Annotated in this window: 51 protein-coding genes, 1 pseudogene and 1 riboswitch (1 of these 53 only partly in view); of the genes and pseudogenes, 24 read left to right on the top strand and 28 right to left on the bottom strand. The window is 71.8% G+C overall.

The genetic code is table 11. The features are described 5' to 3' along the window. The 3 genes from ACQPZP_RS42480 to ACQPZP_RS42470 all read left to right on the top strand — a co-directional run. Positions 1-395, top strand: the 3' portion of a protein-coding gene (locus ACQPZP_RS42480; protein ID WP_433475261.1) for a hypothetical protein. 40 nt of this gene lie to the left of the window's left edge; only the last 395 of its 435 coding nucleotides appear in the window; its start codon lies beyond the left edge, outside the window; the stop codon is at positions 393-395. An 813-nt stretch (positions 396-1,208) separates the two neighbouring features. Continuing rightward, the gene (locus tag ACQPZP_RS42475; protein ID WP_433475260.1) at positions 1,209-1,730 is read left to right on the top strand and encodes a hypothetical protein; all 522 of its coding nucleotides are present in this window, start codon (positions 1,209-1,211) and stop codon (positions 1,728-1,730) included. Next, complete coding sequence (locus ACQPZP_RS42470; RefSeq protein WP_433475259.1) at positions 1,694-2,284, top strand: hypothetical protein; 591 nt, start codon at positions 1,694-1,696, stop codon at positions 2,282-2,284. The genes ACQPZP_RS42475 and ACQPZP_RS42470 overlap by 37 nt, the downstream gene beginning before the upstream one ends. A gap of 96 nt (positions 2,285-2,380) precedes the next feature. On the opposite strand, the gene ACQPZP_RS42465 is transcribed toward ACQPZP_RS42470, so the two are convergent. The 3 genes from ACQPZP_RS42465 to ACQPZP_RS42455 all read right to left on the bottom strand — a co-directional run bounded on the left by ACQPZP_RS42465 (position 2,381) and on the right by ACQPZP_RS42455 (position 3,908). Next, a complete protein-coding gene (locus tag ACQPZP_RS42465) occupies positions 2,381-2,521 on the bottom strand; it encodes a hypothetical protein (protein ID WP_433475258.1) in 141 nt (46 codons plus the stop codon). A 171-nt stretch (positions 2,522-2,692) separates the two neighbouring features. Continuing rightward, on the bottom strand, positions 2,693-3,367 hold the full coding sequence (locus ACQPZP_RS42460) for an anti-sigma factor family protein (RefSeq protein ID WP_433475257.1): 675 nt from the start codon (positions 3,365-3,367) through the stop codon (positions 2,693-2,695). Next, positions 3,360-3,908 (bottom strand): RNA polymerase sigma factor, encoded by a 549-nt coding sequence (locus tag ACQPZP_RS42455; RefSeq protein ID WP_433475256.1) that lies wholly within the window; start codon positions 3,906-3,908, stop codon positions 3,360-3,362. The genes ACQPZP_RS42460 and ACQPZP_RS42455 overlap by 8 nt, the downstream gene beginning before the upstream one ends. 104 nt (positions 3,909-4,012) lie before the next feature. Between ACQPZP_RS42455 and ACQPZP_RS42450 the strand changes: the two genes are divergently transcribed. From ACQPZP_RS42450 to ACQPZP_RS42435, 4 genes are all read left to right on the top strand, one after another. Then, positions 4,013-4,450: an Ig-like domain-containing protein gene (locus ACQPZP_RS42450; protein ID WP_433475255.1), complete on the top strand. Its 438-nt coding sequence runs from the start codon at positions 4,013-4,015 to the stop codon at positions 4,448-4,450. Between the two features lie 16 nt (positions 4,451-4,466). Beyond that, entirely contained in the window at positions 4,467-5,141 is a 675-nt protein-coding gene (locus ACQPZP_RS42445; protein ID WP_433475254.1) for a cytochrome b/b6 domain-containing protein, read from the top strand. Beyond that, positions 5,138-5,335 carry an anti-sigma factor family protein gene (locus ACQPZP_RS42440; protein WP_433475253.1) on the top strand — a complete coding sequence of 66 codons (198 nt, stop codon included), beginning with the start codon at positions 5,138-5,140 and terminating at the stop codon, positions 5,333-5,335. The genes ACQPZP_RS42445 and ACQPZP_RS42440 overlap by 4 nt, the downstream gene beginning before the upstream one ends. A 203-nt stretch (positions 5,336-5,538) precedes the next feature. Next, the gene (locus ACQPZP_RS42435) at positions 5,539-6,816 is read left to right on the top strand and encodes a helix-turn-helix domain-containing protein (RefSeq protein ID WP_433475252.1); all 1,278 of its coding nucleotides are present in this window, start codon (positions 5,539-5,541) and stop codon (positions 6,814-6,816) included. 15 nt (positions 6,817-6,831) lie between these two features. Here the strand turns inward: ACQPZP_RS42435 and ACQPZP_RS42430 are convergent, their stop codons facing one another. Beyond that, positions 6,832-7,056: a hypothetical protein gene (locus tag ACQPZP_RS42430; RefSeq protein ID WP_433475251.1), complete on the bottom strand. Its 225-nt coding sequence runs from the start codon at positions 7,054-7,056 to the stop codon at positions 6,832-6,834. 154 nt (positions 7,057-7,210) lie between these two features. Between ACQPZP_RS42430 and ACQPZP_RS42425 the strand changes: the two genes are divergently transcribed. Next, positions 7,211-7,960: a GntR family transcriptional regulator gene (locus tag ACQPZP_RS42425; RefSeq protein ID WP_433475250.1), complete on the top strand. Its 750-nt coding sequence runs from the start codon at positions 7,211-7,213 to the stop codon at positions 7,958-7,960. Position 7,961: 1 nt separating this feature from the next. Continuing rightward, a complete protein-coding gene (locus ACQPZP_RS42420; RefSeq protein WP_433475249.1) occupies positions 7,962-8,531 on the top strand; it encodes an NUDIX domain-containing protein in 570 nt (189 codons plus the stop codon). On the opposite strand, the gene ACQPZP_RS42415 is transcribed toward ACQPZP_RS42420, so the two are convergent. The 4 genes from ACQPZP_RS42415 to ACQPZP_RS42400 all read right to left on the bottom strand — a co-directional run bounded on the left by ACQPZP_RS42415 (position 8,509) and on the right by ACQPZP_RS42400 (position 13,595). After that, on the bottom strand, positions 8,509-10,101 hold the full coding sequence (locus tag ACQPZP_RS42415) for a DUF4153 domain-containing protein (protein ID WP_433475248.1): 1,593 nt from the start codon (positions 10,099-10,101) through the stop codon (positions 8,509-8,511). The genes ACQPZP_RS42420 and ACQPZP_RS42415 overlap by 23 nt on opposite strands. A gap of 215 nt (positions 10,102-10,316) precedes the next feature. Further along, positions 10,317-11,363 carry a HAMP domain-containing sensor histidine kinase gene (locus ACQPZP_RS42410; RefSeq protein WP_433475247.1) on the bottom strand — a complete coding sequence of 349 codons (1,047 nt, stop codon included), beginning with the start codon at positions 11,361-11,363 and terminating at the stop codon, positions 10,317-10,319. Beyond that, a complete protein-coding gene (locus tag ACQPZP_RS42405; RefSeq protein WP_433475246.1) occupies positions 11,360-12,046 on the bottom strand; it encodes a response regulator transcription factor in 687 nt (228 codons plus the stop codon). The genes ACQPZP_RS42410 and ACQPZP_RS42405 overlap by 4 nt, the downstream gene beginning before the upstream one ends. Before the next feature lie 73 nt (positions 12,047-12,119). Then, entirely contained in the window at positions 12,120-13,595 is a 1,476-nt protein-coding gene (locus tag ACQPZP_RS42400; RefSeq protein WP_433475245.1) for a glutamate--cysteine ligase, read from the bottom strand. A gap of 159 nt (positions 13,596-13,754) precedes the next feature. Between ACQPZP_RS42400 and ACQPZP_RS42395 the strand changes: the two genes are divergently transcribed. Further along, the gene (locus ACQPZP_RS42395) at positions 13,755-15,098 is read left to right on the top strand and encodes a sensor histidine kinase (protein WP_433475244.1); all 1,344 of its coding nucleotides are present in this window, start codon (positions 13,755-13,757) and stop codon (positions 15,096-15,098) included. A gap of 151 nt (positions 15,099-15,249) precedes the next feature. Here ACQPZP_RS42395 and ACQPZP_RS42390 read toward each other — a convergent pair whose 3' ends face one another. Then, positions 15,250-15,798, bottom strand: a complete 549-nt coding sequence (locus tag ACQPZP_RS42390; protein WP_433475243.1) for a YceI family protein — start codon at positions 15,796-15,798, stop codon at positions 15,250-15,252. A gap of 225 nt (positions 15,799-16,023) precedes the next feature. Between ACQPZP_RS42390 and ACQPZP_RS42385 the strand changes: the two genes are divergently transcribed. After that, a complete protein-coding gene (locus tag ACQPZP_RS42385) occupies positions 16,024-16,818 on the top strand; it encodes a L,D-transpeptidase (RefSeq protein WP_433475242.1) in 795 nt (264 codons plus the stop codon). A 71-nt stretch (positions 16,819-16,889) separates the two neighbouring features. Beyond that, a complete protein-coding gene (locus tag ACQPZP_RS42380; RefSeq protein ID WP_433475241.1) occupies positions 16,890-17,609 on the top strand; it encodes a choice-of-anchor P family protein in 720 nt (239 codons plus the stop codon). On the opposite strand, the gene ACQPZP_RS42375 is transcribed toward ACQPZP_RS42380, so the two are convergent. Then, on the bottom strand, positions 17,495-18,625 hold the full coding sequence (locus ACQPZP_RS42375) for a GlxA family transcriptional regulator (protein ID WP_433475240.1): 1,131 nt from the start codon (positions 18,623-18,625) through the stop codon (positions 17,495-17,497). The two genes, ACQPZP_RS42380 and ACQPZP_RS42375, sit on opposite strands and share 115 nt — an antisense overlap. 97 nt (positions 18,626-18,722) lie before the next feature. Between ACQPZP_RS42375 and ACQPZP_RS42370 the strand changes: the two genes are divergently transcribed. Further along, the gene (locus ACQPZP_RS42370; protein WP_433475239.1) at positions 18,723-19,541 is read left to right on the top strand and encodes a dienelactone hydrolase family protein; all 819 of its coding nucleotides are present in this window, start codon (positions 18,723-18,725) and stop codon (positions 19,539-19,541) included. Positions 19,542-19,654: 113 nt separating this feature from the next. After that, positions 19,655-23,014, top strand: coding sequence for a DUF4132 domain-containing protein (locus tag ACQPZP_RS42365; RefSeq protein WP_433475238.1), 3,360 nt, complete (start codon positions 19,655-19,657; stop codon positions 23,012-23,014). Between the two features lie 21 nt (positions 23,015-23,035). On the opposite strand, the gene ACQPZP_RS42360 is transcribed toward ACQPZP_RS42365, so the two are convergent. Continuing rightward, the gene (locus ACQPZP_RS42360; RefSeq protein WP_433475237.1) at positions 23,036-23,839 is read right to left on the bottom strand and encodes an alpha/beta fold hydrolase; all 804 of its coding nucleotides are present in this window, start codon (positions 23,837-23,839) and stop codon (positions 23,036-23,038) included. Between the two features lie 48 nt (positions 23,840-23,887). After that, positions 23,888-24,415: an RNA polymerase sigma factor SigE gene (sigE, locus tag ACQPZP_RS42355; protein ID WP_433479768.1), complete on the bottom strand. Its 528-nt coding sequence runs from the start codon at positions 24,413-24,415 to the stop codon at positions 23,888-23,890. A 276-nt stretch (positions 24,416-24,691) separates the two neighbouring features. Here sigE and ACQPZP_RS42350 point away from each other — a divergent pair, with 276 nt between their 5' ends. Beyond that, the gene (locus ACQPZP_RS42350) at positions 24,692-26,296 is read left to right on the top strand and encodes a serine/threonine-protein kinase (RefSeq protein WP_433475236.1); all 1,605 of its coding nucleotides are present in this window, start codon (positions 24,692-24,694) and stop codon (positions 26,294-26,296) included. Between the two features lie 30 nt (positions 26,297-26,326). On the opposite strand, the pseudogene rho reads toward ACQPZP_RS42350, so the two are convergent. Then, positions 26,327-27,421, bottom strand: a pseudogene (gene rho, locus ACQPZP_RS42345) (transcription termination factor Rho); the annotation flags it as partial. 531 nt (positions 27,422-27,952) lie between these two features. On the opposite strand from rho, the gene ACQPZP_RS42340 reads away from it, so the two are divergent. Then, positions 27,953-28,726 carry an enoyl-CoA hydratase/isomerase family protein gene (locus tag ACQPZP_RS42340; protein WP_433475235.1) on the top strand — a complete coding sequence of 258 codons (774 nt, stop codon included), beginning with the start codon at positions 27,953-27,955 and terminating at the stop codon, positions 28,724-28,726. A gap of 3 nt (positions 28,727-28,729) precedes the next feature. Here ACQPZP_RS42340 and ACQPZP_RS42335 read toward each other — a convergent pair whose 3' ends face one another. The 3 genes from ACQPZP_RS42335 to ACQPZP_RS42325 all read right to left on the bottom strand — a co-directional run bounded on the left by ACQPZP_RS42335 (position 28,730) and on the right by ACQPZP_RS42325 (position 31,584). Further along, positions 28,730-29,614, bottom strand: a complete 885-nt coding sequence (locus ACQPZP_RS42335) for a hypothetical protein (RefSeq protein WP_433475234.1) — start codon at positions 29,612-29,614, stop codon at positions 28,730-28,732. A gap of 63 nt (positions 29,615-29,677) precedes the next feature. Continuing rightward, on the bottom strand, positions 29,678-30,322 hold the full coding sequence (locus ACQPZP_RS42330) for a LuxR C-terminal-related transcriptional regulator (protein ID WP_433465145.1): 645 nt from the start codon (positions 30,320-30,322) through the stop codon (positions 29,678-29,680). Continuing rightward, positions 30,286-31,584: a histidine kinase gene (locus tag ACQPZP_RS42325; RefSeq protein WP_433475233.1), complete on the bottom strand. Its 1,299-nt coding sequence runs from the start codon at positions 31,582-31,584 to the stop codon at positions 30,286-30,288. Before ACQPZP_RS42325 ends, ACQPZP_RS42330 begins: the two co-directional genes overlap by 37 nt. 217 nt (positions 31,585-31,801) lie before the next feature. Here ACQPZP_RS42325 and ACQPZP_RS42320 point away from each other — a divergent pair, with 217 nt between their 5' ends. The 3 genes from ACQPZP_RS42320 (at position 31,802) to mca (ending at position 36,338) form a co-directional block, all read left to right on the top strand. Next, positions 31,802-33,970, top strand: a complete 2,169-nt coding sequence (locus ACQPZP_RS42320; RefSeq protein ID WP_433475232.1) for an MMPL family transporter — start codon at positions 31,802-31,804, stop codon at positions 33,968-33,970. Positions 33,971-34,050: 80 nt separating this feature from the next. Continuing rightward, positions 34,051-35,469, top strand: a complete 1,419-nt coding sequence (locus ACQPZP_RS42315; protein WP_433475231.1) for an MDR family MFS transporter — start codon at positions 34,051-34,053, stop codon at positions 35,467-35,469. Beyond that, entirely contained in the window at positions 35,466-36,338 is an 873-nt protein-coding gene (gene mca / locus ACQPZP_RS42310; RefSeq protein ID WP_433475230.1) for a mycothiol conjugate amidase Mca, read from the top strand. The genes ACQPZP_RS42315 and mca overlap by 4 nt, the downstream gene beginning before the upstream one ends. Positions 36,339-36,429: 91 nt before the next feature. Here the strand turns inward: mca and ACQPZP_RS42305 are convergent, their stop codons facing one another. Both ACQPZP_RS42305 and ACQPZP_RS42300 read right to left on the bottom strand, forming a co-directional pair. Beyond that, positions 36,430-36,786 (bottom strand): hypothetical protein, encoded by a 357-nt coding sequence (locus ACQPZP_RS42305; RefSeq protein WP_433475229.1) that lies wholly within the window; start codon positions 36,784-36,786, stop codon positions 36,430-36,432. A gap of 130 nt (positions 36,787-36,916) precedes the next feature. After that, positions 36,917-37,753, bottom strand: coding sequence for a polysaccharide deacetylase family protein (locus tag ACQPZP_RS42300; protein WP_433475228.1), 837 nt, complete (start codon positions 37,751-37,753; stop codon positions 36,917-36,919). Between the two features lie 355 nt (positions 37,754-38,108). Here ACQPZP_RS42300 and ACQPZP_RS42295 point away from each other — a divergent pair, with 355 nt between their 5' ends. Continuing rightward, complete coding sequence (locus ACQPZP_RS42295; protein ID WP_433475227.1) at positions 38,109-39,575, top strand: MFS transporter; 1,467 nt, start codon at positions 38,109-38,111, stop codon at positions 39,573-39,575. Here ACQPZP_RS42295 and ACQPZP_RS42290 read toward each other — a convergent pair. The 4 genes from ACQPZP_RS42290 to ACQPZP_RS42275 form a co-directional block, all read right to left on the bottom strand. Next, the gene (locus tag ACQPZP_RS42290) at positions 39,521-40,342 is read right to left on the bottom strand and encodes a response regulator transcription factor (protein WP_433475226.1); all 822 of its coding nucleotides are present in this window, start codon (positions 40,340-40,342) and stop codon (positions 39,521-39,523) included. The genes ACQPZP_RS42295 and ACQPZP_RS42290 overlap by 55 nt on opposite strands. A gap of 55 nt (positions 40,343-40,397) precedes the next feature. Then, on the bottom strand, positions 40,398-42,041 hold the full coding sequence (locus tag ACQPZP_RS42285; protein WP_433475225.1) for an AMP-binding protein: 1,644 nt from the start codon (positions 42,039-42,041) through the stop codon (positions 40,398-40,400). Further along, positions 42,038-43,720: an AMP-binding protein gene (locus ACQPZP_RS42280; protein WP_433475224.1), complete on the bottom strand. Its 1,683-nt coding sequence runs from the start codon at positions 43,718-43,720 to the stop codon at positions 42,038-42,040. The genes ACQPZP_RS42285 and ACQPZP_RS42280 overlap by 4 nt, the downstream gene beginning before the upstream one ends. A 251-nt stretch (positions 43,721-43,971) precedes the next feature. After that, the gene (locus ACQPZP_RS42275) at positions 43,972-45,480 is read right to left on the bottom strand and encodes an MDR family MFS transporter (RefSeq protein WP_433475223.1); all 1,509 of its coding nucleotides are present in this window, start codon (positions 45,478-45,480) and stop codon (positions 43,972-43,974) included. A 91-nt stretch (positions 45,481-45,571) separates the two neighbouring features. On the opposite strand from ACQPZP_RS42275, the gene ACQPZP_RS42270 reads away from it, so the two are divergent. After that, on the top strand, positions 45,572-46,174 hold the full coding sequence (locus ACQPZP_RS42270) for a TetR/AcrR family transcriptional regulator (RefSeq protein ID WP_433475222.1): 603 nt from the start codon (positions 45,572-45,574) through the stop codon (positions 46,172-46,174). 43 nt (positions 46,175-46,217) lie between these two features. Here ACQPZP_RS42270 and ACQPZP_RS42265 read toward each other — a convergent pair whose 3' ends face one another. After that, positions 46,218-47,897, bottom strand: a complete 1,680-nt coding sequence (locus ACQPZP_RS42265; protein WP_433475221.1) for an ABC-F family ATP-binding cassette domain-containing protein — start codon at positions 47,895-47,897, stop codon at positions 46,218-46,220. Between the two features lie 167 nt (positions 47,898-48,064). Here ACQPZP_RS42265 and ACQPZP_RS42260 point away from each other — a divergent pair, with 167 nt between their 5' ends. Next, positions 48,065-48,658, top strand: a complete 594-nt coding sequence (locus tag ACQPZP_RS42260) for a TetR/AcrR family transcriptional regulator (RefSeq protein ID WP_433475220.1) — start codon at positions 48,065-48,067, stop codon at positions 48,656-48,658. Positions 48,659-48,711: 53 nt separating this feature from the next. On the opposite strand, the gene ACQPZP_RS42255 is transcribed toward ACQPZP_RS42260, so the two are convergent. The 5 genes from ACQPZP_RS42255 to ACQPZP_RS42235 form a co-directional block, all read right to left on the bottom strand. Next, entirely contained in the window at positions 48,712-49,188 is a 477-nt protein-coding gene (locus tag ACQPZP_RS42255) for a GNAT family N-acetyltransferase (RefSeq protein WP_433475219.1), read from the bottom strand. A 132-nt stretch (positions 49,189-49,320) separates the two neighbouring features. Further along, positions 49,321-50,085, bottom strand: a complete 765-nt coding sequence (locus tag ACQPZP_RS42250) for a group II truncated hemoglobin (RefSeq protein ID WP_433475218.1) — start codon at positions 50,083-50,085, stop codon at positions 49,321-49,323. Between the two features lie 70 nt (positions 50,086-50,155). Further along, a complete protein-coding gene (locus ACQPZP_RS42245) occupies positions 50,156-50,710 on the bottom strand; it encodes a copper resistance CopC family protein (RefSeq protein ID WP_433475217.1) in 555 nt (184 codons plus the stop codon). After that, positions 50,707-51,417 (bottom strand): YcnI family copper-binding membrane protein, encoded by a 711-nt coding sequence (locus tag ACQPZP_RS42240; RefSeq protein ID WP_433475216.1) that lies wholly within the window; start codon positions 51,415-51,417, stop codon positions 50,707-50,709. The genes ACQPZP_RS42245 and ACQPZP_RS42240 overlap by 4 nt, the downstream gene beginning before the upstream one ends. Positions 51,418-51,496: 79 nt before the next feature. Continuing rightward, a complete protein-coding gene (locus tag ACQPZP_RS42235; protein ID WP_433475215.1) occupies positions 51,497-52,147 on the bottom strand; it encodes an MFS transporter in 651 nt (216 codons plus the stop codon). A 95-nt stretch (positions 52,148-52,242) separates the two neighbouring features. Then, positions 52,243-52,462: riboswitch (cobalamin riboswitch) on the top strand. Between the two features lie 91 nt (positions 52,463-52,553). On the opposite strand from ACQPZP_RS42235, the gene ACQPZP_RS42230 reads away from it, so the two are divergent. Both ACQPZP_RS42230 and ACQPZP_RS42225 read left to right on the top strand, forming a co-directional pair. Next, positions 52,554-54,905: a ribonucleoside-diphosphate reductase subunit alpha gene (locus ACQPZP_RS42230; protein ID WP_433475214.1), complete on the top strand. Its 2,352-nt coding sequence runs from the start codon at positions 52,554-52,556 to the stop codon at positions 54,903-54,905. 17 nt (positions 54,906-54,922) lie between these two features. Then, positions 54,923-55,900 (top strand): ribonucleotide-diphosphate reductase subunit beta, encoded by a 978-nt coding sequence (locus ACQPZP_RS42225; protein WP_433475213.1) that lies wholly within the window; start codon positions 54,923-54,925, stop codon positions 55,898-55,900. Positions 55,901-55,923: the final 23 nt, after the last annotated feature.

Raw genomic sequence — 55,923 nt, 5'->3', positions numbered from 1 at the left:
TCGCCCCTGGCGTCGTCAGCATCGCCCTTGCCGGCGGCGTCATCGCCACGGCCTGCTCGATCATCGTGGACGACGGCGGCTCCATTACCGACTCCGGCGAGTTCGTCGTCAAGTACGTCGTCGTCCTGCTCGGCTGCGCCGTCGTCGGCGCCATCATCTCTGCCGTGCTCGGCGTGATCGTCCGCGCCGTCTTCGGCCACACCTATGGCTTCGACCTCGCGGTCGCGGTGGGCATCGTCGTGGTCGGCGCCGGCATCGGCGGGCTCATCGGCTCCGCCCATGACTCCGGCCTCGTCTATGACGGCGGCATCGTCTACGGCGGGCTGGTCGGTGTCCTCGCCGGTGCCTTCGTCGCCTTCGGCGGCTTCGCAGGCGGCTTCCGCCGGGGCCTGTAGCTCCACCCGCAGGGACCCGGCGCACGCCGGGTCCCTGTTCGTCTTTCGCCGCGAATGTCATGATCGTCCTGGCTGGGCCATGATCTTTGCTTTGAACGGGGGGAGGCGTGCCTGGTGGCCAAGGAACTCCGGGACATCGCCGGCAAGGCGGCCAAGGTCGTCGCGCAGCAGGCTCGGCAGCGTGGGGTCTTTCTCTCGCTGAGCGACGCGGAGGTCCGGTCGTTCCTCTCCGGGGTGGTCGAGGCCGGTGAGCGATCGCGGCGTTCGCGCCGGGGGTGGGAACCTGACAGCAGGGGCCGGCTGACGACAGCGCTCCACGGTGGGCCGGACAGCATTGCGGGGCGGCTTCTCGTTCAGTTCCACCCGGTGACCCGTCGGTCTCGGCTTCGCCGACTCCTCGTGGATCCGGTTGCACGGCGGCGTGCCGGCGAGGGGTGAAGCCCTCCGTGCCTGCTTTCCCGATGTCCCCGAGCCCTGGCCCGGAGACAAGCGGCCCAGGTGCTGACACCCGGTGGCTTGCCTCAGACGCCCTGCCTGGCGCGTGTGAGCGAGAAAATGGACTTCACCGATCCCTGGTCGGCAAATTCGGCCATTCTCTGTGAGTCATCGCCGGCCCATTCTTCTTTCGCAATCTTCGCAGGCCTCTGTGTTGCCGAGATTCACGGTTAAAGGGCCGGGTCCGGTAGGGGTCCCGTCCGGAATGTCTATAATGACAAACCGTGGCGGCTTGTATCGGCTTCGGTGATGCCTCGGGAACGCGGCTGCGTTGCAAGCTTCCGCAGGTCAGGTACTTCACGCTGACGGAAAAGGAAGGTGCGGCGCATGCCTGATGACGATGTTCGCCACACAATAAGAGGCATCGCCCGCCACGGTGGCGTCGTTCTGACGGTCGGCGTCGTCACACTCGTCGTCAGTCTCATCCTCGGTCTCATGTACGTGTTCGGATGGGGATTCTTCGCCCAGGTCACGGCGCCGTGGCGCGGTGCCGCCGAGAAGCGGGAACAGGTCGAGGGCAGCGGGACCTACCGGATCGCGGCGTACGACCATTTCTTCGACCTCTGCGCCCAGGTGCAGTCCGACGAGGCGTCGATCAGAAATCTGCGACGTGAGCTGACCTCGGAACCGAAACCCGGCGATGAGCGTGCGATGCAGATCAACGCGTCGATCACGGCCTTGGAGAACAACCGAGCCGAGAACATCAACCAGTACAACGCGGATGCCGCGAAGAAGTACACCGAGGGACAGTTTCGTAGCTCGGGGCTGCCGTACCGGCTCGGGCTGAACACCAAGGAGACGCAATGCACGTCGAGTTCACCGTCACCCGCGCACACCTGAGGCGCACTCTCGTATTGCTCGTTACCGCGGCTGTCGCCCTGTTCTCCCTCGTCAGCTGCACGGACAGCTCCGGCGAGCAGGAGCAGGACCGCACTCTGGGCGGGTACACGAAACTGGTCACGCAGCAGCCGAGCCAGACGATGAGCTATTCACCGACCCGCAACACGGCCAACTTCTGGATCAAGACCTGGGACAAGCCCGGCAAGCTGAGCTACGTCTACCTGCAGAACAGCAACGGCGACCTGCTCGGCTACTACGTCTTCAAGGGACTGCCGGTGCCCTACTGCGTCAGCCTCACGCCACCGGACCAGGTCAGCGGCAGGGGCGACTACGGCGTCGTGCGCAAGGCGCCGAGCGTCGACGGGGTCTACTACGGTCAGGGCGACTGCTCTCGCTACTTCGGCATCGATGCCACGACCGGCGGATACGTCGAGTACACGGCCGGTCTCGGGATCAACGTGCTGCTCTACGACCAGCCGTTGCCGAACCACCCGAACGTGAAGCCGCTCGGGCGCACCCGGATCAACAAGGACGGCAAGCCGGTCGCCGAGTGAACCGGCGGTCATCGCCCGATCGCGTCATTGCTGCTTGCGGGCAAGTAGGACCGGCCCCTGCACAGCAGGGGCCGGCGAAGCGACACTACGGGCGGTTCACTGGCCGCGGGGCTCGATGATCGAGCCGCCACCGAAGTGTTCGTCGAGGACCTGCGCAGCTTCCTCCTGCGACATTTCCTGGTCCGCCGTGGTTTCCTCCTGCGACTCGGAGGAAGAGCCTCCGTTCTGCTGAGCCATGTCATGCCCCTTTTCGTTGTCTACCTCGGAGCAGCCTCTTCAGCTGCATAGAGGGACTGTCCGGGGGCGGAAGTAGATGTCGATCAGGCTTTGGAGATCTTGGTATGACGTGACTCACTGCGCGTCGTCTTTCCGTGCCTCGGCCCCACCCGCCATCGGGGTGGGTTCCGTTCAGCCGAAGTGGGCGAGGAGGTCGCCGGAAGGGCCGTGGAAGCGCATCAGGAGGATGTCGTGGACGGTGACCGGCACCGTCGTGCCCCACGAACCCTGCTCGTTCTTGACGGTCATGGTGCCGAGGCTGACGTCGCGGCCCTCCTGGGTGGTGAGCGTGATCTGGTAGGCGCCCGGTTCGCGGACGGACGTCATCGTGACGAAGAGCCAGGCCGGTGAGCCCTGGTAGGCGAAGACGTAGCCGGAGGGTTTCGCGCCGTCCCCGTCGACGGGCACCGTGCGCAGGTACCGGCCGTGAGCGACGGAGAGGGTCTTGCGGTAGCTGTCGGCGAGCTGCCGGTCGTCCGAGGTCTTCTGCCAGACCGCGGCCCCCGCCGCCCCCGCGACGAGCAGCGCGGACGCGGCCAGCGCCAGTGTGTTGCGCAGGCGCCGGGGGCGTTCGCGGCGGAGCATGGGGGCCAGGGTGGCGGCCTCGAAACCGGCGGGCGGCTGCCGCTCCGGGACCAGCTGCAGCAGCTCGTCGACGAGCGCGGTCTGCGCTTCCAGTTCGCGGTGGCAGCGGCCGCATCCGGCGAGGTGGCGCAAGGCCCGCGCGCGTTCCTCCGGTGGCGCGACACCCGCCGCGAGCTCGGGGAGGACCTGTCGCGTCTCGGCGCATTCGGGACGGTCAGTCATGGGTCACTCCCAGCGCCTCACGAAGTTTCGCGAGCCCTCGGCGGAGCCGGGTCTTGGCGGTTCCCAAGGGTATGTGCTCGCGGTCGGCGATCTCACCGGCGGTGAGCCCGTAGTACACCGACAGGACGATGGGGGTGCTCTGCTCGGGTGGGAGGGCCCGCAGGGCCTCGCGGAGTTCTTCGGCGTCCTCGAAACTCGTGGACGGCGTGGCCCCCCGCTCCCCGCTGGTGAGCGTGCTCAGCAGGACGTGCGGATCGACGGGCCGGTCGCCGCGCAGGCGCATCGCGTCCACGGCGAGGTTCCGGGTGATGGTGAGCAGCCAGGTGATGGCCCGGCCTTTGCGGGGGTCGTAGGCGCCCGCGTGCCGCCACGCGCGCAGGAACGCCTCCTGCGCGACCTCCTCCGCTATCGCCGAGGACCCGACCAGCGCGTACGCCAGTCCATAGACGCGGGCCTGATACCGCCGGACGAAGACGGCCGCCGTCTCGGCATCGCCTGCGGCCATGCCGGTGAGCAGCGACTCATCGGAAAGTTCCCACATGTTCAATACGGGAGCGAGCCCCCAAAGGGTTCACGAAACGACGAATCTCTTCGTCCCGTCTCGCCGTATTACCGCCGACACGAAGCACGGCGAGGGGAGAACTCGTGAACACGAAGATCGTGATGGCCGGGGTCGCCGCGGCGGCGCTCGGGCTGAGCGCGTGCGGTGGAAGCCCGGAGGCCGCGAGCGGGGGCGGCGGCGGTCCGACGCTGAAGATCGAGTCGCCCGCGCAGGACGCGAACGTGCAGGCTCCGGTGACGCTGAAGTTCAGCAGCAGCGTGGCCATCGGACCCGAGGACTCCGGCAAGGACCACGTCCACGTCATCATCGACGGCAAGACCAACGAGTACACGGTCGTGACGTCCTCGCCGTACCAGATCAAGAACCTTCCGGCCGGGAAGCACACCATCGGCGTGACGCTCCAGCACGCCGACCACTCGTCGGCGGGCGCGAGCGCCAAGGTCGACGTGAACGTCACGAGCGGCGGCTCCACCGGCGGGTCCGGCGGTGGCTCCGGTGGTGGCGGGAACTATGGCTATTAGGTCGCGGACGACGGACGTGAGCGGCACGCGTCCGGAGGGCGACACCGTGGAGAGGTACACGCGGCCGACGCGGTGGTTCCACGCGGGCGTCTACGCCGGGGTGCTGGTGCTGCTGGCCACCGGATGGTGGCTGCTCCTGGGGCACGAGGGCCGGCCGAGCCTTCTCGCGAGGCTGTTCCACATGCCGGACACCACCCTGCACAAGGACGTGGGCTGGGCGCTGACGGCGCTGGTCGTCATGGGACTCGTCGCGGGGATCCGCGCGGTGCGCACGTTCGTGATCGAGTCGCTGCGGTTCCGGCGGAGCGACGCACGATGGTTTCTCCGCTGGCCGGCGGCGGTCGTGACCGGACGGTTCGTCCGGCACGGCGGCCACTTCGACCCGGGGCAGCGCGTCGCCAACATCCTCCTGACCGCCGGGCTGCTCGTCCTGGTGGGGAGCGGCGTCGGCCTCGTGACGCTGCACGGCGGCCCGGCGTTCGCCGTGCTGGCGCGCGTCCACAAATGGGCGACGTACTTCTCCACGGTGCTCATCGCCGGCCATGTCCTCGTCGCCTCCGGGATCCTGCCGGGGTATCGCGGCGTCTGGCGGTCGATGCACCTCGGCGGCCGTCTCGACGCGAAGGTGGCCGGACGGCTGTGGCCCGGCTGGCTCGAACGCGTCCGGAACGACCGGCGGGACCCGCCATGAGCTGCCCCTACCGGATGGACACCGGGGCCTACGTCCTCGGGATCCTGGCGCCGGCCGACCGGTTGCGGATGCGGGAGCACGTGGACGGCTGCCCGTCGTGCCGGGCCGAGATCGCCGATTTCGCCGAGGTGCTCGAACTGCTCCGCGGCCTGGTCGCCCGCCGGGACCGCCACGACGGCTGTCCGGCCGACTGAGGGTCGGGCCCGAGGCCCGGTCGGGGCCTCCGGAGGGCGCGGACCAGCCGTTCGACCGCCCGGCCGATGTCGGTCGTATATCGACTTAGACTTTGCGCGCCGGGCATGCCACGGGTCATGATTTGCCCCACACAGGTCCCATAAGTAAGTAATTACCCCGTGTGTACGGCGCGCAACGCAGGGGGACCGAGCTGGGAGGTTCTGTGGCGGACGACGGTTCCACCACCAGCGGGCGCCCGTGGGCGGATCTGCCGAGGGAACTCGCGGATCACATGCGCCCGCACCTCGACGAGGTGGCGGACGACATGATCCAGGAGATCCAGACGCGCGTCAGGGAGTACGACCGGCCGGGGGACGGCTCCTACTCGGGGACCCTCCGCCTCGCCGTCGAGCGCGTGCTCCACTTCTTCGTCGACCGGGTGGCCGATCCCGGCCATGATCCGGCTCCGGTGACCGACTTCTTCCGCGCCATCGGCCGCGGCGAGGCGGGCGAGGGGCGCAGCCTCGACGCCATGCAGACCGCGATGCGGGTCGGCGGCATGGTGGCGTGGCGGCGGATGACCGAGGGCGCCGAGGTGCTGCAGGTGCCGCCGCGCACGCTCGGCGCCGTCGGCGAGGTCCTGATGCAGTTCCAGGACGAGCTGGCGCACGCCGCCGCCGAGGGCTTCTCGCAGGCCAAGGCCGCCGTCGCCGGCGAGATGCAGCGCCGCCGCAAGCGCCTGCTCGACCTGCTGTTCGCCGACCCGCCGGCCGCGCAGGAGGCGATCGCCGACCTCGCCGCCGCCGCGCACTGGCCCGTCCCGCGGACGCTCGCCGCGGTCGCGCTCGGCCGGCACCCGCAGGACACCCGGCAGCCCGCGTTCCCGCCGGACGTCCTCGCCGACCTGACCCGCCGCACCCCCAGCCTGATCATTCCCGACCCGGACGGCCCCGGCCGCGCCAAGCTCGTCGACCGGGCCCTGTCCGGGACGCTCGCCGTCGTCGGCCCGACCGTCCCGCTGATGGAGGCGGCGCGGTCGATCCAGTGGGCGCGCAAGACGCTGTTCCTCGTGCAGCGCGGGGTGATCGAGGCGGAGAGCGGCGTCATCCGCAGCGTGGAGCACATGTCCACGCTGATCCTCTTCCAGGACGAGGGGCTCATCACGTCGCTCGCCGACCTGCGGCTCGCGCCGCTCGCGCACCTGCGGGCCAGCCAGCAGGACCGGCTCGCCGAGACGCTGCTCGCCTGGCTGCAGTCGGGCCGCAACGCCAACGAGGTCGCGATGCGGCTGCACGTCCACCCGCAGACGGTCCGGTACCGGCTGCGCCAGCTGGAGGAGCTGTTCGGCGACCAGTTGCTGGACCCGGACCTGCGCTTCGACCTGGAGATCGTGCTGCGCGCCCGGGCGCTGCTGGCCGACAACGCGCGGGAGCGCATCATCCCGCCCGCCCGCGAGGTCGTCGGCGACTCCGGCGAGGTCGTCACCCTGCGCCGCGGCTGATCACCTGGCTCGGGGTCAGCGGAGGCTGGACGATCTCAGCCGCTCGGCGGTGGCGACGCGCTCGGCCAGCCGGGTCTGCGCGTCGCACAGCAGCCACAGTTCGCCCTCGTCGGTCGCGACGATCTCCTCCAGGCAGCCGTTGAGCAGCTGGTAGTCCGACAAGGGGGTGACCCGTGTGGCCCGCAGGCCCCTGCTCGATCGTTCGCTGTGCCAGCCGGGCATGCACATGGTCACCGACATCGTGCGGGGCTCCCTCGGTCGGCTTTTGGTAGGACTACCATAGAACTACCAAGCACCGCCCACAACGCGTTCGCCCGAACCCCAAAAGGGCTCCGGGCCGGGCGGGATATGTACGGTGTCATGTCAGTGAATCGACCCCCGACCAGGATCTGGTATGCCGCGACCCCCCACGAAGGCACAGGCGATCGGCAACGCCATGGCGGCCCGCATCGTCGAGGGCGAGCTGGAGCCGGGCGCCTGGCTGCCGTCCGAGCGGGAGCTGGCGCGGGCGTACGGGGCCGACCGCTCGACCGTGCGGCGGGCGCTGCGGATGCTGGCCGACCAGGGCCTCGTCCAGCTGCGGCACGGTTCGGGCGCGCAGGTGCGGACGGCGCGCAAGGTGCGGCGCGCCGCGGCCGACATCACCCGGCAGGTCGGCGCGTGGCGTGGGTTCCACGTGTCGGCGCAGCAGGACGGCCGCCGGCCGTTCACCCGGACGACCGTCGCGGAGGTGGAGGCCGGCGAGCGGCTCGCGTCCCGCCTCGGCGTCCCGCCCGGGACGCGGGTACTGGAGCGGGCGCGCGTCCAGGGCGTGGAGGGCGAACCGCCCGTCCAGACCGCGACGACCTGGGTGATCCTCGAGATCGTCGAGCGGATCCCGGTGCTGCGCCAGGTCGACACCGGGCCGGGCGGCCTCTACTCGCGGCTTGAGGAGGCCGGGCACCGGATCACGTTCGAGGAGTCGGTGACGTGCCGGCTTCCCCGCGCGGACGAGCAGGAGACGCTGGAGATCGCGCCCGACCAGCCCGTCCTGACGCTGTGGCGCCGCGCCTATGACCAGGATGACCGTGTCGTCGAGGTCACCCACCGGGTGGTGGTCGGCGACCGGCACGAACTCGTCTACCGCTTTGGGTCGGGAGCCTGACATGAACGACGTCCCTGACGGCAACGAAGGGAAGCCCGCGGTCCGCCAGGTCGGCACGCGGGTGGTCTACGAGAACCCCTGGATGGTCGTCCGCGAGGACGAGGTCGAGCGGCTGGACGGCTCGCGCGGCATCTACGGGGTCGTCGAGAAGCCCGACTTCGTGCTGGTCATCCCGGTCGAGGGTGACGGGTTCCATCTCGTCGAGGAGTACCGGTACCCGATCGGGAAGCGAACCTGGAACTTTCCGCAGGGCTCGCTCCCGGGCCGGCAGGACGCCGACCCGGAGGAGCTCGCCCGGCTGGAACTCGCGCAGGAGACGGGCCTGCGCGCCGGCATGCTGACGCATCTCGGCTACCTGAACTGCTCGCACGGGACGAGCGGGCAGGGCTTCAACATCTTCGTCGCGTCCGACCTGGTGGCCGGAGAGACCGACCGGGAGCCCGAGGAGCAGGACATGCGGCAGAAGTGGGTGTCCCGGGAGGAGTTCAAGGCGCTGATCCGGGACGGCCGCATCACCGACGACTCGACGCTCGCCGCGTACGCCCTGCTCACCATCGACCAGACTGGTTAGCGCAGCTCACCGTGCTGTCGACGGGGTGCTGCCGCAGGATGTCGCGCGCCCGGTTGCGCCCGTGGTTGGCGCTCATCGCCGGCTCGTCGTCCTTCAGGTCGTGGGCGATGTCCAGGAGCGCGCACGACCGCATCGGCTCGGGGAGCCTGTCCAGCGCCGGGACGGCGTCGGCGGACAGGTTCCGCAGGTACCCGATGTCGATCTTGCCGGTCTCCCGGTACCGGTCGAGGTTGTGCTCGGCGATGAACCGGTCCGGGTTGACCAGCGCGAGGACGATCAGGGCGACCGCGCCACTGGCGGCGACCGCGCGCGGCAGCCAGGCCACCCGCCCCTTGACGACCCCGGCGACCGCGACCATCACCACCACGACGCCGAGCCACAGCTCGAACGCGTGCACCCACAGGCGCAGCCTCGTCCAGCCGTACGTTTCCTCGTACAGGTACAGGCGCCGCAGCGCCACGGCGACGACCACGAGGGTCATCACGGACAGCAGCCCGAGCAGGACCTGGACGGTGATCCGATCGCCCCGGCCCGCCGACGGCGCGTAGCGCTTCGCGACGGCCACGACCACCAGGACGAGCACGGTCACGACGACGAGCTGGAAGAACCCCTGCCGGGCGTACTCGGCGTAGGTGAGGCCGGTCGAGCGGAGCAGCTCGTCCTTGTCGTCCGCCAGGAAGATGCCCGCCTGGATCGCGCAGAACACCAGGAAGAGCAGGTCGAGCGCCGCGATCGGAACGGCCCAGGACCAGCGGCCGGCGGGCTTGGCGCGCTCGGGGACCAGCACGTGCAGCGGCGGCGGCGCCTGCCCGAGGAACGCGCCGGCGGACGCCAGCAGCAGCGTGACGCCGCCCGCGAACCCGTACAGGATGACGGTGCCCGGTGAGATCTCCGGGACGAGGCCCTCCGCGAGGCTGCCGAACGCCGCGTCCGCGCCGACGAACAGCGCGCCGAACACCGCGAGCAGCCCGCCCGCGATCAGGGCCGTCCGGATGGCCGGCCACGCGTTGCCGCGTCCCGACGTCACCGTCCCGTAGGCGCCGCGGACCGCCCACGGCATCATGGCGCCGGCCGCCGGAAGGACCGCGACCCCGCCGAACAGGACCTCGACCCAGGACCTTCCGCCCGACGTCCCGTAGGAGCCCACGGCGATGGCGAGCAGGATGGCGGGGACGACGACCCACTCCGCGTCCCGGAAGGCGGCGATCGAGGACAGGGCCACCGCGAGCAGCACGAACACGATCCCGGTCCGGTTCAGCCACGCGAGCCGCCGGTCCTTCCCGGCCCCGGTACGGACGACCCTCCCGCCCGACCAGGCCGAAGCGCCCGCGAGGTAGGCGACGGCGACCGCCGTGATGAGAACGCCCACGCCGAGCCCGTGCATCATCTCCGGGCCGAGCGTGACCGCGCCGATGACCCCGGCGACGAGCGCGCCCGCGATGAGCGCCGGCGACATCGCCCGCGAGGGCTGCTTCCACCCGACGATCGCCTTCTCCAGCTTGGTCGGCTTGTAGCGGACCGGCGGATATCCGGGCGGTGGCGGATACCCGGGCGGCGGATAGGGGGCCACGGTGTGCGGCCTCGGCGGTGCTCCCGGGGCCGGCGGTGCCCCTGGTGCGGCCGGTGCCCCTGGTGCGATCGGTGCCCCTGGTGCCGGTGGCGGCGCGCCAGGCGGCTGGTGAGGAGCCGCCCAGGCCGCCGTGCCGGGCGCTTGCGGGTCCGTGCCCGGCGACGGGGGTTCGGCCGGAGACGGCGGGTCGTCGGCTGGGTTCTGAGGTGGTTTCGTCATGTCGGGTCTCCGGAGATCGGGGGGATGACGACGCGGATGCGGCAGCCGGTCGGGGTGTCGATGACGGTGATGTCGCCGCCGTGCAGGTCGGTCGCCCAGCTCGCGATGGCGAGGCCGAGCCCGGTGCCGCCGCCGGGCGTCCCGGCGCCGGACGCGGAGCCGCGGGAGAAGCGCTCGAAGACGCGCGCCCGCTCCTCGGGCGGAATGCCGGGTCCCTCATCGGTCACTTCGATGATCAGTCCGCCCGGCGGGTTCGCGGGGCGCGCCGAGACGGTGACGGGCTTCCCGGCGCCGTGCCGGGCGGCGTTGTCGAGCAGGTTCGCGACGACCTGGTGGAGGCGGTCGCGGTCGGCGGTGGCGCGCAGGCCGGGCGTGACGTCCGGCTCGAACACCGAGTCCGGGTGGCCGGCGGCCGCCTCCGCCGTGACGTCGGCGATGAACGCGGCGACGTCGATGTCGGTGACGTCCAGGACCGCGGCCCCGGCCTCGACACGCGACAGGTCCAGGAGCTGGGTGACGAGCCGTCCGAGCCGCTCGGTCTGGTCGAGGGCCGTTTCGAGGACGTCCGGCGTCGCGGGCGTGACGCCGTCCGCGACGTTCTCCAGGACGGCCCGCAGCGCGCTGATCGGGGTGCGCAGCTCGTGCGAGACGTTCGCGACGAACTCGCGGCGCTGCCGGTCGACCTCGGCGAGGTCGGCGGCCATCCGGTTGAACGCCTGCGCCAGCTCGCCGACCTCGTCCCGCGAGGTGGCCCGCACCCGGCGGCTGTAGTCGCCGCGCGCCATCGCCCGCGCCGCCGCCGTCATCTCGCGCAGCGGCGCGGTCATGCCGTGCGCGAGCAGCTGGATCACGACCAGCGAGATCAGCACGCCGACCGGCATCGTCTGCCGGGCGCGGAACCCCAGCGGGTATCCCCACAGCACGATCAGGACGGCGACGCAGGCGGTGACGACCACCACGACGCCGAACTTCACCTTGATCGACCGGAGCGGGTCCAGCGGCCGGGGCAGCCTCGCCCACAGCCTGTGGATGACGGTGGTCACGAGGCGGCCTCCAGGCTGTAACCGACGCCGTGGACGGTCCGGATGAGCCCCTGCCCGAGCTTGCGCCGCAGGGCTTTGACGTGGCTGTCCACGACACGGGTTCCGGACGCGTCCGCCCAGTCCCACACCTGTTCGAGCAGGACGGCGCGGGTCAGCACCGTCCCCCGGTTGCGCAGCAGGCACGCCAGGAGGTCGAACTCGGTCGGGGTGAGATGCACCTCGCGGCCGTCCCGGCGTACCCGCCGGGCCCGCTGGTCGATCTCCAGCCCCCCGACGCGCACGGACCCGTCCGCGGCCTCCATCGCGGGCCGCTCGACGCGCCGGAGCACCGCCCGTATGCGCGCGACCAGCTCGCGCATGCTGAACGGCTTGGTCACGTAGTCGTCGGCGCCCACGCCGAGTCCGACGAGCAGGTCCGTCTCGTCGTCGCGGGCCGTCAGCATCAGCACCGGCACGGGACGGTCGGCCTGGACGCGCCGGCAGACCTCCAGGCCGTCGAATCCGGGCAGCATCACGTCCAGCACGATGAGATGCGGCTCGTACGCACGGGCGCGCTCGACCGCGGTGGGCCCGTCGGCGGCGACCTCGACGCCGAATCCCTCCGCCGCCAGCCGGTCGGCCACCGCCCGCGCGATCGTCGGCTCGTCCTCGACGACGAGGATCCGCGTCTCGTTCTGGCTCACGGGACCCGACTCTAGAAGCCTGATATGCCCGCGCCGGGGGTGATCTGTGGAGGATCTGTGAAGATCGGCCGGGTCAGATCTCCCAGGTGTGGACGGGGTCGTTGTCGCGCAGGTGCTCGGTGTAGGCGCGGGTCATCATGCGCAGGGCCTCGTGCCGGGACACGCCGTGGTCCCGTTCGAGGGTGTCGACGGCGGCGATCTGCCAGGCGGCGCCGGTCTGGCCGGTGACGCAGCGGCGTTCGATGATGCCGAGCAGGCGGTCGCGGCGGACCGGGTCGACGCCCCAGCGGTCGAGGCCCTCGTGGGCGAGCGGAAGGAGTTTGCGCAGGACGAGTTCGGCGGCGGGCACCTCGCCCATGCCCGGCCAGTAGAGGGTGGAGTCGAGGCCCTCGCGGGCGGCGCGGTGCAGGTTCTCCTCGGCGGTGGCGAACGACATGCGGGTCCACACGGGACGGTCGGCCTCGGCCAGCATCCGGACGACGCCGTAGTAGAACGCGCCGTTGGCGATGACGTCGGCGACCGACGGCCCGGCGGGCAGGACGCGGTTCTCCACGCGCAGGTGGGGACGGCCCTTCACGACGGCGTAGATGGGACGGTTCCAGCGATAGATCGTTCCGTTGTGGAGGGTGAGCTCGCCGAGTTCCGGGATGCCGCCGTCGTCCAGGACCTCGCGGGGCTCCTCCTCGTCGCACAGTGGCAGCAGGGAGGGGAAGTAGCGGGTGTTCTCCTCGAACAAGTCGAACACGGACGTGATCCAACGTTCGCCGAACCACACCCGGGGCCGGACGCCCTGCGACTTCAGTTCGTCCGGCCGCGTGTCCGTGGCCTGCTCGAACAGTGTGATGCGGGTCTCGTGCCAGAGCCGGTGCCCGAACAGGAACGGGGAGTTGGCGCCCATCGCGACCTGCGCGCCCGCGAGGGCCTGGGCGGCGTTCCAGTAGGCGCCGAAATGGTCCGGGCTCACCTGCAGGTGGAACTGGACGCTGGTGCAGGCGGCCTCGGGGATGATCGTGTCGGCGTGCATGCGCAGCGGCTCGGGCCCGTCGATGTCGATCCGCATCTCCTCGCCGCGCGCCGCGAAGATCTGGTCGTTCAGCATCTTGTAGCGCGCGTTGGCCGACAGCGACTCCTCGCCGATGTCGGTCTTGCGCAGGGTCGGCAGGATGCCGATCATGACGAGCCCGCCGCCGACCTCGCGGGCGCGACTGTCGGCGTGCACGAGATGGTCGCGGACCTCCGTCTCCAGTTCGCCGGTGCTCTCCCCGCCGAGCTCCCGGGGCGGGATGTTGATCTCCAAGTTGAACTGGCCGAGCTCGGTGGCCCAGGCCGGGTCGGCGATCGCCTTGAGCACGTCCGCGTTGCGCATGAGGGGGTCGCCGAGTGAGTCGATCAGGTTGAGCTCGATCTCCAGGCCGATGTGGGGGCGCTCGAAGTCGAACTGGGCTTCGCCCAGCATGCGGGCCAGCACGTCGAGGCACCTGCGTACCTTGTCGCGATAGCGCCGCCGGTCCTCGCCGCTGATGGTGACCGAGGCCACGTCCCTGCCCATGTGTCCGTCCCTGTGTTCCGGAGGAACCGTCATAAAACGGCATGTCCCGGTGGGCGAAGGTGAAAACCCGGCATGGAATTTCGGGCTCCCCGATTTGTGACCGGCCGGTAGCGTGTGTCGTCCCGCCGGGAAACCGGTATGTCCGCCGGGGAGGGGACCATGCGCATGCGCCCCCGGTCGATCCGGGCCCGGGACACGCTCGTCGCCGCCGTGATCGCCGCGCTCGTCCTCGGCGTCACCGCGATGGGCGTCGACCTCGCCGTGCGCAGCGCGGTCGAGGCGAGTCTCCTCCGGCAGACGCAGGTGGACGCCCGCCGGGTCAGCGGCGCCGTCCGCGACGGGACGCTGGACGGCCCGATCCGGGACGGCACGAGAGGGCGCGTCCTCGTCCAGGTCGTCGAGCCCGGCGGACGGGTGACGAACGCGACACCCGCCGCAACGGACAGACCCCCGGTGAGCAGAGTATGGCCGTCGAGCAACCTGCGGGTCCGCGACTTCACCGAGTGCCACGGCCACTGGCCCGACCGCGAATGCCTCGTGGCCGAGGCCATCCGGGTCAGCACCGCGCCGGACTCGGTGGTCGTGTACTCCTCCGCGCGGCTGCCGTCCTACCTGGTCAACGGCCTGCTGGAGGCGGTGCTCGCCGCGTCGGTCCTGCTGCTCGCCGTGCTCGCCGCGTGGATCACCTGGCGGGTCGTCGGCCGCACGCTCGGCCCCGTCGAGGCGATCCGCGCCCAGCTCGCCGAGATCAGCGCCACCGACCTGAGCCGCCGCGTCCCGCAGCCGGCCGGGCAGGACGAGATCGCGCAGCTCGCCCGCACCGCGAACCAGACGCTCGACCGGCTGGAACGGGCCGTCGCGCGGCAGCGGCAGTTCGCGTCCGACGCGTCCCACGAGCTGCGCACCCCGATCGCCGGGCTCCGGGCCAACCTGGAGGACGCCTCCATGCACCCGGACGACAACGATCTGCGGGCCGTCGTCCGGTCGGCGCTGCGCGACACCGACCGGCTGGAGTCGATCGTCGCCGACCTGCTGCTCCTCGCCCGCATCGGCACCGGCGGGAGCGCGGCGCAGGAGCCGATCGACCTCGGTGCGCTCGCCGGCGCCGAGGTCCGCCGCCGAACGTTCACCTTGAAGATCGTCACGGAGCTCGGCGGCGGCGTCATGGTCCGCGGCGTGCGCATGCAGCTCGTCCGGCTGCTGGGCAACCTGCTGGACAACGCCGAGCGCTACGCCGAGTCGCTCGTCACGGTGGAGGTGACCGGTGCGGACGGGCTGGCGCTGCTCACCGTCACCGACGACGGCGCGGGCATCGCGCCCGCCGACCGGGAGCGCGTCTTCGAGCGCTTCACCCGCCTGGACAGGGCCCGCAGCCGCGGCGCCGGCGGCACCGGCCTCGGCCTGGCGATCGCCCGCGAGATCGCCCAGGCGCACGGCGGGACGCTCCGGATCGAGGACCACCCGGCCGGCGCCCGCTTCGCCCTCCGCCTGCCCCTCGAATAGCGGAAGGGCCGTCCGCGCGGGACGGCCCTTCTCGCGGCGGCGCGGACGCGCAGGCGTGGGCGGCCCCGGTCTCCGCCGCGATGTCCTCGGTCAAGTGCGAAGGGCCGCCCGGCACGGGACGGCCCTTCTCGCGGAGCGGCGGCGCGGGTGGTCAGGCGCGGACGGCCTGGATCTCCAGCTGGATGTCGACCTTGTCGCTGAGCAGGGCCTTCTCGCCCTTCAGCGGCACGTTGAACTCGATGCCCCAGTCCTTGCGGTTGATCGAGACCTCGGCGGAGAACCCGGCGCGCGTGCCGCCCCAGGGGTCCTCGCCGACGCCGTTGAACTCGACCGCGAGCGTGATCGGACGGGTGACGTCCTTGATCGTCAGCTCGCCGTCCAGGAGGTACTCGCCGCCCTCGGACCGCACGCCCTTGGTCGCGAACGTCATGGTCGGGTACTTCTCGACGTCCAGCACGTCGGAGGTCCGCACGTGCGCGTCCCGGTCGGCGTTGCGGGTGTCGATCGAGCCGACCTTGATCTCCGCCGTGGCCGTGGACTCGGACAGCTCCTCGGCGATCTGCACGGCGCCGGTGAATTCGGTGAAGGTGCCGCGCACCTTGGTCATCAGGTGCCGGATGACGAAGGTGACCTCGGAGTGCGCGGGGTCGATGTTCCAGGTCCCGGTGGTCAGCTCGGGGGCGACGGCGGCGATGCTCATGGTGGCTCCTCGCGGTAGTGCTTGAAACTTCAACGACCTGTCGAAGGTTAGTTGAAGGCTCAAACACATGTCAATCCCGGATTGTTCCGCCGATCCGCCGCGACTCCGGATTCACAGCCCGCAACTCGGACCGCACACCGTGCAACCCAACGGGGTCCTCATGCGTAATCAACTGGGCACAGAGGCGAGCCGGAGCCCCTCTCCGGCGGGATATTTGGAGTCTTCGTGAGCGACGAACCACCCAGCGCCGCCGGGCGGACGGCTCGGGCGGCGGCCCCGGCCCTGATGGTGACGGCCCTGCTCGTGACCGGATGCGGAGGAGGCCACAAGGACGCGACCGCCGGCGCGTCCCCGGCGGGCGGCACGGACAAGCTGCCCCAGGCGACCACCTACACGACACTCAACGACCTTCCGAAGGACCCGGCGCCGGCCGCCAAGAGCGACGGGACGGTGGTGCACCCCGAGGACACGGTCCCGGTGTCCGCCAAGCCCGGCGCCCCCGCCGTGGCCGAACTGCCGAGCACCCAGCTCAAGGGCCCCACCTGGGTGCCCGTCGTGGAGAGCCGGCCCGGCTGGCGCCGCGTGCTGCTCCCCAGCCGTCCGAACGGCGTGTCCGGCTGGATCCCCGACTCCGGCCTGAAGACCGCGCGCAGTTCGAGCGCCGTCAACGTCGATCTCGGCGACAAGAAGCTGACCCTGTTCCGCGGCGGCCGCAAGACCGGCGCCTGGTCCGTGGCCGTCGGCGCGCCGAAGACGCCCACCCCGACCGGGCGGACGTTCCTGCTCGCCTCCCTGGCCCCCGCGAAGGCGACCTACAGCCCGCTGATCCTGCCGGTCGGCGCGCACTCCGCCACCCTCGACTCGTTCGGCGGCGGACCCGGGACGGTCGCGTTCCACGGCTGGCCGTCCAAGTCCGTGTTCGGCAAGGCCGTCACGCACGGCTGCGTGCGCGTCCCGGCGGACGCGCTGAAGCAGCTCTCGCGGGTCCCGCTCGGCACACCGGTCCAGATCACGGACTGACCCCGAACCCCCGGCTCCCCCGGCCGGTCCCGCTCAACCCCCGAATAACGAACCCCCGAAGGAGAAATACCGTGCGTTTGCAGGCACTCACCAAGTGCGCGGCCGTGGCCGGCGCGCTGGCCCTGCCGTTGACCCTGGGCGCCACCGCCGCGTCCGCCACCACCGGCGGCGCCGGCTCGGCCCTCGCCGTCGGCGCCACCGGCCCGGTCGCGATCCCGGCGACCCCGTCGGTGACCTCCACCGCCCAGCGGCCGGAGCGCAAGAGCGTGGCCGAGCTGCCGGCCAACCCGCTGGTCGAGGCGCGGCTGCTGAACGCCGCCGCCTGGTCCGGGCACGCCCGCGCGTCCGTCGCCGACCTGAAGGTGGCCCGGTTCGGGCTCACCGCCAGCGCCGTCACCGCCAAGTGCGAGAACGGCAACGGCATCTCCCACCTGGTCAAGGCGACGATGGGCGGCCGGACGCTGAAGGCCGGCGCGACGCCCAACACGATCGTCACCATCGCCGTGCCGCAGGTCGGCAACGCCACGGTCACGCTGAACAAGCACGTCCGCGACACGGACGGCAACCTCACCGTCACCGCCATCGAGGTGAGCGCGACCATCGCCGGCAAGACCCAGACGCTGAGCATCGCGTCCGTCAACTGCGGCAAGGCCGTCGGCCAGCCGGGACAGCCCGGTCAGCCGGGCGAGCCGGGGCCGTCCGACCCGGGCACCCCGTCCTCCCCGGCCACCCCGCCCGGTGAGGCCCCGGCTCCGACTCCGGTCCCGGGCGACCTTCCGGTCACCGGCTGATCCTCTCCGCCAGGCAAGGGCCCGCGCGTCCCGCGCGGGCCCTTCGCGGTGGCATCCCGCCGGAAGGTCGCGCGGTAGTCCCTGGGGCGCCGTCCGGTGTGCTTGGCGAAGAGGGCGGCGAAGGTCCCGGGGTCCCTGTACCCGACGGTGGCCGAGATGGCGGCGACCGTCCGGTCCGTCGTCTCCAGGAGGTGACGGGCGCGGCGGACGCGGGACGACTGCAAGTACTCCAGCGGGCTCTGCCCGGTCTCCTGCGCGAAACGCCGCAGCAGCGTCCGGGTGCTGACACTGAACGTGCCCGACAGCGCGGCGAGGTCGTACCGGGCGGCGAGGTTCTGGTCGAGCCACCGCATGACCCTGCGGGAGAACTCGTTTCCGGGCTGCGGGAGAAGCCGGGGGTCGACGTACGGGGTCTGGGACGTGCGCGCGTCGTCCACGAGCGCCATCCGCGCGGTCGTCCGCGCCACGCCGGCCCCGCTGTGCCGGCGGATGAGCTCCAGCGCGAAGTCGTACATGGCGCTGAACGCCGCCGTCGTCGTCACACCCGTGTCGGTGGCGACCAGGAGCTCGGGCCGGACGTCCGCGTCCGGGCAGCGCCGGGCCAGCTCGTCCGCGAACAGCCACGCCGTCGTGGCGCGGCGCCGGCCGAGCAGCCCGGCCTCGGCGAGCAGGAACGCGCCGACACAGATCGAGACGACGGCGCCGCCCGCGGCGGCGTGCGCGCGGATCACCGCGATCTCCGGGGCCAGGGAGGCGAGCGCGGCGTCCACGTCGAGGCCCGTGTGGAGCTCGAACCCCGGCACGACCAGGACGTCGGCCGCACGCGGCGGGGAGACGGCCAGCGCCACGCCCCCGGACGCGACGACGCGCCGGCGGGGCGAGACGACCGTCACCTCGTATCCGGCGCGGTCCGGGCCGGATATGCGCGCCGCCATCGTCAGGAGATCGGGGACGCCGAACACCTCCGACGCGAAGCAGCCCGGATAGGCCAGCACGCCGACCCGCAGTGCGCTCACGCTCGCCTCCTCACGGTCGCGTCAGTGGCGAGATTACCCTCGTACATGGCGATCCGGCCTATCACCGTGCGCGGGCGCGGCGGTCCACGCTGTCCCCATGAGCACTGCCAACGGGCGTCTTGACGACGCGATCACGGACTTCTCCCGCCGGCGCGTGGACGTGGACGGGGTGGTGAAGACGGTCTACGTCGCCGGTTCCGGGCCGGCCGTCGTGCTGATGCCCGAGATGCCCGGCATCAGCCCCGACGTCCTCCGGTTGGCGCGATGGGTGCGGGACGCGGGATTCACCGTCCACGTCCCCTCGCTCTTCGGCGTGGACGGCGCCTACCCCACGGCCGAGAGCGGTGCGAAGGTGGTCCGCCGCGCGTGCGTGAGCGCCGAGTTCAGGGCGTTCGCCGGGGGCGGCACGAGCCCCGTGACGATGTGGCTGCGCGGGCTCGCGCGCCAGGCCCACGCCGCGTGCGGCGGTCCGGGGGTCGGCGCGATCGGGCTCTGCTTCACCGGCAACTTCGCCCTCACCATGGCGCTTGAGCCGGCCGTCATCGCGCCGGTCGTCAACCATCCGTCGCTGCCGCTGGACGACCCCGCGGGACTGGAGCTGAGCGACGAGGACGCCCGCGCGGTCCGGGACCGCGTCACGCGTGACGGCCTGAAGGTGCTCGCCTACCGCTTCGAGGGCGACCGCTGGTGCACAGGTCAGCGCTTCGCCGCCTACCGGGCGCTGCTCGGGGACGCCTTCGACGGCCGCGTCCTCCCGGACGGCGCCGCCAACACCGACCCGCCGCCGTTCTTCCGCGACATCGTCGAAACCCCGCACAGCGTCGTCACCGCCCACCTCGTCAACGAGGACGGGCACCCCACACTGAAGGCCAGGGACGAGATCCTCGCCCACCTGACCGCCCGCCTGAAGCCCTAGGCCGTCGCGCGCGGACGGCGATCCGGGGAACGACGGCGGGCTGTCGTGCGCCTGTCCTACGGTGTGGGGCCATGAATGATCAACACCGCTCCGCGCCGGATGAGGATGTTCTGGTGCTTCCGCCCGAACTGCGGAGGCAGCTGCATCCACGGCGCGGCGGCCATCCCGGCCCGGCGATCAAGATCGACAAGGCCGCGGCGGCGTGGTTGCGGACGCGGCGCGACGAGGAGTGGCCGGACCCCGGCGCGTTGGTCGCCATGATCCTTCCCGGCCCGGAATGGGCGGACGGCGCGCGGCGGTATCTCGCGGGCGAGGCCGACCCGGCGGGGGCGGCGGCGGTCGCCTTGATCCCGTGGAAGATCCACCACACGGTTCCCGGCAGCGGGTCGCCGTCCGACTGGGTCTGGAAGGACGGCACCTGGGTCAAGAAGAAGCACAACGCCGTCCGTGAGCGGGCGGACGGCTTCCGGGAGGACTGGGTCCGGTCGCGTTACGGCGGCTGGTCCAAGGGCGGTGAGGCCCCCGAAAGCCTGCAGGACCTGCAGTACGCGCTCGTCAACGCCTGGGGCGCGGAACACGGCGTGGTGTTCGCGGCGTGCGCCTTGGCCGAGATGAGCACCGCCGCGACGAACTGGGTCGACCGCGCGAAGGTACGGTTCCGGGCCGGTAAGAACCTCTGGCTGGGCAGGGAAGCGGCCCAGCGCATGCGCACGCTCCTGGCGGCGGCCGATGAGAGCGACCATCTGGAGGCGGTCGAAAGGCTGGCGAAGCACCGCCGGACCATCGAGCAGAAGGTCGTCGTGTCGTATCTGGTGCCGACACGAAAGGACTGGCTGGAAGAGTGCCAGGACTGGCTCGACGACTGCCCGTACGGGATGGAGTGGCTGCAACTCGCGATCGGCGCGCCGGAGCGGCTCGCCAAGGGGAACCTGGCCTCTGAGGGCTACCCCATGAGCGCGCTCGTCACGTTGGCCGACGCCGCCGGAGCGGAGGCGCTCCCGCTGTTCGTCCAGGGCCTCGACGGCCGCGGAACACTCGACGACGACGAGCGCAGACGGCTGCTCAAGGTGATCGGCCTCATGCCCTTCGACGAGGCGTTCCAGGTACTGCTCGACCGGGCCGGCGACCGGCTCGTCGATCCCGCGCTGACCAAGGCGATGACCAGGTTCCCGGCGCGGGCGCTGCGGCTGCTGGCCGCGGCCGGCGCCATCGGACTGCTCGCCGGCCACGTCCGGGCCCACCCGGAACTGACCGCGACGATGCTGCCCGATCTGCCGGCGGGGTCCCGTGCGGCCGTCGAGGGGATCCTCGCGACCGACGAGCGGCTCCCGGAAGCGGAGCCGGACGACCTGCCCGCGCTGCTGGTCGAGCCCCCGTGGACCCGCGAGCCTGCGGCACGGAAGCCGGTCGTCATCGCGGGCCTGGAACCTCCGTCCGAGCAGAGGACGGCATGGGCGCCGGGCGAGCGGGAGGCCTGGTCCGTCCTCGCCCTTCCGTTCCCGGCGGAATTCGACACGGCCGACACCGACTGGGAGGCGGCGGCCGGCCAATTCGGATCCGGAGGCCTGACCTGGCGCAAGAAGGCCGAACTGCTGGCGACGGGGCCCGAAGAGGTGGTCCGGCCCCTGCTCCTCCGCTGGGACGCCGAAGCCTGGTGGGACTCCGCGGATGTGCCCTGGATGCAGCGCGTGGTGGGCCGGTTCGGTGAAGAAGCCCTTGGAATGGCGTTGCAGGCGGCCCAGGCGGACCCCGCCGCGTGCGGCAGGCTTCTCCTTCCGTATCTGAACGCGGAGATCGCGGCGCTGGCGGCGGACTGGCTGGCCCGGAAGAAGGCCGCACGGGAGACGGCGATCGCCTGGTTCGGCAGGCACGGAGTCGACGCCGCCCGGATGCTGTTCCCCGCCGCCCTCGGCAAGGCCGGACGGGGCCGCAGGCAGGCGGAGGGGGCACTGCGGCTGCTGGCGGGCCGGACAGGTGCCGATGCGATCGCGGCCGCCGCACGTGACCTCGGCGACGAGGCGGCCGGCGCGATCGAGGCGCTGGTGGCCGACCCGCTGGAGTTCCTGCCGGACCGGATGCCGGCCGTGGGGGACTGGGCGAATCCCGGCGCGCTCCCGCAGATCCTGCTGCGCGGCCGCGAGCGGGGGCTGCCGGTCGAGGCGGCCGGCCACGTGATCACGATGCTGGCGATGTCGATGCCGGGCGAGCCGTACGCGGGTGTCGACGTGATCGGCGGGCTGTGCGACCGCCGTTCCCTGGCCGAGTTCTCCTGGGCGTTGTTCGAACGCTGGGAATCGCACGGCGCGCCCGCCAAAGAAGGATGGGCGCTGGACCAGCTCGGCCTGCTCGGCGACGACGAGACGGTGCGCAGGCTGGCCGCCGCGATCCAGGTCTGGCCCGGCGAAGGCGGCCACCAGAAGGCGGTGAAAGGGCTGGACGTGCTCGCCGTGATCGGCACCGACCTGGCGCTCATGCACCTGCACGGCATCTCCCAGCGGGTGAAGTTCAAAGGGCTCAAGGCGCGGGCCGGGGACAGGATCTCGGAGATCGCGAAGAGCCGCGGGCTGACCCGGGAGCAGCTCGACGACCGCACGGTGCCGGACTTCGGGCTGGACGACGACGGGAGCATGACGCTCGACTACGGGCCGCGCCGCTTCACCGTTGGCTTCGACGAGGCGTTCGTACCGTTCGTCCTCGGCCCGGATGGGCGGCGGCGCAAGACGCTGCCCCGGCCGGGCGCGGACGACGACCCTGACCTGGCTCCGGCCGCCTACCAGCGCTTCTCCTCGATGAAGAAGGTGGCCCGGACGGCGTCCACTGGCCAGATCCGGCGCCTGGAACTGGCCATGGTCACGCAACGGAGGTGGACCGCGGCCGAGTTCCGGGAGCTGTTCGTCGCGCATCCCCTGGTCTGGCACATAGCCCGCCGCCTCGTCTGGCTGGCCGGGGAGGACGGCGCGACGACGGCGTTCCGGGTCGCGGAGGACCGCACGTTCGCCGACGTGCACGAGAACGCGTTCGCGCTGCCGGGCACGGCGGCCGTCGGAATCGCGCACCCCCTGCACCTGGGCGACGATCTCGCCGCGTGGCGGGAGGCGCTGGAGGACTACGAGATCCTGCAGCCGTTCCCCCAGGTCGAGAGAGGGACGCACACGTTCACCGAGGAGGAGGGGCGCAGCGACCACCTCGCCCGGTTCGAGGGTCGCACGGTGCGCACGGTGCGGGTTCTGGCGCTGTGCCACCGCGGCTGGGTGCGCGCCGGTTACTCCGGGATGTTCCGCGTCCTGCCCACCGGCCGCCGCGTCCTGGTCGACCTGGAACCGGGCCTGCCCTTCGGCGCGCCGGACGACGAACCGGAGCAGCGGATCACGACCGTCCAGCTGACCGACGGGCCGGCCCGCTTCGGCGAGCTGGACCCGGTGACCGCCTCGGAGCTCATCGCCGACCTCACCGCACTGTCCGGCGGGTCCTGACCGGCGGACTCGGCCTGGGCGTCAGGCGGCGGCCTCGGTCCTGAGGGGGTGGGCGCTGCCTTCCAGGATGACCTTCGCCACGCGGGGCGGGTCGTCCGACATCGGGACGTGGCCGCAGCCCTCCAGCCAGACGAAGCGGGCGTGCGGGAGGCGGCGCTGCGCGCGGATGGCCTGGCTGCGCAGCAGCAGGCGGTCCTTGGTGCCCCAGGCGATGGTGACGGGGACGTCCGCGCAGGAGCCGAGGAACCGGGTGCCGCGCCCGGCCCGGAGGGTGGGTTCGAAGCCGGGGGCGTCCCGCATGGCGCGGGCGTCTCCGGCGAGGGCCTCGACGTCCATCAGGTCGGGACGGCCGTAGATCATGCCGAACATCAGGGTGCGGCGGCGCGGCGAGCGGGCCAGGCGGGCGAGGAGCGTCTCGGGGACGCGGGCTCCGAGCCGGGACGCGCGCAGCACCGACATGCCGTAGCGGAGTTCGAGGGCGTTGAAGAACCCGGCCGGGGACAGCGCCGTGACGGAGCTCGCGAGGCCGCGGTCGGCGGCTTCGAGGGCGAACAGCCCGCCGAGGGAGTTGCCCGCGACGTGCGGACGGTCCAGCCCGAGGTCGGCGAAGGTCCCGGCCAGGGCGGAGACGACCGCGTCCAGGGTGTAGGGGGTGCCGGGCGGGAGCGGCGGGGAGTCGCCGAAGCCGGGCAGGTCGACCGCGATGACCTCGCGTTCGGCGGCGAGCAGGTCCATGACGGGGGCCCAGCCCTGGCGGCGGTGGCCGATGCCGTGCAGCAGGACGAGGGGCGACCCCTCGCCGCGGCGCTCGAAGACGATGTCCACGGCCGAAGGGTAGAGCGGAAGTTACTCAGCGGTCACTAGTGATGCTCGTCACTGCGTGCACTCGGCGGGGCGGCGGTGCTCCAGGGCGTCGCGCAGCTGGGAGCGGCCCCGGTGGATGCGGGACCGGACGGTGCCGAGCTTGACGTTGAGGGACGCGGCGATCTCCTCGTACGACAGGCCCTCGATGTCGCACAGCACGACGGCGGCGCGGTATTCGGGGGCGAGGCCGTCCAGCGCCTTCTGGATGTCGGCGTCCAGGTGGCGGTCGTCGTAGACCTGCGCGGGCGTCGGCTCCCGGCCCTGCAGGCGCTCGGCGGCGTCGTCGCCGAGGGCGTCGAACCGGATGCGCTGCTTGCGGCGGGCGCGGTCGAGGAACAGGTTCGTCGTGATGCGGTGCAACCAGCCCTCGAACGTGCCGGGACTGTACGAGGACAGCGAGCGGAAGACCCGGATGAAGACGTCCTGCGTCAGGTCCTCGGCATCGTGCCGGTTGCCGGTCAGCCGGTACGCCAGCCGGAACACCCTGGTCGAGTGCTCGCTGACGATCTCCTCCCACGTCGGCGGGGTCCACGCCATCGCGCCTGCGCTCACCACTACCCCCGTCTGATACTGAATCGTTACGGCCAAGCATGCCGGTACCCAGATAAGAGCCGTGTAAGGACCCCGCGCGTGGCCGGATGAGGCGCTGTGGGGTGCGACTCATCTCAGCGGACCGGGCGCCCGCGTCCAGGGCGGCCCTGAAGATCGCGGCTTATACCACGACCGGGCGCGTTTTCCCTGGCGCGGACCAGTCAAGAATCAATTGATGCCGAGGGAGCGTGCCTTGGGCGCCTTCCGGCGAATAACTCCGGCATGAGTGGGGATCGGCTCATACCGCTCGCGCGACGGTATCGCTTGCTCTCTGTTGTCGGCAGAGGCGGCATGGGCACCGTCTGGCGGGCGTACGACGAGATGCTGGACCGCGATGTCGCGGTCAAGGAGGTCCATCTCCCCGCGCGCATCAGCGAAGCCGAACGAAGAGTGATGTGCAGGCGCCTGCTCACCGAGGCGCGGGCCACCGCGGCGCTGCGGCATCCGGGCGTGGTCGCCGTCCACGACCTCATCAACGAGGACGGCCGCCCCTGGATCGTCATGGAGTTCCTGGAGTCGTGCTCGCTGAACAGGCTGGTCACCGAGGGCGGGCCGCTCGGCGTGCGCCGGACGGCGGAGATCGGAGCGGCGGTCCTGTCGGTGCTGCGCACGTCGCACGCGGCGGGCATCCTGCACCGCGACGTCAAGCCCAGCAACGTCCTGATCTGCGACGACGGGCGGGTTCTCCTCGGCGACTTCGGCCTCGCCGTCCACAACGGCAAGGGCCGCGAACCCGCCGACACGCTGCTCGCCGGCATCGAGGGCTCCCCCGCCTACCTCCCGCCGGAACGGGTGAACGGCCTGCCGAGCGAGGAGGCGTCCGACCTCTGGTCGCTCGGTGCGACGCTCTACACGGCGGTCGAGGGTTTCTCGCCGTTCCTGCGGTGCCACGCCCTCGCGTCCATGGTCGCGGTGCTGCTGGGCGACTATGCGCGCCCGGTGCGGGCCGGTCCGCTGACCCCCGTCATCGAGGGGCTGCTGCGCCAGCGTCCGGAAGACCGGTTGACCGCGGAGGCCGCGGCGGAAATGCTGCGGGACATCATCGGGACCCTTCCGGAACCGGGCTTCACCCGGGCCGTGGTGCCGCATCCGCGCCGCTTCTCCGCGCACCGGATCGCTTTACGCCGCCGCGACGCGTCCGGGACGCGCGTCTTCCGCGGGCCTCGCGTCCCGTGGACGCTCCGCGCCGGCCGGGCCCCCGGCAACCCGCCCTGCGGTTCGCGCCGGGTCGGGCAGCGGATCACGGCGCTGCCGGCGGGGCGGCGTCCGCGTCCCGGGACGGTCGTCAGCGTGGCGGTCCTCGCGGCTCTCGCGGCCGGGACCGGCACCTGGACGGCCCGGTGGACGTCGATCGGCAAGGGCGACGCGGTCGCGCTGCGTCCGGCGGCGGGCGTGACGGCCAAGACGGCGAAATACCACGAGGCGGGCGCCTACTCGGTGCGCGTGCCGGCGGGGTGGCAGGCCGAGCGGCGCGGCGACGTCATGACCTGGAAGGACGCCGGTTCGGGACGGGGACTGCGGATCGCCCCGGCTCCCGGTGACGCGTTGACCGGGCTGCGTGCCAAAGAACACGAGGCCGTCGCCGAGCACCGCTATCCCGGCTATCACCGGCTGCGGCTGGAACCCGTCCCGGAGGTCGTCGCAGGCGCCGCCGAATGGGAGTTCACCTGGCGGGACGGCGGTCACGACACCGCCCGGCACGTGCTGTGCGGCCGCGCGGCCGGGTACGAGTTCTGCTTCTATGCGCCGGATCCGGACTGGACGCCGGGCCAGCGTCTCTACGACAGGATCCTGAAGTCGTTCAGACCTGAGAAGAAGAACGACTGATCGGAGGCGGCCCTCTACGGCCGGCCCGTCTCAGGTGGTCTGCTGGAGCCGGAGGAGGAACTCGGCGTTGGACGAGGTGCCCTTCATCTTCTCCAGGAGCTGCTCGACGGCCTGCTGCCTCTCCAGACCCTGGAGCGCGCGGCGGAGCCGCCAGGAGAGCGCGAGCTCCTCGGGCGACATGAGCAGCTCGTCGCGGCGCGTCCCGGACGCCTCGATGTCGACGGCGGGGAAGACGCGGCGGTCGGCGAGGCCCCGGTCGAGCTTGAGCTCCATGTTGCCGGTGCCCTTGTACTCCTCGAAGAAGACGTCGTCCATGCGGGAGCCGGTCTCCACCAGCGCGGTGGCGAGGATGGTGAGCGATCCGCCGTTCTCGATGTTGCGCGCGGCGCCGAAGAACTTCTTCGGCGGGTAGATCGCGGTCGTCGCGACACCGCCGGCGAGGATGCGGCTGCTGGACGGCGCCGCCAGGTTGTAGGCGCGGCCGAGCCGGGTGATGGAGTCGAGCAGCATGACCACGTCGTGGCCCTGCTCGACGAGGCGCTTGGCCCGCTCGACGGCGAGCTCGGCGAGCGCGGTGTGGTCCTGCGCGGGACGGTCGAACGTCGAGTGGATCACCTCGCCGCGGACCGACCGCTGCAGGTCGGTGACCTCCTCGGGCCGCTCGTCGATGAGCACGACCATGAGGTGCACCTCGGGGTTGTTCTGCGCGATCGCGTTCGCGAGGGCCTGCAGCACCATCGTCTTGCCGACCTTCGGCGGCGACACGATGAGCCCGCGCTGCCCCTTGCCGATCGGCGCGACGAGGTCGATGACGCGGGTCGCGAGCGGGCCGGTGTCGAGGCGCAGCCGCTCGTCCGGGAACAGCGGCGTCAGCTTGCCGAACTCGGGCCGGTTCGCCGCCTCCGCCGCGGGGAGGCCGTTCACGGTCTCGACGCGGGCGAGCGAGGAGGACTTCTCCCGGTTCGACTTCGGCGCCTTCGCGATGCCGGCGATGACGTCGCCCGTACGCAGATTGTGGGCCCTGACCTGGGCGAGGGAGACGTGCACGTCGTCCGGCCCGGCGAGATAGCCGGACGTGCGGACGAACGCGTGCTTGTCCTGGACGGCGAGGATGCCGTGGAACGGGACGGCCGGCGCCTCGTCGGCGGGCCGCCGTCCCTGCTGCTGTCCGCCCTTCCGGGCGCTCTGCGCGGGCACGGAGTGCGACTGTGCGGGCGCCTTGCGTCCGGTGGCGGGGTGTTCGGAAGTGAGGGTGGAAGTGGACATGCGGGTCCCTTCTCAGACGGACGCGGAACGATCCGCGCCGCCCGGAGTCGAAGCCCGCGTACGGCGGCGGAACCCGCGGCGCGTACGCGAGAGGAATGCGAGAGATGCAGCTCGGTTCACCGGGCTGACGTCGGCTCCCTTGTGCGGCGGCCCCGCACGCCGATCTGCGTGCCGAACCGGAGAAGTCACCGGGCGCTCAGATGGCCCGGGCGGGGAAGAAACGCCCTCGAAGCGAGTCGCTGAAATCCGAAGACGATGCCTCGACAGTACAACACTCCTGGCCGTTTTCGCATTCCCGGAGGTCAGTGGAAACCTTCACCCGGTTCGTCCCCTGCCGCCCGGACGAGTGCCGGCGCATACGATGAGCCGCGTCGAGGCTGAGGGAGGACGATGGGCGCCGGGCTGGAGTTCGAGGTCGCCGGGGGCGTCGGGACGGTCACGATCGACCGGCCCGCCAAGCGGAACGCCATGTCGGCGGACATGTGGCGGGCGCTGCCGGCCATCCTGGACGGGCCCGCCGGGGATCCGGCCGTCCGGGTCGTGGTGCTGACCGGCGCGGGCGGGAACTTCTGCGCGGGCGCCGACATCTCCGAGCTGGACGACATCCACCGCGACGACGACTCGCACCTGTCGACGGTCGCGGAGCGGGCGCTGGCCGCGTTCCCGAAGCCGACGCTCGCCGCGATCGAGGGGTACTGCGTGGGCGGCGGCTGCCAGCTCGCGGCGGCCTGCGACCTGCGGTTCGCGGCGGAGGACGCGCGGTTCGGCATCACGCCGGCCCGGCTCGGGATCGTCTATCCGGCCGCCGCGACGGCGCGGCTCGTCCGGCTGGTCGGGCCGTCGGCCGCGAAGTACCTGCTCTACTCCGCCGACCTGGTCGACGCGGCGCACGCATTGCGCATCGGGCTGCTGGACGAGGTCGTCCCGGCCGGCGGCCTGCGGGACCGGGTCGCCGCGTTCGCCGAGACCCTCGCGTCCCGCTCCCTGCTCACCCAGCAGGCGACCAAGGACATCGTGGACGCCATCGTCGCCGCCGGCCCGGTCGCGGAGAAGACGCAGCGATGGCTCGCGGAGGTCGCGGCCAGCGGGGAGGTCGAGGAGGGCATCGCCGCGTTCCTCGGACGCCGCGCGCCCGCGTTCACCTGGACGTCCCCCACACGCTGAGGGCTACCCGTTGAGCGCGGGCCAGGCGGACACGTCGCAGAACCGGGTCTCGGGGAGCCGGTGCAGACGCCGGGCCGCGCCGGGCAGGTCGTCCAGCAGGCCGGCGGCGTCCGGGCCGCGCAGCTCGGCGAGCGGCAGTACCCCGCACACCAGTGCCTCCGGCGTCCGGACGATGAGGAGCGGCCCGATCTGCGCGCCGCCCTGGTCGATGTCGCGCAGCGCGCCCAGCAGGTTCCGGGCCCGTTCCGTCGCTTCCGCGCCGTTCGCGCGCAGCGCGGCCACCAGGCCGACGAAGTCGCGTTCCAGGCCGCGCGGGCTGCGTCCGGACAGGTAGTAGCGGTCCCGGTCGGCAAGCTCGACGCGCAGGCCGTGCTGCTCGGCCAACCACTCGTAGCGCCGGGCCAGCGCGGGCCGCGCCGCCGGCGACGCGGTGAGGGCCCCGGCGACGAGGTCGGCGGGATCGGCGCCGAGGGACGCGGCGACGGCCTGGTCGAGCCGCCCGACGAGATGCGCGCGGAGCCCGGCGACCTCGGCGGCCAGCCGGTCCACGGCGGCCCGCTGCTCGTCGGCGGCCTCGCGCTGCCGCCGCAGCCGGCCGTTGACGTCCGGCAGCAGCCGGTCGTTGATCTGCGTGATCAGCGACTTGATCCGGGCGTCGGCCTCGGTGAGCGCCGCGCGGTCGCGGTCCCGGTCCTCGGCGAGCCGGTCGAGGCGTTCCCCCTGGGACGTGCGGAGGCTCTCCAGCTCGTCCCGGGTGCCCTTGAGCGCGCGCAGCTGCGTGCGGATGTCGGCGATCTCCGGGGCGCCCGGCGCGCGCTTGCGCTCGAACGCCAGGTACAGCTCCCGCCCGGCGATCGCCAGGCACAGCAGAACGAGAATCACCGTCATCGTGCCCTCCCGGGGCCTGCTCGCGGGGCAGACTATGCCACCGCCGCGTCCCGGCGGAACGCGTCAGCGGTTGAGGTAGGCGAGGACGGCCAGGACGCGGCGGTTGTCGTCGCCGGTGACCGGGAGGTCGAGCTTGGCGAAGATGTTCGCGGTGTGCTTGGTCACGGCGCGCTCGGTGACGACGAGCTTCTCCGCGATCGCGGCGTTGGAGCGTCCCTGCGCCATCAGCTCCAGCACCTCGGTCTCGCGCGGGGTGAGGCGGGCCAGCGGGGTGTCGCGGGTGTTGCTGGCGACCAGCCGGGAGATGACCTCGGGGTCCATCGCGGTGCCGCCCGCGGCGACCCGCCGGACCGCGTCCACGAACTGGGCCGCGTCGAACACCCGGTCCTTCAGCAGGTAGCCGATCGCGCCGGTGCCGTCCGCGAGCAGTTCCCGGGCGTACAGCTGCTCGACGTACTGCGACAGGACCAGCACGGGCAGCCCCGGAACCTGCCGGCGCGCCTCCAGCGCGGCCTGGAGCCCCTCGTCGGTGAAGGACGGGGGCAGGCGCACGTCGACCACCGCCACGTCCGGGCGGTGGTCGAGCAGTGCCTTCAGCAGGGAGGGGCCGTTGTCGACGGCGGCCGCGATCTCGAAGTCATGCGACTCCAGGAGGCTGACGAGACCCTCCCTCAGGAGGGCGAGGTCTTCGGCGAGGACAACGCGCACGGCAGCTCCAGGGTCACGATCGTCGGGCCGCCCACGGGCGAGTTGAGGGCGAGGACGCCGTCGAATGTACCGATTCGCCGCTCGATCCCGCGCAGCCCGCTGCCGCCGTCGAGGGACGCGCCGCCGTGCCCGTCGTCGGTGACGGTGATCCGCAGCATGCCGTGCTCGTACCGCATGTCGACCCAGACGCGCGACGCGCCGGAGTGCTTGGCCGCGTTGGTGAGGATCTCCGACACCGCGAAGTAGGCGGCGGACTCGACCGGCGGCTCGGGCCGGGCCGGCAGCTCGGCGGACACCTCGACCTTCAGCGGGTGGTCGAGCGCGAGGGCCTGCACGGCGTCCCCGATGCCGCGGTCGGCGAGCACCGGCGGGTGGATGCCGCGGACGAGGTCGCGCAGCTCGTGCAGCGCCTTCGCCGACGACTCGCGCGTCTGGGCGAGGAGGAAGCGGGCCTTCTCCGGGTCCTTGTCGAGGAGGTGCTCGATCGCGCCGAGGCTCATCCCCATCGCGACCAGCCGGGCCTGCGCGCCGTCGTGCAGGTCGCGCTCGATGCGGCGCAGCTCGGCGGCGGACGCGTCCACGGCGTCCGACCGCGTCTCGGTGAGGTGCTGGACGCGCAGCGCCAGCTCCGACTTCTTCGTGGGGCCGAGGATGGTGCGGCCCCAGTGGCCGTACGCGGTCATCATCTTCGGGCCGATGAGGTATCCGACGGCGATGCAGAGGGTGGCGACGAACACCGTGGACAGGACCCGCCCGGTGTCCTGGTCGTAGCCGTCCGTGACGTGGATGTAGGCGTACCAGTCGCTGCCGCCGTAGTGGCCGATCATCCCGCCGGCGAACGCCGCGAGGACGTACCCCCAGATCCCGTAGAGGATCAGCAGGCCGGGCAGCGCCGCGGTGAACACCGAGACGATCGGGTCGGCGACGACCCACAGGTAGTCGCGCCAGGTCGCCGGGTCCGAGATCAGCGCGACGAACCGCTTGAACATGCCGTTCAGACCCGGCTCCTGCTCGGCCTCGGGCAGGTAGGGGCGCTGGATCCGGACGTTCGTCCACCTGTTGATCCGGTCCCGGTACGCGTCGAGCTGGCTGCGCAGGAGCATCACCGCGGACGGGAACAGCAGCACCCCGACGAAGCTCGTGATCATCGAGACCACGGTGATGAACCACAGGCCGACGAGCGACGCCGGGATGCCCAGGAACATCAGCGCCAGCCCTCGCCAGGGCGCCCGGACGTGCTGTTGCAGCCGTGTCTCTTTCACCAGTCCACCGTTCACCGGATCCTCCGCGGGTCGCTTCGCCGTCTGGAGTCCCAGTCTTCTGGCGGGCGCCCGCCAGCACAGTGTGCCCGCAACCCGGCCCGGGGGTGTAGTTGTGTACACCCCCGGACGCCGTTCAGAGCCATGTCGCGGTGGTTCCGGCCTTCCTAGCGTCGTTGGGTGTCACCCCCCGCATCCGACTACGTCAGGGGACCCCCCAATGAAACGGAATCTCGCCGCGACGCTCGGAGGCTGGAGCGCGCGGCACCGCATGATCGCCATCGGCGGCTGGCTGCTGTTCGTCGTTCTCGCCACGGTGCTCGGCGGGGTCGTCGGCCAGGTCACGGCGGAGGAGCACGAGCAGGGCACCGGGCGTTCGGCGCGGGCCGCGCAGATCCTCGCGCAGGCCGGCATCGACGATCCCGACCACGAGACCGTGCTGATCTCGGGCGCCGCGGCGGGCTCGCCCGAGATGCGGCGGGCGGTGGCGGCGGTCCGGTCGGGCGTCTCGGCCACCGGCGAGATCACCGATCTGCGGCCGGACGTGGTGTCCAAGGACCGGCGGCACGTGATCGTTCAGTTCACCATGAAGGAGACGCCCGACGACCCGCTGCCCGCCGTCCAGGGCGCGGTGCGCAAGGCGCAGCGCGACAACCCGTCCGTGCGGATCGGGGAGTTCGGCGGCGCGACGGCCGACGCGTGGTTCGACGACGCGCTCGGCAGCGACTTCAAGCGGGCCGAGATGACGGCGTTGCCGCTCGCGCTCGGCATCCTGCTGGTCGCGTTCGGGGCGCTGCTCGCCGCCATGCTGCCGGTGGTGCTGGCGTTCACCGCGTTCCTCGCCGCCGGCGGTGTGCTCGCGGTCACCAGCCACGCCCTCCACGTCGACCAGACGACGAACTCGGTGATGCTGCTGATGGGCCTCGCCGTCGGCGTCGACTACTGCCTGTTCTACCTGCAGCGAGAGCGCGAGGAGCGCCGCGGGGGGCGGGACCGGGAGACGGCGCTGGCGATCGCCGCCGCCACCTCGGGACGCTCGGTGCTGGTCTCCGGCCTGACGGTCATGGTCGCGATGTCCGGGATGTTCCTGTCCGGGCTGCTGCTGTTCAAGGGCTTCGCCATCGCGACGATCCTCGTGGTGTTCGTCGCGATGCTCGGCTCGGTGACCGTGCTGCCCGCGCTGCTGTCGCTGCTCGGCGACAAGGTCGACTTCGGCCGGATCCGCCTTCCCCGGCGCCGCGAGGGGCGCGCCGGGCTGGTCGCGATGCTGCTGAAGCCCGTCCTCGCCCGTCCGGGGATCGCGGCGCTGCTGTCGGCCGGCCTCCTGCTCGCGCTGGCGGCGCCCGCGCTCGGCATGAAGACCGAGCGGCTCGCCATCGACCAGCAGATCCCGCCCGGCGAGGAGATCGCGCAGACCTACACGCGGCTGAACGAGGCGTTCCCCGGCAACCCGGAGCCCGCGGTCGTCGTGCTGAAGGCGCATGACATCGGCTCACCGCGGGTCAAGGCGGCGATCGGCGAGCTGAAGCGGCGGGCGGTCGCGTCCGGGGAGATGAACGAGCCGATCGACGTCACGGTGCACGAGCGCGAGAACATCGCGGAGATCGAGGTGCCGCTCGCGGGGACGGGCGCGGACGCGGCGTCCAAGCACGCGCTGGAGACGCTGCGGGAGCGGATCGTCCCGCAGACGGCCGGCAGGGTGGGCGAGGCGCCGGTCACCGGGCAGCTCGCCTGGTCGGTGGACTACAACGACCGGCTCGGGTCGAGCATCGTGCCCGTGTTCCTGTTCGTCATGGGCGTGACGTTCCTGCTGATGCTGATCTTCTTCCGGTCGCTGCTCATCGCGGCCGGCGCGATCGTCCTCAACCTGCTGTCGGTCGGCGCCGCGTACGGGGTGATGGTGGCGGTCTTCCAGCACGGCTGGGGCGACTCCCTGGTCGGGACGAAGGGCGCCGGCGCGCTGGAGTCCTGGATCCCGCTGTTCGTCTTCGTCGTCCTGTTCGGGCTGTCGATGGACTACCACGTCTTCGTCGTGTCGCGGATCCGCGAGGCGTACGACCGGGGCCTGGACACCACGCGCGCCGTCCGCGAGGGCATCGGCGCGACGGCCGGGGTCGTGACCGCCGCCGCGGTCATCATGATCGCCACGTTCGGGATCTTCGGGACGCTGTCGATGCAGGACTTCAAGCAGCTCGGCGTCGGCCTCGCGGTGGCGGTGCTGATCGACGCGACGATCGTCCGGGTGGTGCTGCTCCCGGCCATGATGTCCCTGCTCGGACGGTCGAACTGGTACCTGCCCCGCTGGCTGGACTGGCTGCCTCGCATCTCGCACGGCGAGGAGCCCGCGGCCGAGCCGGTGCGGACGCCCCCGCTCGTGGCACAAAGATAGGTCGAACACAAAAATAGCCTTGACCAAATGAGTGTGACGGGCCTAATTTTAGGTCCGTCATACTCACTTGGGAGGTGTCCATGACCGCTCCCGTCCGCGCCCCCGCGGCGGAGCCGCGACCGGCCGAGCGGCTCGACCCGGCGCTGCTGAAGACGTCGTTCGTGCTGGTCCTCGGCCCGATCCTGGCGTTGCTCGACACGACGATCGTCACGGTCGGCCTGGACTCGATCGCCCGTGACCTCGGCGGCCCGCTCGGCACGCTGCAATGGGTGTCGGCCGGCTACCTGCTCGCCATCTCGATGGTGATGCCGCTGGCGGGCTGGGCGAGCGACCGGTTCGGCGCCCGCACGATGTGGATGCTGTCGATCGCGCTCTTCACGGCCGGCTCCGCCCTCTGCGGCCTCGCGTGGTCGGCCGGGAGCCTGATCCTGTTCCGCGTGCTGCAGGGCATCGGCGGCGGCCTGATCCAGCCGATCGGGCAGTCGATCGCCGTCCGGGCCGCCGGGCCCGCGCGGCTCGGCCGCGTCTTCGGCATCACGATCCTGCCGCTGACGTTCGCGCCCGTCCTCGGCCCCGTCCTCGGCGGGCTGATCGTGGAGCGGTCCGACTGGCGCTGGATGTTCCTGGTGAACGTCCCACTGGGCCTGCTGACCCTCGTCCTGGCGGCCCGGTACGTCCCCTCCGACGCCGGACGCGGGACCGCGGACGGCCGGCTGGACGTGCTGGGCCTCGCACTCCTCTCGCCCGGCCTGGCGGCGCTCGTCTACGGCTTCTCCGAGGTCGGCGACGACGGATTCGGCGCCACCCGCGTCATGGCCCCGCTGGCGGCCGGGGCGGCCCTCGTCCTCGCCTACGTGACGCACGCGCTGCGCCGTCGCGGCACCGCACTCATCGATCTGCGGCTCTTCGCCCGGCGGGGCTTCGCGGTCGCCACCGCCAACTCGTTCCTGCAGGGAGCCGCGCTGTACGGCTCCATGCTCCTGCTGCCGCTCTACTACCAGCAGGTGAAGCACGCGTCCGCGCTGGAGGCGGGCCTCCTGCTCGCCCCGCAGGCGCTCGGGACGGCCGTCGCCACGTTCTTCGCGAGCCGCCTGACCGACCGCCTGGCGCCCCGCCCGATCATCGTCACCGGCATCGTGCTGACCCTCGCCGGGACGGTCGCGTTCACCCAGTTGGGCTCGTCGCCCGCGGGCTGGATCCTCGTGCTGTCGCTGATGGTCCGGGGCGCGGGCCTCGGCGTCGTGATGGCCCCCGGAATGGCCACGATCTACGCCTCCGTCGAACGGCACGAGGTGGCCCGTGCCGCCGGAGCCGTGAACACCGTCAACCGGGTCGGCGGCTCGCTCGGCACCGCGATCCTCGTGGTCGTCCTGCAACGTTCCCTGGACGGCCAAGCTCCGGCCGCCGCCTACGGTCACACCTTCTGGTGGGCGCTCGTCCTCTCCGCCCTGACCCTCGTCCCCGCCTTCTTCTACCCGACGCGAAAGGAGAACCGATGAGGTTCCGCCTGCTGAGCGTCCATGCCCATCCGGACGACGAGTCGAGCAAGGGCGCGGCCACGCTGGCGAAATACGCCGCCGAAGGAGTGGACGTCATGGTCGCGACCTGCACGGGCGGGGAGCGCGGCGACGTCCTCAATCCCGCGATGGACCGACCCGAGGTCAGGGCGAACCTGGCCTCGATCCGGCGGGCCGAGATGGAGGCGGCGCGGGAGATCCTCGGCGTCCGGCAGCGGTTCCTCGGCTTCGTCGACTCGGGGTTGCCCGGCGACGGCGAACCACTGCCGGACGGCTGCTTCGCGCGGGTGCCGCTCGCCGAGGCCGCTCGCCCGCTCGTGGCGCTCATCCGCGAGTTCCGCCCGCACGTGGTGGTGACGTACGACGAGACGGGCGGCTACCCGCACCCCGACCATGTCAGGACGCACGAGGTGACGGCCGAGGCGTTCGAGGCGTCCGGCGACCCGGCCAGGTACCCGGGGACGGGCGAGTCCTGGCGGCCGGTGAAGCTCTACTACCAGGGGGCTTTCTCACGAGAGTGGTTCCGCGCCATGCACGACGGCCTGACCGCGCGCGGGTTCGAGTCCGGCATCGGCCCCATCCTCGCCGGATGGCCGGACACCGCGCCGGGCCTTGAGATCACCACGCGTGTCCGGTGCGCGGAGTACTTCGCCGTCCGCGACAGGGCGCTGCTGGCGCACGCGACGCAGATCACCCCGGGCTCCGGGTTCATGGCCCATCCGCGTGAGGTCGAGCGCGCGGTCTGGCCGACCGAGGACTACCGGCTCGCCCGTTCGCACGTCGATTCGTCCATGCCAGAAATGGAGCTATTCGCCGGAATTGACCCTTGCTCGGACGCCATGCCGGCATGACCCGGTTCCGGAATGGCATGAGCGTCCCGCGCCGTCCGGCGCGGGACGCTCAGGTCGATCGCCATTCCCGGAACGGCCCGGAAACGGACGGTCAGCGGCGGCGCAGGAAGGCGCGGACCACCCAGCCGTGCTTCTTGCCGCGCAGCTGAACCCAGCCGCGGTGCGACCTGCAGTCGGCGAGGACCCGCTGCCGGAACCGCAGGTGGCCGATCACCCGGCTGTGGATGCTCGGGCGCCGGTGGATCCGGAGCCCGTGCCGCGCGATGACGACGTACCGGCAGACACGGGCCTGCTGGGCGGACGGCGCCGCGGCGACAGCGGCCGACGTGGACGTGACGGTCCGCTGCTCGGTGACGGACGCGCCGGCGGCCGGGCCCGCCGCCACGAGGCCGGTCAGGGCCAGGCCGGACAGCGAGAGGGCCAGCCCGCTACGAATCTTCGTGCTCATGTACATCTCCCCCCGAAAGACGATCTCTTTCCGCCGACTACATTGCCCGGCAATTCATGTGGGGAGGGAATTTGTGCGGCAAACAAGTGATAGATCACTGGCGTGGGCAAAATGCCCGAAATGACCAGTCTTAAAGGGCGACGAAGGAGAGGCCGCGCTTCTTCATCTTCGGGATGACGGTCCGCAGGGCTTTGATGGTCTGAGAGCGGTCGCCGCCCCCGTCGTGGCACAGCATGATGTTGCCGGCCTTGCCGTCGAGGAGCGTCCGGCGGATGTGGCCGACACCGGGACGCGACCAGTCCTGCGGGTCGACGGCCCAGTGGATCGGCAGCATGCCGTGCTCGGCGACCTGCTCCAGGATCGTCTTCGACCACGCGCCGCCCGGGGAGCGGAAGAACTGCGGGACGACGCCGGTGACGTCGGCGATCCGGTCGAACGCCTCGACGATCTCCTTGCGGACCCGCTTCTCCGGCAGCCCGGCGATGAAGATCGGATGCGTCTCGGTGTGGTTGCAGATCTGGTGGCCGGCGTCGGTGATGCGGCGGGTGAGCTTCGGGAACTCCTTCACCTGCATGCCGATGACGAAGAACGTCGCGCGGATCTCGTGCTCGGCGAGCAGGTCGAGCATCCGCGGCGTCCACATCGGGCTCGGGCCGTCGTCGATGGTGAGCGCGATCGACTTCGGCGGGGGCGGCGGGGAGAGTTCCGAGAGTTTCCGGACGGGTTTCTCCAGCGCCGTGAGCTTCGCCGGCGTCCACGCGGCGGGCCGCGGCGTCGGCGTCGGCGTGGGTGTCGGCGTCGGATGGATGACCGGCCGCGCGCGGGGGGTCGCCGTCGCCCAGGCCGGCCCCCGGGTGGGGTGGGACGGGCGCGCGGTGTCCGCGCCGAGCGCGGCGAGACCGGCGGCGGCCCCCATCAGCCAGAGAGCTTTGCGGCGGGACGTCCCACCTGAGTCCTCAACCTCCACAAGTCCAACGCTATCGGGGTTTTGCGCGGGTAGGAGAGTGCTATCGGATCACAATCCGCTCGCCTGCGGTGACCGTCGCGGAGGTGTTACGGTTTCCCGTGCATATCGGGGGCCGGACGTCCTCGCCTGAAGGCGGGACGGCCGTGCGATCACGGCCCGGCGCAGTCGGCGTGTGGTGACCGTTCCAGGCAGTGCGCCGCGGGGGCCGATCTGTTCTGGACGACGCCCGCACTCGCGCCACTGACCCCGTCGCCGGGCCCGATCCAAAGGAAGACCGCGCGGCCCCGCGGTTTCCCACCGGCCCCAACGGCCCGCCCCACCGCAACCCGGTGGCGGTGGCCGGTGTTCACCCGCCATGCCCTCGACCACACAGTCCTCGAACACGGGGTCCTCGACCACGGCGTCCTCGACCACGGCGCCCAGGCGGCCCGGCCTGATGCTGGCGGTGCTGCTGACCGGGCAGTTCATGGCCAACGTCGACATCGCGATCGTGAACGTCGCCGGGCCCTCCGTCCAGGAGGGGCTGCATCCGTCCGGCGGCGCCCTGGAACTGATCGTCTCCGGGTACCCGCTCGCCTACGCCGTCCTCCTGGTCACCGGTGCGCGGCTGGGGGAGGCGCGCGGTCACCGGCGGATGTTCCTGCTCGGGCTCGGCGCGTTCACGCTGGCGTCGCTCGCGTGCGGGCTGGCGCCGTCCACCGGCGCGCTGGTCGCCGCCCGGCTGGCGCAGGGCGCGGCGGGAGCGCTGATGGTTCCGCAGGTGCTGTCGGGAATCCAGATCCACTTCACCGGCACGGCGCGTGCGCGTGCCCAGGGGCTGCTGGCCGTCGCGCTGTCCGGCGGCGCGGTCGCCGGACAGGTGCTGGGCGGCGTGCTGGTCTCGGCCGACGTGCTCGGGCTCGGCTGGCGCCCGATCTTCCTGGTCAACGTGCCGGTCGGGATCGTGCTCCTCGCGGCCGGCCTGCGGCTGCTCCCCGCGGACGCGGCCACCGGCAGGGCGCGGCTCGACCTCGGCGGGGTCGCGCTGCTGTCGGCGGCGACGCTGCTGGCGATGGTCCCGCTGCTGTTCGGGCGCGAGGAGGGATGGCCCGCCTGGACGTGGATGTCACTTCTGGCCTGCGTGCCGGTCTTCGCGCTGTTCGTCCGCCGCCAGCGGCGGGTCGCCTCTCCGCTGCTCGACCTCGGCGTCCTCGCGCGTCCCGTCGTGGCCTGGACGCTCGCCGCGCTCGGCGCGGCGACGGGCACCTACTTCGCGATGCTGTTCGTCCTCGCCCTCTACGTCCAGCAAGGGCTGGGACGCAGCGCGCTGTTCTCCGGAATGGTGCTCGTCTCGTGGGTCGCCGCGTTCGGGATCGCCGGGCCGCTGGTGCCGCGCCTCCCGTCCCGCCTCGCCGCCCGCCTGCCCGTCGCCGGCTACCTGCTGCTGGCCTCGGTGTACGTCGCCGTCGGGCTGACGCACGCGGACGGGGCGGCGCTGATCGTCCTGCTCGGATTCGGCGGGCTGGGGCTCGGCCTCGGGTTCACGCCGCAGCTCGGGCGGCTGACGGCGAACGTCCCGGCCGGGCACGCGGCGGACCTCAGCGGCCTGATCAACATGAACTTCCAGCTCGCCGGCGTCGCGGGCGTCGCCGTCTTCGGAACGCTCTACCTCGGCGTCCCCGGCGGTCACGGCCACGCGCTCACCGTCGTCATGCTCGGGTTCGGCGGGACGGCCCTCGCCGCCACCGCCGCCTCGTTCGCCGGGCACCGCGCGGCCCGGCGCGAAGCTCAAGGCAGCAGTCCGGCGCGGCGGGCGGCGGTCACGGCCTCCAGCCGGGTGTGACTGTCGAGCTTGCGCATCGCCGACCGCAGGTAGCTCTTCACCGTCTCGGGCAGCAGCCCGAGGCGCTCGGCGGCCTCCGCGTTGGTGCAGCCGATCGCGACATAGGAGAGGACGTCCAGCTCCCGGGGCGAGAGCACGGGGCGCGCCGGCCCGTCCGGCTCGTCCAGCCCGGCCGCCGCGAGACGCAGCGACGCCTCCCGCAGCCGGTCCCGGGTCGGCCGGTCGTGGACCTCCTCGGCCAGCGCCCGCAGCTCGGCGTGGACCGCCCGGACCTCCTCCCAGCGCGACGCGGACGTGTCGGGCCGGCTCCTCGCCAGTGCCTCGTCCACGCGGTCCTGGACGGCGAGGTCCTGTTCGAGGTCCCGGGCGGCCTGGACCGCCGCGCCTACGACACGGTCGGCGAGCGACAGGGGCTCCCTCAGCCCGCCGTAGATGACGCCGCGGCACCGCCGCCGCACGACGATCGGGACCGCGACGATCGACAGCAGCCCCTCGCGGCCCACGGGCTTGTCGTAGTCGTGGCTGATCGACGCCGAGCACGGATAGTTGCTGACCCACGCGGGACGCCCCATGGCCATCGCCTTGCCGCCGAGCCCGTTGCCCTGGCGCACGACCAGCCCGTTCAGCGAGTCGGTCGTGCTGCCGACCAGCTCGGTGATGCACAGCCGGTCCTGGCCGCTGAGGACGCCCCCGAACACCATGGGCAGGCCGGTCGTGCGGTGCAGCGTCAGCACCGCCGACCGGACGGCTCCCAACTCATCGCCCATGCCTCCGAGCATGCCCTGAGCGATCCCGCGCACGGAAGGTCACGCGCCCGAAAAGTCAGGCGTGCCTGGTCGCGGCGGTGTCCTCCAGGCCCAGGATGTCGACCGCCTCGGCGCGCATCTGCACCTTTCTGATCTTGCCGGTGACCGTCATCGGGAACTCGTCCACGACGTGCACGTAGCGCGGGATCTTGTAGTGGGCGAGCCTGCCCTCGCAGAACTCGCGCAACTGCCCGGCGGTGAGGCCCGGCGTACCCTCGCGCAGCCGCACCCAAGCCATCAGCTCCTCGCCGTACTTCTCGTCCGGGACGCCGATGACCTGCGCGTCCACGATGTCGGGATGGGTGTAGAGGAACTCCTCGATCTCGCGCGGGTAGATGTTCTCGCCGCCGCGGATCACCATGTCCTTGATCCGGCCGGTGATGTTGACATAGCCCTCGTCGTCCATCACCGCGAGGTCGCCGGTGTGCATCCAGCGGGCCGAGTCGATCGCCTCGGCCGTCTTGTCCGGTTCCTCCCAGTATCCGAGCATCACCGAGTAGCCGCGCGTGCAGAACTCGCCGGGCTCCCCGCGCGGGACGGTGACGCCGGTCTCCGGGTCGACGACCTTGATCTCCAGATGCGGCAGGACGGTCCCGACCGTGGACACGCGGCGGTCGAGGGAGTCGCCCGCGCGGGTCTGCGTGGACACCGGCGACGTCTCGGTCATGCCGTAGCAGATCGCGACCTCGCTCATCCCGAGCCGCTCGATGACCTGCTTCATCACCTCGACCGGGCACGGCGACCCGGCCATGATCCCGGTCCGGAGGGTGGACAGGTCGAGCCCGCCCAGCGACGGCTCGTTGAGGACGGCGATGAACATCGTCGGCACCCCGTACAGCGACGTGCAGCGCTCGGCCGCGACCGCCTCCAGCGTCGCCTTCGGGTCGAACGCCGGCGCCGGGATGACGACGCACGCTCCGTGGCTCGTCGCCGCGAGGTTGCCCATGACCATGCCGAAGCAGTGGTAGAAGGGCACCGGGACGCAGACGCGGTCCTCCTCGTCATAGCCGCAGAGCTCGCCGACGAAGTAGCCGTTGTTCAGGATGTTGTGGTGCGACAGCGTCGCGCCCTTCGGGAAGCCCGTCGTCCCGGACGTGTACTGGATGTTGATCGGGTCGTCGGCGGTGAGCGTCCGCCCGATCTCGGCCAGGATGGACGGGTCGCCCGTGCGGCCCGACTCCAGCAGCGCGTCCCAGTCCGGTGTTCCGATGAGCAGGACGTCCCGGAGCGCGGCGCACTTCGGCCGGACCTCCTCGATCATCGCCGCGTAGTCGGAGGTCTTGAACGCGGGCGCCGACACCAGCGTCCGGATGCCCGCCTGGTTCAGGACGAACTCCAGCTCGTGCACCCGGTACGCGGGGTTGATGTTCACGAGGATCGCGCCGAGTTTGGCCGTCGCGTACTGGACGAGCATCCACTCGGCGCAGTTCGGCGACCAGATCCCGACGCGGTCGCCCTTCACGACGCCGAGGTCGCGCAGGCCGAGCGCGGCCGCGTCGACGTCGTCGGAGAACCGCTCGTACGTCCAGCGGCGGCCGGACGCCCGTTCGACGAGCGCGTCCCGCTCCGAGAACGCCGCGACCGTCCGGTCGAGGTTCGCGCCGATGGTGTCGCCGAGCAGCGGGGTGGCCGAGACGCCCGATGCGTAGGAGAGCGTCATCGCAGGTCCTCCTCCCTGAACTCTCCCTCCGGCATGTCGTCCTTGCCGGGGTGCTTGACGATCTCGCTGTTCCGCAGCTCGACCCGCCGGATCTTGCCGGAGATCGTCTTCGGCAGCTCGCCGAACTCCAGCAGCCGGACCCGCTTGTACGGGGACAGCTGCGCCCGGCTGTGCGCGAAGATCGCCTTCGCCGTCTCGGCGGTCGGCTCCCAGCCGTTCGCGAGCGTGACGTACGCCTTCGGGACGGCCGCTCTGACCGGATCGGGCGAGGGCACGACGGCGGCCTCGGCGACCGCCTCGTGCTCGATCAGCACGCTCTCCAGCTCGAACGGCGAGATCTTGTAGTCGGACGCCTTGAACACGTCGTCGGCACGTCCGACATAGGTGATGTACCCGTCTTCGTCTCGGGAGCCGATGTCGCCGGTGTGGTAGTAGCCGCCGGCCATCGCCTCGCCGGTGCGCTCGTCGTCGCCGTGGTATCCGGTCATAAGGCCCAGCGGGCGGTCTTCGAGATCGAGGCAGATCTCGCCCTCGTCCGCCGGCTCGCCGGTCAGCGGATCGATCAGCACCACCGCGTACCCGGGCACGGGACGTCCCATCGAGCCCGGTTTGACCTTCTGACCGGGCGTGTTGGCGATCTGGACGGTCGTCTCGGTCTGCCCGAACCCGTCCCGGATCGTCCGGCCCCACGCGTCCTTCACCCGCTCGATGACCTCGGGGTTCAGCGGCTCACCGGCCGCGACCACCTCGCGCGGCGGCGTGGCGAGGCGCCCGAGATCGGCCTGGATCAGCATGCGCCACACGGTCGGCGGTGCGCAGAAGCTCGTCACGCCGCACCGCTCGACCGTGTCGAGGAGCCGGTCGGCGTCGAACCGCGTGTAGTTGAAGATGAACACGCAGGCCTCGGCGTCCCACGGCGCGAAGATGTTGCTCCACGCGTGCTTCGCCCACCCCGGCGACGAGATGTTCAGGTGGACGTCCCCCGGCCGCAGCCCGATCCAGTACATCGTCGACAGGTGCCCGGCCGGATAGGACGCGTGCGTGTGCTCGACCAGCTTCGGCCTCGCCGTGGTCCCGGACGTGAAGTACAGCAGCAGCGTGTCCCGCGACATCGTCAGCCCGTACGGGGTGAAGGACTCGTCCTCCTCGTAGGCATCTGCGTACCGCAGCCACCCTTCGGCCGGCTCGCCCACCGCGATCCTGGTGTACTCGCCCTCGACGCCGTCGAACTTCCCGATGTCGGACGAGTCGACCACCACGTGCCGGGCCTTGCCGCGCGTCAGCCGGTCCTGGAGATCCGCCGTGCCCAGCAGCGGCGTGCACGGAATCAGGATCGCGCCGAGCTTCATCGCCGCGAGCACGGTCTCCCACAGCTCCACCTGGTTGCCGAGCATCAGGATGATCCGGTCGCCGCGCCGCACCCCGGACCGGCGCAGCGTGTTCGCCGCCTGGTTCGACCGCCGGGCCATCTGGGCGAACGAGTACTTCGCCTCCGAGCCGTCCTCCTCGACGATCCACAGCGCGGGCGAGTCGTTGCCCTCGGCGATCCTGTCGAACCAGTCCAGTGCCCAGTTGAAGCCGGTCAGCACCGGCCAGCGGAACTTCTCGTACGCCGTCGCGTAGTCGTCGCGATGCGCGAGCAGGAAGTCGCGCGCCGCGCGGAACTCGACTGCGGGCATGGTCTCTCCTCGTAGCCGCACGGACACCCGGTCAGAAGGATCGTTGGCCATCAACGTGACCCACGCCACCCCCGAACGGGGGTACTGGGGTGGTCTTACCCGCCCATGACGAACGTTGAGCGCAGCAAGAGCACCATGTGGCCTCCGATTTGGCCGGGCGGTGATCCCGTCCATCGTGATCTGGGCCGCCGGTCCCGAACCGGCGGGAGGGGCGAGCTCCCTGGTCATGACGCTCGGGCCGCTGGGCGCCGTCAGCGGGCCGCCGCTCGGCGGCTCGCCTCCGCTATGGCCGCCGCCTCTGGCTCGGCGGCCTTTCTGTGTCTGCGCTTCGGTGGACGCCGGCGGACGGGCGCCGAAGCACAGGGACGGAAGGAGGAGGTTCCGGAGCCTCGTTCCTTGCGGGGGAGGGTGAGGGCGAGAAGGGCGGCGAGAGCGGCGAAGGCGGTGGACCACCAGAAGGCCCGCTGGAAGGCCGCCGCGAGATCGTCGGAGCCCGTGATGGCGTGCTGCAGGAGGACGGCCAGGACGGCGGTGCCGAAGGAGCCCCCGATCTGCTGGGCGATGCGGGTCAGCGCGCTGGCGTGGGCGATCTGCGCGCGGTCGAGCCCGAGGTAGGCGACGGCCATGACGGGCACGGTCACGGCGCCGAGGCCGATCCCCCGCAGCACCAGCAAGCCGGCGAGCGACCACGTGCTCGTCTGGGCGTCGGCGTAGGCGAAGGGGACGGTGGTGGCGCCGACGACGAGGAACCCGGCGACGGCGACGACCCGGGCCCCGAACCGGTCGGTGAGCCGTCCGGCGAGCGAGCGGCTGAGCAGGGTCCCGACCCCCTGCGGGATGAGCGCGACCCCGGCGTCGAGGGCCGAGGTGCCGCGGACCTGCTGGTAGTACAGCGGCAGCAGGAGGACGGCCCCGTAGAGGGTGAAGCCGGAGAAGAACAGCACCGCCGAGCCGGACGCGGTCGGACGGTGAGCGAAGAGCCGGAGGTCCACCAGCGGGTCGGAGCGGCGGACCGCGTACAGGCCGAACCCCGCGACCAAGGCCACACCGGATATCAGCGGGACGAGCACGCCACCGTGCGCGAACCCTCCGTCCGGGGCCCTGGAAAGGCCGAGGAGCACCGCGGCGATGCCGGGCGCCAGCAGGCCGAGCCCGGCGACGTCCAGGCGCGGCCGGGACGTCGGTTCGTCGCGGTCGAGGAACCGCGCGGCCAGGACGAGCCCCACGACGCAGAACGGGACGTTGACCCAGAACATCCACCGCCAGCTGAGATGGGTGAGGATCAGGCCTCCGGCGAGCGGGCCGAGGATCGGCCCGAGCAGGGCGGGCAGCGTGATGATCGACGTCGTGCGGCCGAGCAGCCGGCCGCCGGCGGCACGGACGATCAACGTCGTCATCACCGGCAGCATCAGCCCGCCCCCGATGCCTTGGACGACCCGTCCGGCGATCAGCGCGGGCGCGTCCCAGGCCGCGCTGGAGGCCACCGACCCGGCCAGGAAGACGGCCAGGGAGACCAGCCAGACGCGTTTGCCGCCGAACCGGGCCATCGCCCACGTGCTCAGCGGGACGGTCATGCCGAGGGCGAGCAGGTAGGCGGTGGTGACCCACTGGACGGTGGCGACCGTGGTGTGCAGGTCGGCCGCCAGGGAGTGCAGCGCCACCCCGACGATCGTGGTGTCGAAGACCACGGCGAGCACACCGGCGACCAGGACGCCTGCGGTCTTGAGCACCTTCGGATCGAGTCGGTCGGCACCGGCCATGGACGCACACCTCATTAAGAGTCATCAGTGTTTCTTAGGCTCACGGTAGGCTGCACATGTAAGAAACACAAGTGACTCTTATGGAGGTGCCGTGGCGGAGCGAGCGGGTCGGCGCCGGCGCGGTAAGGCGCTGGAGGACGCGCTGCTGCGGGCCGCATGGGACGAACTGTCCGAATCCGGATATGCCGCGCTGACCATGGAGCGTGTGGCCGTGCGCGCGGGCACCAGCAGGGCGGTGCTCTACCGCCGCTGGCCGGGGAAGGTCGACCTCGTCATCGCGGCCATCCGGCACCGCCGCGAGGCCGACCCAGTCCCCCTCCCGGACACCGGCAACCTGCGCGACGACCTCATCGCGATGCTGCGCTCGGCGACCCGCAGGCGCGTCGAGCTCGCCGCCATGATCGGTGCGCAGCTCGGCGGCCTGTTCGCCGAGGCCGGGATGACACCCGCCGAGCTGCGCGAGCTTGCCCTCAGCGGAGGCACGCCCTGGTCGCACACCGTCTACGGGCGGGCGGCGGAGCGCGGCGAGCTCGTCCCCGGCCGCGTCCCGGACCAGGTGCTCAGGATGCCGTTCGACCTGCTACGGCACGACATGCTCATGACCTTCGAACCCGTCCCGGACGAGCGGATCACCGCCATCGTGGACGAGCTGTTCCTCCCGCTCATCGCCCACTACCTAGGACCGCCGGCATGAGACGGGCGGTCTACCGCCGATCCGGCCGGACGATCGCCGTCCGCTACGCCGCCCTGCCCTCGTTCAGCTCCAGGCGGGAGCCGGTGAAGCCGGCCCGCAGGCGCCGGTCGTGCGTCACGACCACAAGGGCGCCGCGGTAGGAGGCCAGCGCCTCCTCCAGCTGCTCCACGAGCAGCGGCGACAGGTGGTTGGTCGGCTCGTCGAGCAGGATGAGGTCCACGGGGTCGCTCACCAGCCGGGCCAGCTCGATCCGGCGACGCTGGCCGTAGGAGAGCTCCCCCAGGCGGAGCCTCAGGTCGGACGGCCGGAACAGCCCCAGCGCGAGCAGCGCTTCCGCGTGGTCGTCCAGGCTCCCGGGACGCCCGTGCGCGTAGGCCCCCAGCACGGTCAGATCCGCGGGCCGGGCCCGCCCGTGCCCGGGAGCCCCGGCCCGGTCGGTCCGCCGCATGTCGCCGACGTCCATTTCGTCCTGGTGGAAGAAGCCGATCCGGCCGGCCCGGCGTACCTCGCCCGCGTCCGGCCGCAGTTCCCCGGCGAGCACCCGCATCAGCGTGGTCTTGCCCGCCCCGTTCGGGCCGGTGACCAGCAGGCGTTCACCGGTGCGGACGGTCAGGGAGTCCAGGCGGAGCCGTCCCGCGACCACCACGCCGTCGAGGGCGGCGACCTCGGTTCCGGCGGCGGCTTCCGCCGTCGCGAGGGCGGCGGTGAAGCGCAGCGGCTCGGGCGGCGGCGGTGCCGGGTGATCGGTGAGCCACCGCAGCCGCTGCTGGGACTGCCGGATGCGTCCGGCTGCCCCATGCGTGCGCGAACGCGCGCGCCACGCCCCGGTGCCCATGCCCGCCTTGGCCGTCTTGCGTGGGATGACTGCCAGCCGGTCCGCGTTGGCCGACACCAGCGTGGCATGCCGGGCGCGCTCCGCCTTCCACTCCTCGTGGGCTCGTGCCTGTGCGGCGCGTTCGGCGGCCTTGGCCGTCAGGTACCCGCTGTACCCGTCGCCGTAGCGGCGCACCTGCCCGTCGCGGACCTCCAGGATCGCGGTGGTCACCCGCTCCAGGAACAGGCGGTCGTGCGTGATCGTCACGACCGTGCCCCGGTGGGAGCGCAGGTGCTGCTCAAGCCAGGCCACGGCCTTGTCGTCCAGGTCGTTGGTCGGCTCGTCGAGCAGCAGCAGTTCGGGAGCGGACGCCAGCGTGGCGGCCAGGGCGAGCCTGGAACGTTCACCGCCGGAGAGCGTGCCCAGCGGGCGGTTCCGGTCGAGCGTGGCCAGCCCGAGCCCGTGCAGCGCCACCTCCACCCGGGCGTCGGCCTCGTACCCGCCCCGCGCTTCGAACTCCGCGACCAGGCCCGCGTAGACGTCCAGCTTCGCGCGAACCTCCATGCCGGGCTCGCCGAGCGAGCGTTCGGCGGCCCGCATCCGGGCTTCTAGGTCCCGCAGGTGGGCCAGGGCCAAGTCGACGGCATCGGCCACCGTCGCGTGCGGCGGGAGTGCGAGTGCCTGCGGCAGATGGCCGACGCCGCCCGGCGCGACGACCGCGAGCTCGCCGTTGTCCGGCCGCTCGACCTGCGCCATGAGCGAGAGCAGCGTGGACTTGCCCGAGCCGTTGTCGCCGATCACTCCGATCCGCTCGCCGGGCTTCACCGTGAGCGACACCCGGTCCAGGACGACGCGGGTTCCATAACGCTTGGTGACATCGGTGAGTGCCAGTTGGGCCGCAGCGCGCAAAGGCCCACCTCCCTTCCTGAGCGCGGTCGACCGGTTCGGCGCCGCGGTGATCACCACGCGATGGCCGCGTGACGAGACGGACCGTCTCGTGTCACTCAATCTAGAGAGAGGTCGTTTCCTGGTCAAGACGGAACGTCTCGTCTCGTCTGGGTGATAGGCTCCCGGACGTGACGCACCCCAGAAAGCCGAACCCTGCCCGGCGAAGCGAGCGCTCCCGGCGGGCCGTCCTGGACGCGGCGCGCGAACTGGTGACCGAGCTCGGGTACGCCAAGGTGTCGATCGAGGCCATCGCCGAACGGGCGGGAGTGGGCAAGCAGACCATCTACCGCTGGTGGCCGTCCCGGGGCGCGGTGATCTTCGACTCGTTCCTGGAGCTCAGCGCGGGCGAGGAGGGCGTGCGGCTGCCCGACACCGGGGACATCGAGGCCGACCTCAAGACCGTCATGCGGGCGACGGTCGCCGAGTTCGCCGACCCGGCGTTCGAGGCGCCCGTCAGAGCCCTCAACCTGGAGATCATCGGTGACCCCGCGCTGGCGGCCCTCTACCGCGAGAAGCTGGCCGGTCCCGTCGACGCGGCGAAGAAGGAGCGGCTGCGCAGCGCCCAGCGGGCCGGCCAGCTGGCCGGCGGCGCCGACCTCGACCTGGTGCTCGAAGTGCTGTACGCCCCGCTCCACCAGCGCTGGCTGCACCGGTCCGGGCCGCTCACCCCGCAGTATGCCGACGCGCTCGTGGAGACCGCCCTGCGCGCGTTCGCCCCGTGAGCGAACGTGCCGCCCTTCATGCGGAAGGACGGCACGTTCGGGGATGCGGGGGATCAGGCGGTGCTGTACTCGGCGGTGTCCGCGCCGGTGGTGACGCGGCGGAGGCCGGCGTTCTCCAGGACGCGGGCCGACGCCGGGTTGGACAGTTCCACGGTCGCGACGACCTCGTCCACGCCCGGGGCCGCCAGGGCGAACGCCACGATGGCGCGGGCGGCCTCGGTGGCGTAGCCGCGGCCCCGGCGGGACGCGACGACGCCGTAGCCGAACTCGACGCGCCCGTCGCCGGGCGGCCAGAACAGGCCGATGGCGCCGACCGCCAGGCCGGTGGACCGCTCGATGATCAGCCGCTGGCCGAACTCGCCGAGCGCGTCCGGGGTCTCGGCGATGACGCCTGCGATGACGCGGTCGCCGCCGGAGGGGAAGTCGTCCGCCCAGTGGGCATGCCGGACGCCGTCGAGGACGGCGGTGACCTCGCCCGTGGTCCACGGGCGCAGGACGAGACGATCGGTGATCAGGTCGGATGATGACATGTGAGGCTCCTGGTCGTGCTGGACGACCGGGCCGCGCTCAACCGCGCACGGCCCGGACAAGGGCATGCTGACGAAGGGCCGCGCGGGCCATATTCATCAACCTCCCTCGTCGCAGGAACGAGGCGCAGATTACTACGCCGGGATGTAGGGCGGCGCGATGCCCCAGCCCCAGTGCGGCATGGGCGCCTCCAAGGGAGGCTTCGCGCCGGGCTGGGAGTTGGCGAGAGCGATGCGCGTGCCCCACTCGATGTAGGCCGTGAAGGCGGCGCGGAACTCCGGGTCGTCCGGGAGGCCGACCTCGTCCGCCGCGTCCATCAGCAGGGACGCCCAGCGGCGGCGCTGCGCCTCGGTGATGCCCTTGCCGAGGTGCTGCCGCACCATGTGGTGGTAGCCGCCGCGTTCGCGGCTGTAGCGCTCCGGGCCCTGGAAGACCTCGCCCAGCCAGGCCGCGACCCACTTCGGGTGGTCGGGTGCCATGTGCTCGAAGAGGGGACGCAGCAGGTCGTCCTTCACCACGTTCGTGTAGAACGCCTCGGTGAGCCGCTCCAACGCCTCGCTTCCGCCCGCCCAGTCGTACAGCGTCGGGACGGACGAGCCGGCCCCGGACACGGACGTCCGCTCGTAGTGCCGCATCTCCTCGATCTGCTGGACGAACGGCTTGATCTCGGCGAAGAACGCCGGGAAGTGCTCGCCGCCCCGGAAGCCCCGCATGTGGTCGTCCGCCGACGTCCAGCCGATGCGCAGGATGTAGGATGACGGCTCGTCGACGCACCTGGACAGCTCGTAGTCCACGCATTGGGGCGCGGCGGCGAGCGGAACGGAGGCGCGCGCGTAGGCGGCCTCGAACTCCTCCGCGTCCTGCGGGTCGATGCGGTAGCGGATGTACTCGACGATCATGATGCCCCCAGAGTGCGACCGGTCGGGTAATCACTGTAATCCTGTAATCACCCGACCGGAAGCGCAATGATCAACTCTGGGCGCCGCCGGAACGGCGGAACCAGGCGATCGCGCCGCCCGCCAGGGCCAGGGCGAGCGCGATCAGGCCGATCCACAGCCAGCCCGAGGAACCGCCCGAGTCCTGGGCGGACGCGGCCTTCGTCGCCGACGGGGCCGGCGAAGCCGGCGAAGCCGGTGCCGCCGACTGCGCGCCGCCCTGAGAACCCTTCACCGTGAACTTGTAGGTGCCCTCCACCGGATGGCCGTCCGACGCGACGACGCGCCAGCCCACGGTGTACTCGCCGTTGGGCAGCGCACCGCCGACCGCCTGGGTGACCTTGTTGTCGACCGCGCGGGCCGTCCCCGCCTGGTACTGCTTCTGCGACCCGTCGGTCACGACCACGCGCGGCAGCCGGACCGGGTCGCCGTACGTCAGGACGATCTGGGACGGCGCCGCGACCGTCGAGTTCTTCGCGGGATCGGCCGACGTCAGCGTGGTGTGCGCGGACGCCGGGACCGTGGTCAGCGCGAGGGCCGTCCCGACGGCCGCCGCACCGGCGGCGGCGCGAAGCGCTGCCCGGCTCATGCCCGGCTCCGCGCCCGGTTCAGGCCGTACGCGCCGACCGCGATGCCGATCACCCCGACGGCGATGCCGATGCCGCCGAGCAGCCGCGCCGTCCCGTCGTCGGACGACACCGACGACTTCGCGGCCACCGGCTTCACCTGGGCGGTCAGGCCGGTCGCGTCGCCCGAGCCCTTCGGCAGCAGCTTCAGCGCCGGGGACGGGTGCTCCGGCTCGGCGGCGCCCTCGGCCGGTGCCTCCTCCCACTTGACGACCTCGCCGTCCGAGTACGTCTGGTCGGCCTTGAACACCAGCTGGTCGGTGTCCGTCGGCAGCGGCCCCATGGAGACGTCGAACTCCTGGAACTGGCCCGACTCGATCTTGCCGCCGGTCCAGGTGATCTTGGTGACGGCCTCGGTCAGCTCGCCGCCGTCGGTCTTCACCGGCTTCGGCAGCTTGGACTTCTCGACCTTCGCCGTCCAGCCGGGCAGCGGGCGGACCGACACCGACGACAGCGGATGGTCGGCCGGCAGGTTCACGACGAGCTCGGTGGTCGACGCGTCGTCGCGCTCGTTCGGGACGCGGAACGCGACCTTGGCGTACGAGCCCTGCTCGGCGGTCTTCGGGTTGACGGTGACGTGCGCGGACGCGGCCGTGGCCAGTCCGATCACGGACACGGTGGCGAGCGAGGCGATGGCGCCCACGCGGCGCGCACGCGGAAGGAAGGACATGACGGAACTCCGTTCGAGTCGTACGGGAATGGCCGGACGCGCCGGTGGACCGGCGTCCGGTGACGTACGGCGCTCTGCCTCAGAGGTGGGCGAGCGCCCTCGAACGCGGCGGGGGACCCCGCCGGACGACATGGTGCCGCAGTGCGCGTCCGGCGCCCGTGACGGCGGTCGCCGTCTGCGCCGTCCGGCGAGGACGCGCCGGAGGCTCGGCCGGTTCGACGGCGAACAGGGCGAGCAGCAGCCTGATCGGACGATCGGCCGCGGCGGCGACGCGCCGGGCGAGCGTCCACGCGGCCCGCTCGCCGTGCCGCAGCCATCCGGCGGCGACCAGCGCGGCCACGCAGTGCGCGAGCGTCATCACCACGCCGTTGCCGCCGTGCCCGGCCGGCACCGGGGCGTCCGCGCCCATGCCGCTCGTCATGGCGGCGTGCACCGCGGGCGTGTGGTGCGCCATCGGGTCGGCGGCGGCCGTGAACAGCGTGTGCAGCGCGAACTGCCCGCCGAGAAGGCCGCCGAGGATCGTCGCCAGCGAGCGCTCGTGGCCCGCCAGCATCAGCGTCACGCCGAGAACCGCGACGAATCCCGCCATCGCCGCCCAGGCCGGGACCCCGGTGCCGCCCGCCAGGACGTGCCCGAGGGTCGCCAGAGTGACGCACACGGTGGCGAAGACCACGGCGCGTGCGGTCCGGAACAGCGGATGCGGGACGGTCGGGGGCATGACGGCACCCATCGTCCCACCATGTGCCGGGTGCGCGCAGCCCACCCCCGGATCCCCGCCGACACGCCCAACATCTTGGGGTTACACAAAGATCGCCAACTACATGTAGGGTTCAACCCCGTGCTGGTTCGCCCCCGCCGTCACGCGGCGGGGGCGTCGTAAGAGGGAACCCGGTGTGAGTCCGGGACTGCCCCGCAGCGGTGAGCGGGAACGACCGCCGTCATCACGCACTGGGCCACGGGGTGGCCTGGGAAGCGACGGCCAGTAGGACGCCTCGACGAGGCGACGCCCGCGAGTCCGAAGACCTGCCAGCAGGTTGTTCGTCCAGTGCCTCGCGGGCAGGCCGGTGGCGGAGCGCGGCATGCCGCCGCGTCCCGTTCGCATGCCTCCGCGAGGCGGCATGCGAGGGGAGATGCACGTGACACAGGCTCTGGTCGCGCCGTTGCCGGCAGGGATCGCGGCCGAGGTCGAGGCGGCCTGCGACGGGGTGCCCGATGTGGACCCGGGGCGGGTTCTCGCCGCCGTCCGGCCGGGTTCACGCGGGGGGACGAACCCCGGGAGGGACGAGCCGGACACGGCGGCGCTGCGGGAACTCGCGATCGGTGAGGCCGCCGCCCTGGTGCCCGCCGAACCCGGGTACTCCAGGGTCGCCGCGCGGCTCCTCGCCCTGCGGATCAGGGACGAGGCCGCGTCCGCCGGCGTACGCACGTTCGCCGAGTCCGTCGCCGCCGCGCACCGGGAGGGGCTTCTGGCGGACGCCACGGCCGCGTTCGTCGCCGCCCACGCCGCCGCGCTCGATGACCTCGTCGACGAAACCGCCGACGACCGGTTCGAGTACTTCGGGCTCCGCACCCTCTACGACCGGTATCTGCTGAGGCATCCGCGGTCGCGGCTCGTCCTGGAGCGTCCGCAGCACTTCCTGCTGCGCGTCGCGTGCGGGCTCACTCATCCCGACGGAGCCGGGGCGGGGGGCGTGGGGGGTCGTCCCCCCTCGGGAAACACGGCCGCGGACGAGGCGGCCGAGCTGTACGGCCTGCTCAGCACGCTGTCGTACCTGCCCAGCTCGCCGACGCTGTTCAACTCGGCGGCCGTGCGTCCGCAGCTGTCCTCGTGCTTCCTGCTCGACTCGCCGCGGGACGAGCTGGAGTCGATCTACGAGCGGTACGAGCAGGTCGCGCGGCTCAGCAAGTACGCGGGCGGGATCGGCATCTCCTGGACGAAGGTGCGGTCGCGGGGCTCGCTGATCCGCGGGACGAACGGGCACTCGAACGGGATCGTCCCGTGGCTGCGCACGCTCGACTCGTCGGTCGCCGCCGTCAACCAGGGCGGGCGCCGCAAAGGCGCGGCCTGCGTCTATCTGGAGCCGTGGCACGCCGACGTCGAGGAGTTCCTGGAACTGCGCGACAACACCGGCGAGGACGCGCGCCGCACCCACAACCTCAACCTGGCCAACTGGATCCCGGACGAGTTCATGCGCCGCGTCGAGGCCGACGGGACGTGGTCGCTGTTCGATCCGAAGGAGGTCCCCGAGCTGGCCGACCTTTGGGGTGACGCGTTCGACGCCGCGTACCGGGAGGCGGAACGGGAGGGGCGGTTCGTCCGGCAGATTCCGGCCCGGAAGTTGTACGGGCGCATGATGCGGACGCTGGCCGAGACGGGCAACGGCTGGATGACGTTCAAGGACGCCGCCAACCGCGCCTGCAACCAGACCGCCGAGCCCGGCCAGACCGTTCACTTGTCGAACCTCTGCACGGAGATCTTGGAGGTGACGGGCGACAGCGAGGCGGCCGTGTGCAACCTCGGGTCCGTGAATCTGGCCGTGCATGTGGGTCCGTCCGGGGTGGACTGGGAGCGGCTCCGTTCGACGGTCCGCACCGCCGTCCGCTTCTTGGACCGCACCATCGACCGGGGGTTCTACCCCACGCCTGAGGCGGAGAAGGCGAACCGCAAGTGGCGTCCGGTCGGGCTGGGCGTGATGGGGCTCGCGGACGTCTTCTTCACGCTCCGCCTACCGTTCGACTCGGACGAGGCCCGTTCGCTGTCGACGCGCATCGCGGAGGAGATCGCGCTGGCCGCGTACAACGCGTCGGCCGATCTGGCCGCCGCGCATGGCCGGTTGCCCGCCTACGACATGACGCGCACCGCCCGTGGTCAGCTCCACATCGACCATTTCCCGGACGCGACGCCGGCCCGCCCGGCCGACTGGGAGGCCCTCCGCGCGCGCGTCGCCGAGGTCGGGCTCCGCAACTCGCTCCTCATCGCGATCGCGCCGACGGCCACGATCGCGTCCATCGCGGGCTGCTACGAGTGCATCGAGCCGCAGGTGTCGAACCTGTTCAAGCGCGAGACGCTGTCCGGCGAGTTCCTGCAGATCAACGGCTACCTGGTGGACGACCTGAAGTCGCTCGGGCTGTGGACGCCGGCCGTGCGGGAGGCGATCAAGAAGGCGAACGGCTCCGTCCAGGGCCTCGTCGACCTGCCGGAGGAGATGCGGACCCTCTACCGGACGGCCTGGGAACTGCCGCAGAAGGCGCTGATCGACCTCGCCGCCGCCCGCACCCCGTACATCGACCAGTCGCACTCCCTGAACCTGTTCATGGAGACGCCGACGATCGGCAAGCTCTCCTCGATGTACGCGTACGCGTGGCGGGCCGGTCTCAAGACGACGTACTACCTGCGCTCACGTCCCGCGACGCGGATCGCGCAGACGACGGTCGCGGCGGCCGTCTGCTCCCTGGAGAACCCCGAGACCTGCGAGGCCTGCCAGTAATGCTCCTCGATCCCGGCATGGACCTGACGTTGCGGCCCATGCGCTACCCCGACTTCTACGAGCGGTACCGCGCCGCGATCCGCAACACGTGGACGGTCGAGGAGGTCGATCTCGCCTCCGACCTCGCCGACCTCGCGCGCCTCACACCCGCCGAGGTGCACCTCGTGAACCGGCTCGTCGCGTTCTTCGCCACCGGCGACTCGATCGTGGCGAACAACCTGGTGCTCAACCTCTACAAGCACGTGAACGCGCCGGAGGCCCGGCTCTACCTGTCGCGGCAGCTATATGAGGAGGCCGTCCACGTACAGTTCTATCTGACCCTCCTGGACACTTATCTGCCCGATCAGGACGAGCGCGCCAAGGCGTTCGCGGCGATCGAGCACATCCCGTCCATCCGCTCCAAGGCGGAGTTCTGCTTCCGCTGGATCGACTCACTCGGTTCCCTGGACGAACTCAGGAACGCCACCGACCGGCGCGCCTTCCTGCTCAACCTCATCTGCTTCGCCGCGTGCATCGAGGGCCTGTTCTTCTACGGTGCGTTCGCCTACGTGTACTGGCTCCGCTCGCGGGGCCTGCTGAACGGGCTGGCGTCCGGGACGAACTGGGTCTTCCGGGACGAGTCCATGCACATGGAGTTCGCGTTCTCCGTCGTCGACACCGTCCGGGCCGAGGAGCCGGAACTCTTCGACGCCGACCTCACCGCCCAGGTCACCACGATGCTGGAGGAAGCGGTCGAAGCCGAGCTGAACTTCGCCCGCGACCTGTGCGGGGACGGCCTGCCGGGCATGAGCGCCGACGACATGCGCGCCTACCTGGAGTACGTCGCCGACCAGCGCCTCACCCGCCTCGGCCTGCCCGCCCGCTACGGCACCGCGAACCCGTTCGCGTTCATGGAGCTGCAGGACGTCCAGGAGCTGTCCAACTTCTTCGAACGCCGGGTCTCCGCGTACCAGATCGGCGTCGAAGGCAGCGTCACGTTCGACGAGGCGTTCTGACGGACTCCCCCTGAGGGCCGGAC

It is taken from the genome of Spirillospora sp. CA-142024 (assembly GCF_050942325.1).
In the GTDB taxonomy this organism is placed as follows: domain Bacteria; phylum Actinomycetota; class Actinomycetes; order Streptosporangiales; family Streptosporangiaceae; genus Spirillospora.
Note: the sequence above shows the minus strand (reverse complement) of the source record. Positions and strands in the feature narration are given on the sequence as shown.

Coding starts and splice junctions, on each gene's coding strand:
- ACQPZP_RS42305 (WP_433475229.1), bottom strand. CDS start 36,786: ATGAGCACGAAGATTCGTAGCGGGCTGGCCCTCTCGCTGTCCGGCCTG.
- ACQPZP_RS42235 (WP_433475215.1), bottom strand. CDS start 52,147: ATGGGTGCCGTCATGCCCCCGACCGTCCCGCATCCGCTGTTCCGGACC.
- ACQPZP_RS42465 (WP_433475258.1), bottom strand. CDS start 2,521: ATGGCTCAGCAGAACGGAGGCTCTTCCTCCGAGTCGCAGGAGGAAACC.
- ACQPZP_RS42320 (WP_433475232.1), top strand. CDS start 31,802: ATGAAACGGAATCTCGCCGCGACGCTCGGAGGCTGGAGCGCGCGGCAC.
- ACQPZP_RS42350 (WP_433475236.1), top strand. CDS start 24,692: ATGAGTGGGGATCGGCTCATACCGCTCGCGCGACGGTATCGCTTGCTC.
- ACQPZP_RS42395 (WP_433475244.1), top strand. CDS start 13,755: ATGCGCATGCGCCCCCGGTCGATCCGGGCCCGGGACACGCTCGTCGCC.
- ACQPZP_RS42470 (WP_433475259.1), top strand. CDS start 1,694: ATGCACGTCGAGTTCACCGTCACCCGCGCACACCTGAGGCGCACTCTC.
- ACQPZP_RS42425 (WP_433475250.1), top strand. CDS start 7,211: ATGCCGCGACCCCCCACGAAGGCACAGGCGATCGGCAACGCCATGGCG.
- ACQPZP_RS42280 (WP_433475224.1), bottom strand. CDS start 43,720: ATGCCCGCAGTCGAGTTCCGCGCGGCGCGCGACTTCCTGCTCGCGCAT.
- ACQPZP_RS42225 (WP_433475213.1), top strand. CDS start 54,923: ATGGACCTGACGTTGCGGCCCATGCGCTACCCCGACTTCTACGAGCGG.
- ACQPZP_RS42295 (WP_433475227.1), top strand. CDS start 38,109: ATGCCCTCGACCACACAGTCCTCGAACACGGGGTCCTCGACCACGGCG.
- ACQPZP_RS42420 (WP_433475249.1), top strand. CDS start 7,962: ATGAACGACGTCCCTGACGGCAACGAAGGGAAGCCCGCGGTCCGCCAG.
- ACQPZP_RS42255 (WP_433475219.1), bottom strand. CDS start 49,188: ATGTCATCATCCGACCTGATCACCGATCGTCTCGTCCTGCGCCCGTGG.
- mca (WP_433475230.1), top strand. CDS start 35,466: ATGAGGTTCCGCCTGCTGAGCGTCCATGCCCATCCGGACGACGAGTCG.
- ACQPZP_RS42285 (WP_433475225.1), bottom strand. CDS start 42,041: ATGACGCTCTCCTACGCATCGGGCGTCTCGGCCACCCCGCTGCTCGGC.
- ACQPZP_RS42245 (WP_433475217.1), bottom strand. CDS start 50,710: ATGAGCCGGGCAGCGCTTCGCGCCGCCGCCGGTGCGGCGGCCGTCGGG.
- ACQPZP_RS42370 (WP_433475239.1), top strand. CDS start 18,723: ATGAGCACTGCCAACGGGCGTCTTGACGACGCGATCACGGACTTCTCC.
- ACQPZP_RS42455 (WP_433475256.1), bottom strand. CDS start 3,908: ATGTGGGAACTTTCCGATGAGTCGCTGCTCACCGGCATGGCCGCAGGC.
- ACQPZP_RS42275 (WP_433475223.1), bottom strand. CDS start 45,480: ATGGCCGGTGCCGACCGACTCGATCCGAAGGTGCTCAAGACCGCAGGC.
- ACQPZP_RS42340 (WP_433475235.1), top strand. CDS start 27,953: ATGGGCGCCGGGCTGGAGTTCGAGGTCGCCGGGGGCGTCGGGACGGTC.
- sigE (WP_433479768.1), bottom strand. CDS start 24,415: ATGGCGTGGACCCCGCCGACGTGGGAGGAGATCGTCAGCGAGCACTCG.
- ACQPZP_RS42240 (WP_433475216.1), bottom strand. CDS start 51,417: ATGTCCTTCCTTCCGCGTGCGCGCCGCGTGGGCGCCATCGCCTCGCTC.
- ACQPZP_RS42290 (WP_433475226.1), bottom strand. CDS start 40,342: ATGGGCGATGAGTTGGGAGCCGTCCGGTCGGCGGTGCTGACGCTGCAC.
- ACQPZP_RS42390 (WP_433475243.1), bottom strand. CDS start 15,798: ATGAGCATCGCCGCCGTCGCCCCCGAGCTGACCACCGGGACCTGGAAC.
- ACQPZP_RS42400 (WP_433475245.1), bottom strand. CDS start 13,595: ATGGGCAGGGACGTGGCCTCGGTCACCATCAGCGGCGAGGACCGGCGG.
- ACQPZP_RS42430 (WP_433475251.1), bottom strand. CDS start 7,056: ATGTCGGTGACCATGTGCATGCCCGGCTGGCACAGCGAACGATCGAGC.
- ACQPZP_RS42250 (WP_433475218.1), bottom strand. CDS start 50,085: ATGATCGTCGAGTACATCCGCTACCGCATCGACCCGCAGGACGCGGAG.
- ACQPZP_RS42460 (WP_433475257.1), bottom strand. CDS start 3,367: ATGACTGACCGTCCCGAATGCGCCGAGACGCGACAGGTCCTCCCCGAG.
- ACQPZP_RS42440 (WP_433475253.1), top strand. CDS start 5,138: ATGAGCTGCCCCTACCGGATGGACACCGGGGCCTACGTCCTCGGGATC.
- ACQPZP_RS42335 (WP_433475234.1), bottom strand. CDS start 29,614: ATGACGGTGATTCTCGTTCTGCTGTGCCTGGCGATCGCCGGGCGGGAG.
- ACQPZP_RS42315 (WP_433475231.1), top strand. CDS start 34,051: ATGACCGCTCCCGTCCGCGCCCCCGCGGCGGAGCCGCGACCGGCCGAG.